Below are 49,034 nucleotides of genomic sequence, written 5' to 3'. Positions count from 1 at the left end.
GCTAGTACTCCATCAAGCTGTAAGTGATGGATGCTGAGAGCGCATCCGGGATGTAGGGCGGGATTAAATCCCGCCCTACATCCCTCATTTTCAGCTTGATGGAGTACTAGGTCAGGAAGCAGGTTTGCCGCGTTTGCGAATGCAGTTTGCACCAGCCGGAGTTTTGCTGGCTGTTAGCGGGTGTCCGGCAAAATTTTGTGTAAAAGCGGATTCAGCGTAGCAGACGGCTCACACGCGAGTGGCGCAACCCTGCCGAGGTTGCGCGGCGTCAGCAAGAGAGCGATTGGATGTCAGGGGAAAAATGAGGGTCGTCACTGCGGCAACGGCGCAACCTTGGCAGGGTTGCGCTACTCGCGCGTGAGCCGCTCGGGACAGCCGCCGCGCAAAACTACGACGCACAGTACTTTCTTAGCGCTGCGGTTGCCTGCCGGAAGCGAATCGTTTAGAGTGCGGCGCATCAACAGGCATCAATAAATCAAGCAAGCAAAACTGTCACCGGCAAGTCTGAAACCGGGTTGCCGTAATGATCGTCTTCAGGCAGTACAAAGCAACATTCAGTGGCGCAACTTTAGCATTAGCACTGTTAGCAGCGTTCGCTCGACAGTCGTTGCGCACGACATTGCACCAACAATTCATTCCGCCGAAGGAGTATTCCCGATGAAGCAGCACAAGCGCCTGCTCACGCTTTTTTGCACGGTGGCTTTTGGCGTTAGCGCCGTTCTGCTATCCCAACATCAACCAGCCCGTGCTTACGAAGGTGAAGCCTACGCCATACGCGGCGCCACCATCGTCACCGTTACGGGGGCGACTATTGCCAAGGGGAACGTCGTCGTGCGCAACGGCTTGATTGAAGCGGTCGGCGCGGAAGCCGCGATTCCCGCCGATGCCAAGGTGATTGATGGAACGGGGCTGACGGTTTATCCGGGCCTTTTCGACACCTTCACCAGCCTGGGCGTTCCAGCACCCACGACGCCCGATGCGGGTGGCGGCAGACGTGGTGGAGGTGCGCCGCCTGCCGATCCGGCGCAGGCTTTTTTGGCGCAGATGAGCGCGCCGCCTTCGACTGCGGGCCTGCTGCCGGAAGTCAGTGTGACCGAGCAATTGCAAGTCGCGGCAGACACGTTTGATCAACAGCGTTCCGCCGGGATCACGACCGCGTTGACCGCGCCGCGCACGGGCATCTTTCAGGGCCAAAGCGCGTTGATCAATCTGGGGGCGGAGCCGGCTGACAAATTGATTTTGAAAGCGCCGATTTCACTCAATATCGGGTTCGGCTCGGCGCGCGGCGGCTTTCCCAATTCGCTGATGGGGACGTTTGCCTTTCTGCGCCAATCGCTGCTCGACGCCCAGCATTACCGCGAAGAGTGGGCGCGTTACAACAAGTCGCCGCGCGGCGCGCAACGTCCGGCGGTCAACAAATCGCTGGCGGCGTTGCAACCGGTCATCAATGGCGAAATGCCTGTCATCCTGAGCGCCAACAGCGAACGCGAAATCAAACGCGCGGTGGCGCTGGCTGAGGAATTCAAGCTGAAATACATGCTGGCCGGGGCGATGCAAAGCTACCTCTTGGCCGATTTCCTGAAAGCCAAGAATGTCACCGTCTTGCTTAGTTTGGGGTACCCGCAACGCCCGCAACTCGACGATCCCGAAGATGAAGCGCTGCGCACTCTGAAAGATCGGGCCGAAGCGCCGAAGGCCGCCGCCGCTTTGCACAATGCGGGCGTGCGCTTTGCTTTCAATTCGGGCACGTTGACGCGCCCGGCGGATTATCTGGCCAATGCGGCGCGCGCGATTGAGGCTGGCTTGCCGAAAGAAGCCGCGCTCAAAGCGCTGACGATCAACGCGGCTGAAATCTTTGGCGTCGCCGAACAACTCGGCAGCATCGAGAAAGGCAAGATCGCCAATCTGGTCGTGGCCAGCGGCGACCTGTTTAACAAAGACACGAAGATCAAACACGTCTTTGTGGACGGCAAACCATTCGAGATCAAAGCGGTTGAACCCGCGCGCCCTGGTGGCCCTGGCGGACGCGGCGGGCCTGGTGGTGGACGTGGCCCCGGTGGCGCGCCGAACGGCGGCGCGGCGTTGGCGACGGGCAGTTGGGAACTCACGATCAATGCGCCCGAAGGCCAGATTCAAGGCACTTTGAAAATCAATCAGTCCGGCTCGAATCTGAGCGGCGAAATCACGACGCCCTTTGGCACCGCGCCGCTCAAGAATGGTGTGGTCAGCGGCAATGACGTCAGTTTCGGGTTTTCGCTCAACGTGCAAGGCCAACAGTTGGAAGTCGCAGCGACGGCCAAGATCACGGGCGATTCGATCAGTGGCTCTTTTGCGGCTGAAGGCCAGTCTTCCAGCTTCACCGGAACGAGGAAGCCGAACTAGCCATGAGCCGTTTTCGCGGGCGTTGGGAAACCTTCTGAGAACTCGCCATTGATGGCGGTTCGCCAGTCAGAGGGAACAAGTTGATGGCCTGGCGCATTCCGCCGGTGCTGGCGCAGGTGCCCGCCTTCGGCAGTGAGAAGCCGGTCGGTTCAATGGTGCCGTGGGCGCAAACGCAGCTCTTTCACGCGACGCGGCAAGCGTTGGCCGCGGTCGCCCAGGACATCGCGAATGGCTTGGCGGAAACGGTCGGTATTCGTTGCGCGTGGGGGACAGAGTTAGCCGCTGATGAGCGTTGTTCGGTCGTCTTGGAATTGCCGCCGGAAGCGAATGTTGATTACATCGCTCACGCGATTGACTTGGAAAATGTCGAGGCTTGGTGCGCTGACGATCAGATGGTGCACGTCGCCATCGGGCCGTGGTATTCGGTCAAAGACGTAGATCAAGTCGTGCTCTCGATTACGAAAGTCACGCACGTGAAATTGGGCTTGCACGCGACTGACCGGCAACGCGCCCAGGCGGCTCAAAAGAGCTAGGAATATCCGTCATGCAACTGAGTGAGCTTCAAGCAAAGCTGGTAGGTGAATGGGCGGGCAACAACCTGCTTCATCTGAGTTGGCTGACGCCTTCTGATTTCAATTCCGCCGGGCAGATGTCGGTCCAGGCAATAGCGAACGGCAAATGCCTGACCTTCAAATATACCTGGAGCCACGAGGGCACGCCGCACGAGGGTTTCCTGTTGTTGGCGCATGCCGCAACCAGCGGCGTGACGACAGCGGGCTGGGTGGATTCGTGGCACCAAAGCGGCGGCGTGCTGACTTGCCAAGGTTCGCTTCACGAAAACGGAACAATTGAAGTGCGCGGTTCATACCCCGCCCCACCCGGCCCGGATTGGGGCTGGCGCATCACAATCGCAAAACGTTCTGACAATGAATTGCAGATGCTCATGCACAATTGTGCACCCGATGGTACCGAAGATTTGGCTGTCCAAGCTGACTACACCAGAGTCAGTTGAGCGCCCTTCAACGGCAATGTTCAATCCGAGGTAAATGATGATGACCAAAGCAAGACTGTTCTTTTTGACGCTCTGTCTGGCAATGTTCGCGATGTCTGCTTTTGCCCAAGACCGCGAAATCCTGATCAAGAACGCGACCATCATGACCGCTTCGCACGGCACGATTGAAAACGGCTCGATCCTGATCCGCAATGGCAAGATCGCCGCCGTCGGCAAAGCCGCCGAAGTCAAAGCCGGCGCGGGCGCCAAAGAGATTGACGCGACCGGCATGTACGTCACGCCTGGTTTTGTGGATGCGCACTCGCACACCGCGCTTGATTCGATCAATGAAGGCTCGCTGTCGGTCACCGCGATGGTCAGGATGCGCGATGTCGTCAACGACACCGACATCAACATCTATCGCCAACTCGCCGGGGGCATGACGACCATCCACCAATTGCACGGCAGCGCCAACGCCATCGGCGGCCAGAACAACATCATCAAATTGAAATGGGGCAAGTCCGCCGAAGAAATGTTCGTGGCGGATGGCCCGCGCACGATGAAATTCGCGCTGGGCGAAAACCCGAAGCGTTCCAATTCGCCTGCTCTCCCCGGTGCGACGCGCCGCTACCCCGCCACGCGCATGGGCGTCGAAGAAGTCATCCGCGAAGCCTTCACGCAAGGCCGCGAATATAAGCAGACGTGGGATGCCTATGAGGCCGCCAAAGCGCGCGGCGAAAACCCGTTGCCGCCGCGCCGTGATCTGAAATTGGAAGCAATGGCCGACGTACTCAGAGGCAAGATTGATATTCATTCGCACTGCTACCGCGCCGATGAAATCATGATGCTGATGAAGTTGTGCGAAGAGTTCGGCATCCAGGTGCACACGCTGCAACACACGCTGGAAGGTTACAAAGTCGCGCCCGAAATCGCCAAGCACGGCGCGTCGGCTTCGATCCTGCCCGACTGGTGGGGCTACAAGATGGAAGCCTACGATGCGATTCCTTTCAACGCCGCGATCATGACCGGCAAAGGCATCGTGGTTTCGATCCACTCGGACAGCAACGAACACGCGCGCCGTTTCTATCAAGAGGCGGGCAAGATGCTGCGTTACGGCAATCTGACCGAAGAGCAATGCCTGCAACTGGTGACGCTCAACCCGGCCAAACAAATCCGGCTGGACAACCGCATCGGCAGCATTGACGTGGGCAAAGACGCCGATCTGGTACTCTTCAACGCGCATCCCTTCAGCGTCTATGCGCGCCCCGAAGTAACGATGATCGAAGGCGAAGTCTATTTCGACCGCAAGCAGGACGTGCAACGCCGCGAGTTGCTCGCCAAAGAAAAGAAAGACCTGATCGAGAAAGAGAAGAAGCTGAATTTGCCGTCGCAACCCGTGCAAACTTCGCCCGCGTTCATCCCGACCTTGAGCGAGGACGAGCTGGATGGACACATTCACGGCAAGATGAAGGGGCGCAAGGAAAACTAGCGTGGCGCCGCGCGTCCAGCAAATTCAGCCAGGAGGTCGTATGACACATGAAGAAATCACAGCCACACTTGCATCTGCTACGGTTCACTTAAATGCGCTGACCGTGACGGTTGAAGGAATGGCTGAGCAGCAAAAAGTGTTATTGACCCTACAAGCAGCAACCAACGCGGCTTGGTCGCATAGACAGGAAGAAGCTGAAGAACGGCTGGTGCGGATGGAACGAACCCTTGAATGGCATTCGAATCACGAGGCGGATGTCAGCCAAACTCTTGAGCGGCACGCTAGCAAACACTTCGATGCCGAGCAGATCCTCGAAAGGCTTTCGGAAAAGCAGTTTCACCAAGACCTGAAAAATGAGGAGCTTGAGAACGCGCTAAATCGCACCGCGCAACTGCTGATACAGGCCGCGCTGAACAATGCCGACGGACATAAACGGCTTGACCGTCTCGAAGCCAGCTTGGCGCTGCTGGACGCTAAACTGGATCGCTTGTCTGACACGGTTGATCGTTACATCGCCTTTCGGACAAACGGACACAACGGCAACCACTAACACTGTCACTCGCCACACACCTGCCATACGTTGGCGGGCATAGGTGCGCATCACCATACACAGGAACGATTCCATGAAAAGCTGCATTCTTGCACTCGTGTTCAGCGCCTTGCTAATGCTTCCTGGCACGGCGCAAACCAAAACTGACAACGGCGTCATCGCCATCCGCAACGCCCGCATCGTCACCGTCACGGGTGAAACGATTCCGCGCGGCACCCTCATCATCAAAGACGGCAAGATTGCCGCACTCAGCGCAAACGTCACGATTCCGGCCAATGCCAAGCAGATTGACGCCACGGGCCTGTCGGTCTATCCGGGCATGATTGACACCTATACGACGATGGGTCTGGTCGAGGTCGGCCAGGGCGCGCCGGGCACGGTGGACACCACCGAACTGGGCGACTTCAATCCGAACGTCAAGGCGCTGACCGCCGTCAACCCGCACAGCGAAGCGATTGCCGTTGCACGCACCAATGGCGTCACGACCGTGCTCACCTGCCCGCAAGGCGGCCTGATTTCGGGCCAGTGCGCGTTCATCAATCTGGATGGCTGGACGCCGCAAGAGATGAAGCTGACGGCTCCGGCGGCCATGCACGTCGTCTATCCGACGGTCGGATTCGGCGGGCGCGGTGGCGGTTTCGGTGGCGGCTTCAACGTGGGCACCAACGATGCTGCGCGGCAACAACGCGAACGCCGCGTCGAGGAATTGCGCAAGAAACTCGAAGCCGCGCAGGAATATCAGAGAGCACGCGAAGCCAGCGCCCGCGACAAGAGCTTGCCCGCGCATCCGACCGACCTCGGCCTGGAAGCCTTGCTGCCGGTGCTCAAAGGCGAAGTCCCTGTGCTGGTCAACGCCAGCGGCAAACGCGAAATCGAAGGCGCGCTCGAACTGGCCGACAAGTTCAAACTCAAACTCATCATTCACGGCGGCGAAGACGCCTATCAGGTCGCCGACAAACTGAAAGCCAAAAACGTTCCCGTCGTGCTCGGCGCGGTGCTCGATCTGCCAGACAAAGAAGACGACCCTTACGATATGCCCTACGCGCGCGCCGCCGTGTTGCACAAGGCAGGCGTGAAGTTCTGCATCACGACCACGGACACGGCGACCGACGTGCGCCTGCTACCTTTCCACGCGGGCACGGCGGCGGCCTTTGGTTTGCCGAAAGAAGAAGCCCTGAAAGCCGTCACGATCTATCCAGCGCAAATCTTCGGTATTGATAAATTGGTTGGCAGTCTGGAAGTAGGCAAAATCGCCAACCTGATCGTCACCGATGGCGACCCGCTGGAATTGCGCACGCGCGTCAAGCACGTGTTCATCAACGGCAAACCCGTTGACCTGAGCAGCAAGCACACGCGGCTCAATGACAAGTTCAAAGACCGGCAATAAAACGCTGGTGAGAATGGGCGATGGCGTCATCAAGGCCCCTCCGGTCGCGCCATCGCCTGGGTTTGCCGGCGCAAAAGCCTCAGTTTGACAATCCCCTCTAGCAACTCTATATTCTGCCGCCTTAACAGCCGGACACCATTACTTGTGCATTCGGCAATTTTGTCCCCCTTCTTTTTTAACAACTCACAATGCTCAGATTCGAGAAACTTTTTATCCAAGGGTTCAAGTCGTTTTGTGACCCGACCGAAGTCGTCTTTGACGAACACGGCATCACCGCCGTCGTCGGCCCCAACGGCTGTGGGAAATCGAATGTGGCCGATGCAATCAGTTGGGTGATTGGCGAGCAACGCGCCAAATCACTGCGCGGCGGCAAAATGGAAGACGTCATCTTCACTGGCAGCCGCAACCGCCAACCTTCAGGCATGGCCGAAGTCATGTTGACGATGGTCGTCACCGCGACTTTCGAGATTCGCTCTGACATCGGCAAACCCTCTTCCGAAGACGTCAATGAAGCCCTCAGCGCCAAAGCCGAACGCGAACACGCCGCTGACATCGCCACGCACGCCACTGAACAATCGGTAGATGAAACGCTTGAATCTGGCGCGGCTTCGATTGAAGCCCCCACAGGCGAAGCGCCGCTCCTGGCCGAAGCAACGCCCGCCGAAGCCGAAAGCGCAGCAGAGAAAAAGAAACAGGCCAAGCCGCGCAAAGTCGCCAGCAAAGAAACTGCGCGCCTTTACCACGAAGGCGAACGCATCACCGTGGGCCGCCGTCTGTACCGCACTGGCGAGAGCGAATACGAGATGAATGGCCGCGCCTGCCGCCTACGCGATATTCAAGATTTGTTTTCGGGCACAGGCTTGGGCGGCGCACACTACGCCATCATCGAACAGGGTCGCATCGGCCAAGTGCTGTCGGCCAAACCGCTCGACCGTCGTTCGCTGATCGAAGAAGCCGCCGGTGTTGCCAAATTCAAAATGCGCCAGCATCAGGCCGAGTTAAAGCTGGACGCCACGCGCACTAATCTCGCGCGCGTCACCGACATCCTGCTCGAAGTCGAGCGCCAGCAAAATAGCCTGAAACGCCAGGCCCAAAAGGCGCGCCGCTATCAACGACTGCGCCAGGAATCGCGCGATCTGATGCGCGCTGTTTTCGTCGTGGATTACCGCACGATGCGCAACAGCAGCGGCGCGCTCGCAACCCGCCTTGCTGAAATTGCCGCGCGCGAAACCGAAACCGCCGCGCAAATCGCCGCGCAGGAAGAGGCCCAAGCCCTAGCCGCGCAACAGGCGCGCGCGGCTGAAGATGCGCTCAACGCCACGCGGCAGGAGGCTTCCGCCATTGATCTGGAAGTCGAACGCGCCAAGCAGCAACACGCTTATCTGACGCAGCAATTGCAATCGTTGGGGCAACGCTCCCAGCAATTCGCCCGCGATCAGGCCGCCATCAGCGAACGCAACGATTTCATCACGCAGGAAGCCGCCCGCTTGCGCACCCAACTCAGCACCGTTGAACAGGAAATCAACGCCGAGAGCAAAGCATTGCTGGATGCCGAGGCTGAGCATCGCGCCCTGGCCGACCGTGACTCTGGTGCCGAAGGTAAGCTCGAAGACGCGCGCAAACAACTTTACGAAAACACGACTACGCTCGAACGCTGGCGGCAACTCAAGCGCCAATTCACCGAAGCGGTCGAACGTGCGCAAACCCGCTTGCAAGGCCTCGCCACCGAACGCGAACGCGCCGTCACGCAAGCCCAGGCTGCCGAAGAGCGCAGCGCCGAGTTGCGCCTCAAGTTTGAAGAAACGACGCTGCAACAACAAAACACGGCGGAGGAACTCAGCAACGTCACCGCCCAACTCAATCAACACCGCCAAACGCGCGAAACCAAGCAGGCCGCGCTCAATGCGCTGCAACGCAATTTGACGACTGCCGAACAGCGCTTGAAATCGCTGCAAGAACTCGACGAGCGCCGCACCTACTTTTCCGAAGCCGTCCAGTTGCTGATGCAAAACCAGCAGCCAGGTTTTCGCACGTTGGGCACGCTGGCCGACTTCGTGCAGGTCGCGCCCGAATTTGAAACCGTCATCGAAGCCGGTTTGCGCGACGAACTGCAATACGTCGTCGTGCCCAGCTATGAAGACGCCATCAACGCCATCGAATTTCTCAAAGCCGAAGGCGGTGGCCGCGCGACTTTCCTCGTCGTCGGCAACCACACCGAATCCAGCGCGCCCCCGTCCGCCAATGGTCACGAAGCCAACGGCCATCGCACGCTTAACTCCCTGCTCGGCTTGCGACCCGATTACGCCGAAGCCTTCAAACTCGCGCTGCCCGGCTTGGCCCAAGCCAAAATCGTGGACGACACGGCCCAGGCCATAGAACTAGCGCGGCAGGCGGCCACGAATAACAACGGCAGCGGTGCGGCGCTGGTTTCGCTTACGCGTTCGGGCGAACGCATCATCGCGGGCCGCCTCGTCACCGGCGGCAGCGGCAGCGAAAAAGGCACCGGCGTGCTCGCGCTCAAACGCGAGATCGTGGCGTTGGATGAACAACTCGACACGCTTTCCGAGCAGGTCAACGCGGCGGAAACCGAGTTGCGCGAACTCAACCAACTCATCAACCACCTGACCGAACGCCGCAACGCACTCGACGCCGAGTTGCGGCAACTGGAAAAACGCCTCGCCGTCGAACGCGAACAGTTGCAACAGGCCGAACGTGAACGCGAACGCACGTCCACTTACATCCGCGTTGTCGAAACCGAAACCGCCCAGGCACAAGAGGAACTCGCCGACTTTGACCGCAAACTGCAACAAGCCGCCACGCAAACCAGCGAGACCGAACAGGCGCACGCCGCCGCCAATGAGGTCGTCGCCGCCGCCCAAAACGAATTGGCCGAATTGCGCCGCCTCGCGGAACAACGCACGCAGGAACTTTCGCGCCGCCGCGCCGAATTCGCGGCCAAGACCGAACGCCGTCGCGGCATGCAAAACGATTTGCGCCGCCTGGAAAACGAAACCAGCGACTTGAGCAACCGCCTCGACCGCACGCGCCTGGAGGCTGTCGAAGCCGACGAACAAGCCAACCAGTTGAGCGCCAGCATTGAGAACATCGCCGAACAGTCAACGGAATTGTTGGCCGAGCAGACGCGCTTCAACGCCGAACTCACTGAACGCAGCCAGATCATGAACGCCGCGCGCGAACAGGTCGAAACCCTAGACTTGCAATTGCGCGCCGCCCGCGACGCCGCTACGCAAGCCCGCGAAGAGCGCGCCCAACGCGAGATCGAACGCGCCAAACTATCCAGCGACCTCGAACATCTCTCGACGCTTTGTTACAACGAACTGGGCGAGCAGATTGGCGAAGTCGTTGAACGGCTGGAACAAGCTGGACAACAAGGCGAAGGAGAAGATTCCGCTGCTGAAACTGAGGCTGCACCAACGCTCATTAGCCTCACTCTCGATGGAGATGACGAGGAAGGCGAAAGCCAAACCGATGCCTGGCCCACCTTCTGGACTGTTCCCGAAGACTTTGATCTGGTCGTCGCCAAAGCGCGCTTGGACGAATTGCGCGCCAAGATTGAGGCGCTCGGCCCGGTCAACATGATGGCCTTGCAGGAACTGGGCGAGATTGAGGAACGCTTCGTTTTCCTAACTACGCAAAAAGCCGACATCGAAAAGGCGATGGCCGATACGCTGGCGGCGATTACTGAAATCAAGCACCGCTCGCGCGAACGCTTCCGCGACGCTTTCACGCAAATCAACGAGAACTTCAAGCAGATGTTCGTGGAATTGTTCGGCGGCGGCCAGGGCGAGATGCGCTTGATTGACGAGAGCGATATTTTGGAAAGCGGCATTGAGATCATCGCGCAACCGCCCGGCAAACGGCTGCAAAACGTGCTGCTGCTTTCCGGCGGCGAAAAAGCCATGACCGCCATCGCGTTGGTCATGGGCATCTTCAAATATCGCCCCAGCCCCTTCTGCCTGCTCGATGAGGTGGACGCGCCGCTGGATGAAATGAACATCGGGCGCTTCTCGGACAAGATCATGGAGATGAGCCAGTTCACTCAGTTCATGGTCATCACCCACAGCAAACGCACGATGGAAGTGGCGCGCACGCTGTATGGCGTGACGATGGAGGACCCCGGCGTCTCGAAGCTGATTTCGGTCAAGCTGGCTTAGGGATGCCGACCAATGAGAGAACAACTGAATCCCGATTCCTGAATCCTGACGACTTTCTAGCAAACAGTCGTCAGGATTCAGGAATCGGGATTCAGTTTATGCGCGTAGTTCATACGCACCAAATGTTCTAAAAATAGGTGCAGGGTTATGGGCTTATGCGGTACGAGGAGCGGTAGCGACTTGGTGCTCCGGCATATGCAACCTGCCGAGTTGCCAAGTCGCTACCGCTCCTCGTACCGCAGCAACGTTCTCACCCGCCACTCAACGCCTGCAAGATATACACCTCATCTACAGGTGTTAAGGGCGCCGCCAAGCCGTCAATCTGCTCGCCGTTGACGAAGATGCGCATGTGCTGGCGAATCGCGTCCTGCTCATCAATCATCCGAAAGCGCAGGCCGGGAAACTGACGATTCAGATCATCGAGCAGTTCTGCGACCGTTGCGCCAGCGGCTTCGACATCGGCGCGCTGTTGCGTATACGAAAGCAAGGGACTCGGAATGTGCACTTTCATATTCACTCCCAACTACTTCACTGTGGTGGCTTCGACCGCGTAAATGTGCGGCAAATGGCGCGCGATGCACGACCATTTCTCGCCTTCGTTCGTGCTGGCCCAAATCTCGCCAGCGGTATTGCCGAAATACAACCCAACCGGGTCACAAGCATCCGCTGTCATGGCTTGGCGAAAGACGGTGAACCAGGCGTTTTCTGGCGGCAAGCCAACATCCTGTCGCTGCCAGGTCTTGCCCGCATTGCGTGTCACATACGCCGCCGGTTTGCCGCCGGGCGAAGTGCGCGGCCAGACCTGCGTGCCATCCATCGGAAAAACCCAACACGTATTCGGATCGCGCGGGTGCAAAACCATCGGGAAGCCGATGTCACCGATCTTTTTGGGCATCTTCATGCCGATGCGCACCCAAGTGTTGCTGGGGCGTTCAATGCGGTAAATGCCGCAATGGTTTTGCTGATAGAGCACGTCCGGATTGAGCGGATGCTGCCGCATACAATGCGGGTCCTGGCCGTATTCGGGATAAGGATCGGGCATGAAATTGGCTTCGCAACCCGCGTTGAGCGGCTGCCAGTTCGCGCCTTTGTCGGTACTTTCAAACACACCGCCGCCGGACATGCCAAGGTAAAGATGATTCGGATCGGCGACATCCACAATCACCGAATGCAGCTTCGGCCCATCGGGCGTGCCGTCACCGGGGCCGCCGCTCCATTGCGGGTACAGCGGGTTGTCGTTGAAGCCGGAAACTGGTTCCCAACTAACGCCGCCATCCTCTGAACGAAACAGAGCTTTCGGCGAAGTCCCGGCGTACCAGACGTTCGGCTCGCTGGCGTGGCCGGGCGTCAGCCAAAAGACGTGATCAACAGCGCGGCCCTTCTCGCCTTCGGGCGCTTTGGGAAAGGCGGGTGGTTTGGCGGCTTCTTTCCACGTTTTGCCAAAGTTGGTCGAACGAAAAACGGTCGGGCCGAGATGCCCGGTTTTGGCCGCCAGCAACAGCGTCTTGCCGTCGCGCGGATCAAGCATGATGTGATGGACGATGTGGCCTAAAAAGTGCGGCCCGTTCAACTCCCACCCACGGCGCTTCGCGTCGCCGCGCAAAATAAAGCCGCCCTTCTTGGTCGCGATGAGCAGCGCGACATTGGCGGGCGTAGGTTTGCTCGTAGTTTTCATGATGTTCTCCTGTGATTTGGTTTGGGCTTCCCTCGGCGCGCAGTATAAAACAGATGCACGTGGCTGGGTACGGGTGGCAGCGCCACCGAAACAGAAATTTTACGAGCCAGGGCTAGGATTGTGCGCCGGCACCTGATCGGCCAACACGGCAATTTCTGTCAGCGAGAGCGTTTCGCCACGGCGGCGTGGATCAAGCTGGGCGGCACTTAAAACCATCTCGATGGCGGCTTCATCTGCCAGCCCCAGGCGCGCGCGCCCCGCCCGCAAATTGTTGTAAATCGTCTTGCGGCGCTGGGCAAACAGCACTTTGACCAATTCGATAAACAACGCCTCATCGCGCACCGCAACCACTGGGGTTTCGTGCACCGTCAAGCGCACCACACTCGACCAGACTTTGGGAATCGGGCGGAAGGCCCCCGGCGGTACGTCGAAGAGATGCACGGCCTCGCAATAAAACTGCACCAGCACCGACAGCACGCCGTATTCCTTGCCACCGGGTTCAGCCGTCATGCGCTCGACGACTTCGCGCTGCAACATCACGGTCAATTCGCGCAGGCAATAACGCTGCACCAACATGTGTTGAATGATCGGCGTTGAAACGTTGTAGGGTAGATTGGCGACGACGCGCGCCGACGTCGCAGGCGCAATCGCCACGCAGAAATCGACTTTCAACGCATCGGCAGCCAGCATGCGAAAGTTCTCGTGCGCGGCGAATTGATGGTGCAAGGCCGGAATCAATTCTTGATCCAATTCGACGGCCAACACTGCTGCGCCGCTGTTGACCAGCCCTTCCGTCAAAGCGCCATGTCCAGGGCCAATTTCGATGATTGTCTCGCCAGCGCGTGGTTGCACGGCATTGAGGATGCGTTGTTGATAGTCCGTATCAACGAGAAAGTTTTGTCCGAGGCTGCGTTTTGCTTTCATTGTTTGATTGCAGATTTGAGATTGGAGATTGCAGATTGAGGATTGCAGATTGGGGCAGTCCGCAATCTGCAATCCTCAATCTGCAATCGGATAGCCGGTCAATTCAAGGTCCGCGCCGTGCTGCTGGATGGTGATGTCGCACAGTTGCAGGGCGTCATCTAAACGGGCAAAGCCTGCGCCGCCGATGGCCGGATAAGCGGCGCGCCCGCCGAGCAGTTTCGGCGCGAGAAAGAAACTCGCTTTATCGAGCAGGCGTTGTTGCACAAACGAACCCGCCACGTCCGCGCCGCCTTCGACAATCAAGCTGGTGATTTGCCGCTGCCCCAATTCGCGCAGAACTTGCGGCAAATCCAAACCATCAATGCCGCGTGCAACCCGAACAAGCTGCACGCCGGCGGCAACCAATTGCGCCTGCTGCCCGGTTTTGTTCGCGCTGGTAAACACGATGAGCGGCGTGACGCGCGCGGTTTGCACTAATTGTGATTCAAGCGGCAGGCGCAGGTTTGAATCCAACACCACGCGGGTGAGCGGACGATGCCGCGGCAAGCCGGTGCGGTCGGTCAACGCCGGATCATCGGCCAGCACCGTGCCGATCCCCACCAGAATGGCGTCGCACTCGTGCCGCAACGCTTGCGAAGCCGCGCGCGCCGCCTCGCCTGTAATCCACTTGCTCTCGCCCGTGTGTGTAGCGATGCGGCCATCCAACGAGCAGGCCGTTTTCATCAGCACGAACGGCAACCCGGTCGTGACGAATTTGATGAACTTCTCGTTCAAGCGTTGCGCGGCTTCGTTCAATACGCCGACCTCGACTTCGATACCAGCGGCGCGCAACTGCGCAAAGCCGCGCCCGTTCACGCGCGGATTGGGATCAACCATCGCCGCAACGACCCGTTTGACGCCTGCATCAATCAACGCCTGCACACAGGGCGGCGTGCGTTTGTCCGCGTCCTGGTGCGAACAAGGTTCGAGGTTGACGTAAACCGTCGCGCCTCGGGCCTGCGCGCCTGCTTCTTCGAGCGCCCAGACTTCGGCGTGTTTGAATTCGGCGTAACGATGAAAGCCGCGCCCGACAATCGCACCATCTTTAACGACGAGCGAACCGACGAGCGGATTGGGGCTGACCAAGCCTGAGCCTTGCGCGGCCAAGTCCAAGGTGAGCTGAATGAAATCGGGATCGGTCATTGACTGCTATTCGAACAGGCCATCCACATACGCGCGCGCGTCAAAAACTACCAAATCATCCGCCTGCTCGCCAATCCCGCAATAGCGAATCGGCAGACTTAATTCCTTCGCAATCGCCACCGCGATGCCGCCTTTGGCTGTGCCATCCAGTTTGGTCAGCACCAAGCCAGTCACTTGCGCAGCTTTCAAAAATTCGCGCGCCTGGCTCAAACCGTTCTGCCCGGTCACTGCGTCTACAACCAACAGAGTTTCGTGCGGTGCGCCTTTCACTTCCTTGCCCGCCACGCGCTTCATCTTTTCCAGTTCGGCCATCAGGTTCGATTTGTTGTGCAGCCGTCCTGCGGTATCCACGATCAGCACGTCGGCATTGCGCGCCTTGGCGGCTTTCAACGAATCGAACAAAACCGCCGCCGGGTCGGTGCCTTGTTTCTGTTGAATCAGCGGCACGCCCGCGCGGTCGGCCCAGATCGCCAGTTGATCCGAAGCGGCAGCGCGGAAGGTGTCGGCAGCGCAGATCAGCACGTCATTGCCTTCGGCCTTGATGCGTTGGGCCAGTTTGCCGATGGTGGTGGTTTTGCCGACGCCGTTGACGCCGACGACCATCAGCACGTAGGGACGCACATCATCGGGCACGGCGGTTTCGGCGGCGACGCCGCGAGATTTGGCGGCGCGTTCGAGAATGTCGAGCAAGTGCTGTTTGATGACGCGCTTGAGTTCGTCAGCATCGCTGAGCGCGTGACGCGCGACCTTTTGCCGCACGTCGTCCAGGATTTCGAGCGTGGTTTGAATGCCGATGTCCGCGCCGATCAGCGCCTCTTCCAACTCGTCGAGCGTCGCGGCGTCAATTTCTTTCTTGCCTTTGACGACATCTTCCAGCCGCGTGGTCAGATTCTCGCGCGTGGCACTGACGGCTTTGCGAAAGCGCTGGAAGAAGCCGCGCTCTTCCTCTTCAATCTCATTAGGCGCTGGCGTGGCGAGCGGCGCGGTTGGAACAATCTCCACATGCGGCACAACCGGAACGACAGCTACGGGCTTCACCAAAACCGGCGCGACGATCGTCGGTTCAACCCGTATTGTCGGTTCGCCTACTTCATCCTCGAGTCCAGCAATAACCGGTATTGACGCAACTGGCGGAAGCGCCGCCGCTTCTGCCACAGATTCCACCACAGGTTCCGCGAGCGGCTCGGCTGACGGCGTGTAATCGTTCAATCCTAGCGAAATGAAATCGCTACTTTTTTTTCGTCTCCAAAACATAGTTACTCAATCTCAAATCTCAAATTCTAAATTCAATCACCCATTGCTAATGCTTCTTGTGCCTGGGACGCAACGGCGCGCGCTGCATCTTTCGGATAAAACCAAAGCAAAAGCGCTGAAACCAGCGGCAGCGTGCTCATCACCGTCAACGCTTGTATGAAGCCAACATGTTCACTCAAATAACCCGTGACCGGCGCCAGCAAAGCGCCCGCACCCCAGGCAAAGCCCATCACTAAGGCCGAGACCGTGCTCGCGCCGCCCGGCACCAAGCGTTGCGCCATCACGACGCTGATCGGAATCGGCAAATTCAATAGCGTGCCGCCCGCCAGCAACAACCCATACCGTGCCGGGCCGGCTGCCGAAAATGCCGCCAGCAACAACGGTGTCGCCAGCAACATTGACACCAGCGACACGCGGCGTGCGCCCAACCGATCCGCCAACGCGCCGCCAAAGAATCCGCCCAAGCCGCCAAAGAAAAGAAATCCGGCCAGCACCCAACTGACTTGCGTGGTCGTCAGGCCGCTGTCTTTCAAGGCGAAGGGCAGGAAGGTTTGCACGCTGACTGAGACCGCCGAACGCAGCACAACGGCGAAATACAACAGCGTCAGCGGCACCCACACCGCTCGCAAAGCCATGCGCAGCGAAGGCGCATCGGCGTGGCGCGTGACCTGTTCAAGCGGCGGGCAGTATTTGAACATCAGCGCCCACATCAGCAAGCCCCAGCCCAACGTGTACCAGCTATGTTCCAGGCCAAAGCGACTCACGACCAAGGCAATGATCAGCGGCCCCAATGCATAGCCGACTGTGCCCGTCGAAGAGAATACCGACATCACCATGCCCTGATGTTTGCCGCCCTCCGCCGCCGCCGCGCGCGCAACGATGGCCGCGCCTTGCGGATGGAACGAGCCAATGCCGATGCCGCCACAAATCACAATCGCCAGCAACATCGGCAGGCTGGTTGCCAAACCGATGCAGGAGAGAAAGACTGCCGCGATCAACGGCCCAAACACCGCCATCGAACGTTTCAGATAGCGATCCGAAAGCATGCCGTAAACCGGCTGCATCAGCGATGACGTAATCATCAGCGTCGGCGTCAACATGCCGATCTGCGCCGGTTTCAGCGCGAGCTTGACGGCCAGCAGCGGCAGCAACGGAAAGATAAAACTCGAATAAGAATCGAGCACGAGATGTGCGGTGGAAAGCAGGGTGATGGTGAATTTGGAGCGTTGGTTCATAGTCGGATTACTGCTTGCTTTTGCCTGCCGCTTCGACAAAGCGCGCAAAGATCGCGTGCGAAAACTGATCGCGCTCCCAGCCGATTTCGGGATGCCATTGCACGCCCAGCACGAAGCGGTCGGGCCGCGTATCGGTGATGGCTTCGATGACCTCGTCGGAGGAGGTCGCAATCACGCGCAAATCACGCCCGACTTCTTTGACGGCCTGATGATGCGTGCTGTTGACGCGGATAGTTTTGCCGCCCGCCAGGTGCGCCAGCAATGAATCACCTTCCAGCTTGAGGTAATGCGAAGGGCGATCCACCGGCATACCCTGTTCGTGTTTGAGCACGTTGGGCACCTGCGAATCAATGTCCTGGAAGAGTGAGCCGCCGCGCGAAACATTCAGCGATTGCATGCCGAAGCAAATCCCCAGCACCGGCAGTTTGCGCTTTTCGGCCAAATCCAACAGCAGCAAATCCACGCTATCGCGTTCAGGGATGACCGGCCCCAGGCGCGGATGCGGCTCTTCGCCATATTGCGCCGGGTCAACGTCGCTGTTGCTGCCGGAAAGCAGCAAGCCGTCCAGCCGTTCGACCAGCGCGCCCAGATATTCGCGATTGGGAATCAAAGGGATGTAAAGCGGCACGCCGCCTGTGGCTTCGATGGCTTCGGCATAGTAACGCCGCAAATAAAACGTGCTCTCGGCGAGATTCAGCCGCGTGGTGATGCCGATGAAAGGGCGCTTGGAATCTGTATGTTCTAAAGCCATGTAGTTCTCGGTAAAATTCGATTGTCTAGTAAGGAATGGGCAGTGTACGAGGCATCACGGAGGCTTGTCAAAACGCGGGTTTCAATTGGCCGAAGTGGATCAATGCGATGTTTTGCGCGGTCACAAAAGCGCGGATTTCAGGGTCTATCAGCAGGTGCAACTCCGTTTCACGCGCGGCATTAACGATCAGCCGCCGCATCATTTTCTCAGGGCTTTCTCCGGCTTGCGGCCAGCAGCAATAGGCCGACGCCAATCCAGCAGAACATGCGAATCTTGCGAATGATCGCCAACGCCACGCCCGCCGGTCGGCCAAAGCCCAGCGCTTCGGTAACGAGGCCCGTTCCGGCTTCGTCCACACCCACCAATGCGGGCACGAAGATGAAGGCGATGTTCAGCGCCCGGTTGATGGATTCGAGCATGAAAGCCGTCACCAGCGTCAGTTCGTAGCCGATCAGGCGCATCGTCGTGAAGATTTCGGCAATCCCGCCGAGGTGAAAGAAGGCTTCGCACAAGCCGACCAGCAAAAAATCGCGTCTGCGTTTGGCGTAAAAGTCGAAGGCGTAATCTTCCAATAGGCGCAATTCATCAAGTTGTTTTTCTACCCAGGCGCGTGGCGCAGCCTTGCGCACAACCAAGTCAGCCGCCAACGCCAGCGCTGACGAACCGAGCTTCCAACGCTGGGCAATCGCCAGCACCGACGCGCCCCCCAGCATCACGACCAGGGCCAACGCCAGCACTACGGCACCGCGCAACGATTCATCCAATCCAAAATTGGCTAGCAGCATGGTTGCGCCCGCGACGACGACCAAACAACTCGACACCGTGTAAGCCAGGTTTTCGACCGTCAGCGAAGACAGGCCCGACCGCAACGCCAGCTTGTCGCCCAGCGCCACCAGTCGCAGCGGCTCTGCCACGACCGGCCCAAAGGTCAGATCGCCGACGGCCTCACCGGCCAGCCGCGCGCGCAGCAGATTCGACACGCCGACCTTGCGTTCATCAGGCGTCATGCAAAACAGCCAAGCGAAACTGCGCGAGAGATACCGTGTTGATGAGATCGCCAGGATCAGCAGAAACCCTGCACCCAACGCGCGCACCCGTGCCAGAATTTCGCCAAAGCCGGTTTGCTTGATGACGTAAAGGAAAAGGGCGAGTCCGCCCAGGGCTGAGAGCAAGGCCAGCCAGCGGGAGTATTTTTTCATCGCGTTACCGTCACGTGGCTGAAGTGTTCAGAGTTGGTCAGGATCAATGCCCAACTCGCGCAGTTTGGCGGCCAGCAGTTGAGCGCGTTGTTGGGCGGCTTCTTTCGCTAGCCGTTCCTGCTCGGCGCGCGCGTGTTCCTGTTCGGCGCGCGTGTGTTCCTGTTCGGCGCGCGCGCGTTCCTGTTCGGCACGTTCGGCTGGCGTGGGAATCCAATTTCCGGCGCGGTCACGCCAACGCAACCAGAGTCGCTCTTCGCCAAGGTAGCGCCCGCGCCACAAGCCCAGTCCCAATTGCGCCTCGGCCACCCAGAGCATGCCGTTTTCCAACGCGACTTCCTCATAGCGTTGGTTCTTCAGCCGAAAGCTGCGCACCTCATCCGTGTAACGGCTGAAAGTGACGTAATACGGAATGCGCAACCATTTTTCGTAAACGTCCCATTTCGTCGGCGAGTTGTCCTCGTCACGAGGTGCTTGCCCCAGATCACTCCGTTGTGTGCTTGGCGAAAGCAGTTCGGCCACGATCAGCGGAATCACTGCCTCATCCCAAACAACATAACTGAACCGCATGCCCGGATATTTCTCTTTGGGCAAGCCGACCACGGCGAACCAATCCGGGCGTTTGCAACGGCTGCGGCTCTTACCCTGTTCGTCATAATAAAGATTGAGATCGCTGGCCGTGAAAATTTCTTCGCGCGCAAAACCGGGCGGCTGAAAGGTCTCACTGAGCAGACGCGCTTGCCATTCGTGAAATAAATCTGGCATACCAAGTTGCCCCAGCTCCTCCGACGGCAGATCGTACATTGTCGGCAGTGTCTCCTGCGGCGGCAAAGGATGTTCAAGTTCCCTCACACTGATAGCAGTCGTCATAAACGAATTTCTCCAGCTACGATTCTTTCGTGCCAATGGCAGTCTACGCCGCGCATCAAGCCAGCGGCAAGCGCACTCATTCGTAACTCAACGCATCCACCGGGTCTTGCCGCGCGGCACGCAACGCTGGATAAAGTGCGCCCAGCGCACCGCTCAACAACCCACCCAAACAAGCATAGATGATGTAGCCCGTTTCCAATTCGATCTTCCAGTTCAATTGGTTGACCAGAAAGTAACGCGCGGTAAGGGCTATGGCTAGCCCTAGCAGGACACCCAACGCGCTAATCAACAAGGCCTCCGTTTCAAACACAGCGGCGATGTCCGTTTTGGACATGCCCAGCGCTTTCAGAATGCCGATCTGGCGCGTGCGTTCGGTCACGGTCGAATACATCGTCAAGAGAATGACCAGCAGGCTGATGACCGTCGCGAGTCCCGCAACGACATTCAAAAACACATTGAAGCCGCTGAACCCGGTGGCAAACAACTGCGGCAATTCGCGCGTGAAGATTACGCGATAATCGGGGAATAAGGCGTCCAAGCGTTGGGCGACAGCTTCCTGTTCAGCGGGGTTGGCGCATTTGATATAGATCATCGAACATTTGTCGCCGGTCGTTAAGGCCTCCTGCATGGTAGCGAGCGGCACTTTGACACGCGCGCCCATTTCCGGTTCGTAAATCCCAACGATGGTCAGTTCACGGCCCTGCAAAGCGGTGATCTTATCGCCGACTTTCAGTTTCTTGCTCTCAGCCTCTTTGAAATCAATGACGGCGACATTGCCGCGCGCGGGCAAAGACTGCCCGGCAATGATGTGCAATTGAGTGGCTGCGGCAAATTCATCAAAATTGATGCCTTCGAGGGTGCGAATCCCCAGCCCCGTACTGCCACCCATTTCCAGACTTTGGCCCACCGGCATGGCATAAGCGACACCCAGCACGGCACGCACTTTCTCGACCTCGGCCAGCGGGATATTCATATCCGCCGAAGTCAGCGAGAGTCCCTGCCCGGCTCCGCGCAACCAGAGTTCGACGCCGGTGTTGGCACCGCGCCGCCCAACTTCGCGCAAGGTGCCGCGCACCAAGCCCACGGTCAGCACGACCAGCACCACGCCGACCGACACGCCAACGACACTGGCAAAGGTGCGGCCCGGATGATGCGTCAGATTGGAAGCAACCAGATTATTCATAAATGTTCGGTGTTACGCGCTCGGCTTCGTGCCCCAATTGATCGCCATAATGCCGCCCATGAATTGCTTGTAGCCGCAATCCACAAAGCCCGCGTCTTGCATTTGCGTCACCACGCCACGCTGCCCCGGATAGCGTTTGAGCGATTCGGGGATGTAGCGATACACATCCGCGTCGCCGTGCAGCGCAATACCTGTGAGCGAGCCAACGACGATCAGATAATTGATATAGGCCCAGTCGTAAAGCTTGACCGGCGGGTGGCCAAAATCGAGCGAGAAGAAACGCCCGCCCGGTTTGAGCACGCGCTTGATTTCGAGTAATGCGCCAGGGATGTCCGGCACGTTGCGCAACGCATAGCCCGCCGTGACGTGATCGAACTCGGCATTCTGATACGGCATTTTCATGATGTCGGCCAGATCGAAACGCACGTTTTTCACGCCCATTTGCGTGCGCTTCTCGTTGGCGATTTTGATCATGCCGCTAGTGATGTCGAGGCCGACGGCGTCGCCTTGTGGCAAGCGCGCCGCTTCGGCAAAGGTAATGTCGCCCGTGCCGCAAGCCAAATCAAGCACCCGCTCGTGCCCTTTGAGTTGCAGCATCTCAATCAGATCGCGCTTCCAGTTGCCATCCATGCCGAAGGACAGAAAGCGGGTGATGAAATCGTACTTCGGCGAGATCGTCTCGAACATCTGGGTGACGTAGCCCTGTTTCTTTTCTTTGGAAGAGAGATGCTCGATGAGGTTGAGTTTTTCAGCCATTCTTCGTCCTTCAATTGTCAGTCTTAAATTGTCAGGTTGGTTAACCGCCCAAACTACGGGGTGAGCTTGATGCCAAGTGCGTACAGTAATCGGGTTTCTATTTTTACGATGACCGCATCGGATACGAGACCAAAGCGGCGACGCAACCGCGTGACATCGAGCGCGCGCATTTGATGACAAAGCGCCACAGAATCTTTCATCAAGTTGCCCTCGCCTTGGGCAATCAATACTGCCGTAGGCAATGCTGCGCGTTGCACATTTGTGGTCAGTGGAATCGCCAGAATAGTCGTAGTGAACCGATTGATGTGATTGTTTTGCAAGATCAAAACGGGGCGTATCCCGGCTTGTTCCGAGCCTTGGATCGGGTCTAAATCAGCCAACCAGATTTCACCACGCTTGACGTTCATAACTGGTCTTCTTTCTCCAACCCGCGCACGCAATCTGCCAATCCGGCCTCTGCCAATTCGTGGTCTTCTGTTGCAGCCTCGGCATAAAGTTTAGCGAGCGTTTCGTCGTCTATCGCTTCCAACTCCGCCAGTTCATTGATGCGCTCTTGTCGTTTGAGAAAGGCCGCAAAGTCCGCCACCTGTTGCAGCTTGGCGTCGCTGAGTCCCTGCAATTCATGCGCGACGCGTTCACTCACAGAAATAGTCATTGACATAAAAACTCCTTTTCAAGCCAGCGTTGCTTCAACTGCTTTAACAACAGTTTGCAACGCGGCATCCAATTGATCCAACTCAACGCCGCCCTCCGCCAAATCCGGTTTGCCGCCGCCCCGCACGCCCGGCAACGCTTTGATGATCTTGCCCGCCTGCACCCGCCCAAGCGCATCGTTCGACACCATCACCAGCAGCGAAGCCTTGCCGTCCACCACATCGCCGATAACGACGACGCCCGGCGCAATTTTGCGCGAAAGCGAATCAGCGAGTTGGCGGCGCCCGTCTTTGCCAAGGTCTTCGACTTTGCGGACGAGGACTTTCAAACCGTTGATTTCGGCAACCTGGTCTTCGCTGCCACCACCGCCTTGCGCCAGTTTCAGCTTGAGCCGTTCAATCTCGCGCTGTTGCTCTCTGAGTTGTGTTTGTAGCCGTTCAATTTCGCTGGGCAATTTGGCGGGGACGGCGTTGAGCTTGCCCGCCGCTTCGGCTAGCAGATGTTCGGTGGTCTGGAAGCGCTCGAACGCGCCCTTGCCGGTGACGGCGCGGATGCGGCGCGTGCCCGAAGCGATGGCTTCATCGCTGATGATTTTGAATGAGCCGATGTCGCCTGTCGCGCGCACGTGCGTACCGCCGCAGAGTTCCTTTGAGAAAATGCCTTCCGCGCCATTCACTGTCAGGACGCGCACCTTCTCGCCGTACTTTTCGCCAAACAGCGCCATCGCGCCCGAACGCATTGCCTCTTCAATCGCCAACTCATCGGTTTGCACGGGTTCGTTGCGCAGTATGTGGAAGTTGACTAGGTTCTCAATCTCTTCGATCTCGTTGCTGGTCAGCGGCTGATAGTGCGAGAAATCGAAGCGCAGATAATCGGGCGCGACGATGGAGCCAGCCTGCTTGACGTGCGTGCCCAGCACTTCGCGCAAGGCCGCGTGCATCAGGTGCGTGGCGGTGTGGTTGCGGCGGGTCGCGTCACGCTTCTCAACATCCACTTGGGCAGAAACGGTATCGCCGACTTTCAGGCTGCCTTTCTCTACCTTGACCTTGTGCACAACCAACCCTTGCACAGGCGAGTATGTGTTTTGGACTAATGCACGAAATTTATCGTTCACCAATATGCCGACATCGCCGACTTGCCCACCGCTCTCAGCATAAAAAGGTGTTTGATCCAAAACTACTTCAACCTCACTGTCACTTGGCAAGAGTGCACCAATAAATGATTGCGTCTCATTTCCGTTGACGATCAAAGCGGTAATACTCGCATTATCCACAATGACTGTTTCGTAACCTTTGAAATCTGTTTTGGTATCGTGACGACGCGAGAGGGCGACATAAATAGGTTTCGCTGCGCTCTTTGCTTCAGACTTCCCAGAACCGGTTTGCAGTTGGAGTGCAGCCAGTTCTTTCTCAATTAACCCTCTGAAGTCGTCCTCTGTAATTTGGATAATTTCAGCAGGGGTTTCGCCTCGGCGATATACTTTCCACACCGCATTTCGGCAGTAAGCAGTTTCCCCTCTTCTATCTGTGCTCAACACAACAAACATCAAGTCAATCGGGGTACCGAATGTATCGTAGAGCCGTGCCAACTCATTCGCGGGAAGGTGACCAGCTTCAACATCTCCCCTGTCATCAAGAATAACCTGCGTTTGGTACTCCTTCATTAACTCTTCAAGTTTTTTCAAACCAACCGACAACGTAGTCCCAAACCGCTCTTCCTCCAGCCGCACCATCTTCTCAATAAAACCATGTTGTACCCCAAGTTCTGGGTACGCCGCCTGCATGAACTCAATCACAAACTCGCACACCTTCGAGAAAAACAGTCCGCCAATCCCCAGCGTGTTGCGTCCGTGGTAAATCGCCCGGCGCATGATTTTGCGCAACACATAATTCCGCCCTTCATTGCCCGGCAAAATCCCATCCGCAATCGCAAACGCGGTCGAGCGCGCGTGATCCGCCACGACACGCATGGCAAAGCCTTCCTGCGTTTCCGCTTTGTATTCTTTGCCCGCCAGCTTCGCCGTGAATTCAATAATCGGCTTAATCAAGTCGGTGTCGTAATTTGTCTTTACGCCCTGCAAAACCGCCGCCGTGCGCTCCAACCCCATGCCTGTATCCACCGACGGCGCGGGCAGCGGATCGAGTTTGTATTGGCCGGGCGCGATCTCGCTGCGGTTGTATTGCATGAAGACCAGGTTCCAAATCTCGATGGTGTCATCACCGGGGCCGTTGACGAATTCGGGTTTGTTGAACGCCGGGTCTTCGGGGTGCTCGCCCATGTAGTAATGAATCTCGGAACACGGCCCGCACGGCCCGGTTTCGCCCATCTGCCAGAAATTGTCCTTGCGGCCAAACTTCAAAACCCGATCACGCGGCGCACCGGCTTTGACCCAGAGTTCGACGGCTTCCTCATCGGCGGGCACTTCGGCATCGCCTTCAAACACCGAGAACCATAGCCGCACAGGATCAATCTTGTATTCGTTGACCAGTAACTCCCAGGCGAACTTGATGGCGTCTTCCTTGAAATAGTCGCCGAAGGAGAAGTTGCCGAGCATCTCGAAGAAGGTGTGATGCCGCGCGGTCTTGCCGACTTCGTCCAGATCGTTGTGTTTGCCGCCCGCGCGAATGCATTTTTGCGAGGAAGTAGCGCGTTTGTACTCGCTGGTTTCGGCGCCGATGAAGACGTCTTTGAACTGGTTCATCCCGGCGTTGGTGAACAGCAGGGTCGGGTCATTGGCGGGCAGCAGCGGCGAAGATTTGACAATCTTGTGGCCGTGTTGCGCGAAGTATTGCAGAAAGATTTGGCGTATCTCGTGTCCGGTCAACATAGTTTTTATCGAGTAAAATCAGGGGTTTTCAGTAAGCGCGAAACTGTAGCGGCGCACCATGTCTTTGTCAAACTTTGGGTCACTTCCGCTCAAGCTAGAGTGCGATTGAAAGTGGGACTGGTTGTGAGAATGAAGTGCGGGAAGTAAAAATTCGTCTGAACTTGGGTGGATCAACCCGTGCGGTGGCCGCCGAATCATCAGATGGTCGCGGTCACGGTTAATTACACCGCAACGGACAATTGCACCCCGGCGTCTGGCTTGAACTACGCGGGCGTCCACAGCCGCCAAAAAAACCAATGGCCGCAGGCTATGACGCACGACGCCACAGCCTGCGGCCTTTTTATCCAAAACAACAAAGGCTTATTGCGCCGCCTTTTCTTTCTTCACAAACTTATCCGCCGACATTTTGGGGTTGATCTTGTATTTGCTGATCGTCCATTCCTCGTTTGGCGCGCCGCCCTGGCTCTTGGTCACGACATGCGGAAGGTTGAAGCCGCCGACGCTCTTGTATTCGGAGAAGGCCCAGCTTGCATCCACTTCGGGCGCTTTCTCAAAGGCATCCGCCGCTTCCTTCATGCGGCGCTCGCGCTCTTCGGGGGTCATTTGGGCGCCTTGGCCGGGCTGACCGCCTTGCGCGCCGGGTTGGCGTTGGCCTCCTCCTTGCCCGGCTTGCCCGGTTTGCCCGGCTTGCCCGGCTTGCCCGCCCTGACCACCTTGACCGGGTTGACCGCCTTGCGCGCCGGGTTGGCGTTGGCCTCCGCCTTGACCACCTTGACCGCCTTGACCGGGGCCACCGGGGCCACCGCGTCCGCCACGGCCTAGCTGTTTGGTTTTGAATTTGAGGCCGACCAGTTGATGCGTTTGCTGATTGAGGTAAAGCACCACGTTCAGGCCGTTCGCATTCTTAGCGTTGATCGCATCGAGCTTGCTGCCTTCGGGGCCGGGCGCTTCGCCTGCGTAGGAGTATTGCAACTGCGCTGAAGCCGGAGCCGTCATCAGGAAGCCCAGCATGACCAGCAGCATGTCGCGGCGCTGGCTCATCTGGAAGTATTTTGCCATCGGGCTGTCCGCAGTCATTCCGCCGGGGCCACCAGCGGGGCCAGCGGGGCCACCGGGGCCACCAAAGCCGCCGCCGCCAAAACCGCCAGGGCCGCGTCCGCCGCCGCCATCACCGCCGCCAAAGCCGCCGCCACCGCCCATGCCTACGGCAGCCTCAAAACCAGTCCAATAGGTATCGCCGTTCAAGGTGGCGATGTTGGTACCGCGCTGACTGTTGGTGGTGCGCATGATTTTGTCCGGCAACAACAACTCGAGTTGCAATTCGCTCTCGACTTGCTGATTGCCAAAACTGTTGCGCGAGGTGCCCGAGGCCGACAAACTTTGCAAGGTTTTCCATTTGGATTCGTCGCCGATGGCGGCGCGGGCTTGTTTCATGATCTGTTCGGCTTTGGCGTCCTGGCCAAAGGCCGCGCCAGCGATGGCGATAACGAGCGCAACGGCAAATAGTAACTTTCGCATCTTTCGTGACTCCTCTTTGAACTCTCTGGTTGAAATCATTGGATCGGTAACCGCTCAGGCCGCCCGGTTGTCATCCCGGCGGTCTTTCGCTAGTCTCATAGACTTTTAGAACCGTATGCCGGTTTCACTACTTTGTTTGGGGTAACGCAAGGATTCACCATGACAGCAAATAATTCAACTGAAGGTACTGAGCCGGAAAGCGCTGGCGAAGCCAACACAGATAGCGAGGCTTATGTCGCGGGCCTGCCGGTCGTGGCCATCATTGGGCGACCCAACGTCGGCAAATCCACGCTCTTTAACCGGCTGGTGGGCGCGCGGCGTTCCATCGTGGGCGACATACCGGGCATCACACGCGACCGTATTTACGGCGAGGCCGAATGGCAGGATCGCATGTTCCGCGTGATTGACACGGGCGGCATCGTGCCCGACGACGAAGCCTTGATCCCCGCCAACATCTTCAAACAGGCGCAGGAAGCCATTGCCGAAGCGAGCCTGCTGATCTTCGTCGTGGATGCACGCGAAGGCATCACGCCGCTCGACGAAGAAATCGCCCGCCTCTTGCGCACCTTGCACAAGCCGGTCTTTGTCGCGGCGAACAAAGCCGAATCGAATAAAGTGACCGATGAAGCGGGCGAGTTTTTCCAATTCGGCTTTGACGAAGTCTTCCCTGTTTCGGCGGAACACAGCGTCGGCGTGGGCGATCTGCTCGATGCCGTGATTGAAAAATTGCCGACCGTGATGGCGCAAACGCCCAAGCGCACCGAAATCAACGTCGCCATCATCGGGCGGCCCAACGTCGGCAAATCTTCGCTCGTCAACAAACTGCTGGGCAAAGAGCGCGTCATCGTTTCGGCCATCCCCGGCACCACGCGCGACGCCGTGGACAGCGTGTTCGAGGTCAATGACGAAAACGGCGAGATGATTCGCTTGCGGCTGATTGACACGGCGGGCATACGGCGCAAAGGCAAAACCGAGGGGATGGCCGAAAAACTTTCGATGGTGATGGCGCGCAAGCACATCGAACGCGCCGACGTGGTGCTGATGCTGATTGACGCCGTTGAAGGCGTCACGGCGACCGATGCCAATATCGCCGGGTACGCGCACGAGGCGGGCCGCTCAATCATTCTGGTCGTCAACAAGTGGGACGCCATCGAGAAAGACACCTACACCATCCAGACCTACGAAGCGAAGATCCGCGACACGATGAAGTTCCTCGAATACGCGCCGATCATTTTCATCTCCGCGCTGTCGGGCCAGCGGCTGGTGAAGCTGCCGGAACTCATCGTCAAAGCCAATCGCGCGCGCAACCTGCGCATTCCGACCGCGCAGTTGAACGAATTTTTCATCCAGCATCTGGATCAACCCAAGGCGACAACCCCCTCGGGCAGCTACATCAAAATCAAATACATCACGCAGTCAAATATACGCCCGCCGACGTTTGTGCTCTTCACCAGCAGCGCCAAAACGAAGCTGCATTTTTCGTATGAGCGGTATTTGATCAACCGCTTGCGCGAGACCTTCGATTTCTTTGCGACGCCGATTCGCGTGTTGAATCGGAACCGCAAACGCTGAACTTATGACCAGTGCCCTATGACCAATGAAAGCGTGCGGCAACTAATTCAACGCAACGTCGCTGAAAAGCCGATGATTCGCACCGAAGACGGCTTGGCGGCGCTGGCGCAACTCGCCCGGCGGGCGCGCAAGGCGCGGGTGCATTACGCGTTGTGCGGCGGCCTTGCGATGCACCTGTACGGTTTCAGCCGCGCCACCACCGACGTTGATGTGCTCGCCAGCGCGGTGCTCGACCTGACGGCGGAGCACACATTGAGCTTCGGCGGCGACAGCTATCTGGTGAAGGTCAAAGGACGCGCCATCATCGTGGACTGGATCGTGCGCAACGATTTCTTACGGCAGTATTACGAGCAGGCTCTGGCGGACGCTGTGGACAGCGGCGTGGGGCATCCGATTCTGTCGCCCGAATGGCTGGTCATCATCAAGTACATGGCGGGCCGGGCCAAAGATCAACTCGATCTGCTCTGGCTGTTGCGCCAGCCCGATCTGGTTGACCGGGCGTTGGTCAAACGGCATCTGCAAACGGCGATGGGCGAGGCCGCTTACTTCCCCATCCGCGAATTGGAGCGCGTGTTTTTGGAAGCCGACACGCTGCGGTTGCGGGATGAAGCCGACGAAGGAAAACAGCCAAACCCGCTTGGCAAGCGCACACGCAACAAACGGCGCTGAAACCGTCACACGGTGACGGTTTCAGCTTAGCTCCGAAAAGGACACCGCCCGTTTATTTATCCCGGTAATTCAACGGCGCTTTCTGATTCGCCGGAATGCGCGAGCGGTATTCAAAGCCCGCCCGCCGCTGCTTGAAATCCGCCTTGGCCGCTTCGATCAAAGCCGGATTGCGATAGAGTTCCAGCGCACTCAGCGTCAGCGTCTTGGCCGCCGCGAGCATGCCTTTGCGCCCAATGCTCATGCCCGTGCAGGCCGTGGATTGCCAACTGTGACCGGGCGTGCCGGGCACGTATGTCGCCGTGGTGAATTGCGCGGTCGGCACAATCCAACTGACATCGCCCACATCGGTCGAACCGCCGCCGCCAGCATCATCGTCGTTGCGCAAGGGCTGCACGGCTTCCTGGCTGCCCAGCGGCAACGCGCCGTCGAGCGAAAAAGTCTGGCGCAGCTTTTCGGCAAAGGTCTGCTCTGCCGCATCGTATTTGTAACCGCCCGCCACGCGCAGATTTTGATCCAGCAATTTCGTCAGCGGTTCGTTGGGCAGCAGGTTGTAAACGCTGCCGACGATTTCAAATTTCATCTGCGTTTCGGTCGCCAGCGCGCCCGCTTCGGCGCACTTGATGATGCGTGCCCAGATGCCGTCGAGAATCGGCATGTTCGGATGGCGGGCGTAAACATAGATTTCGGCGAAGTCCGGCACGATGTTCGGCGCTGAGCCGCCGCCGGTAATGATGTAGTGAATGCGCGTCGTTTGCGGCACGTGCTCGCGCATCATATCCACCGCGTGCGCCATCAACAGTACCGCATCCAGCGCCGAGCGGCCTTTATCGGGCGCGGCGGCGGCGTGCGCGGCCTGCCCGTAAAAGCGGAATTTGGCGTTGATATTCGCCAGCGAACTTTGCATCCCGGTGCCATTGCGGTCGCCCGGATGCCAGGCCAGCACCAGGTCGCAATCATTGAAAACCCCGGCGCGCGACATAAACACTTTGCCCGCTCCACCCTCTTCGGCGGGCGTGCCGTAAAAACGAATCGTGCCACTCTGCTTCTTTTCCAGCAGTTGCTGCTTGACGGTGATCGCCGCAAAGGCCGACGCCACGCCGAACAAGTTGTGCCCGCAACCGTGCCCAGGAGCGCCGGCATTACGCGCTTTCTTTTCCGCCTCGTCCACTTGCGACAACCCCGGCAGCGCGTCGTATTCGCCCAAAATACCGATCACCGGTTTGCCGCTGCCATAAGTCGCGACAAAAGCCGTCGGGATGTCGGCGACGTTCTCTTGAATTTGAAAACCGGCGGCGCGCAATTCGGCTTTGAGCAAGTCGCTGCTTTGTATCTCTTTGTAGCCGACTTCGGCGAACTCCCAAATCTGGCGCGCGAGGTCGCCGTAATGCTGTGCTTGCGCATCCATTTTGCGTAGTAATTCATCGCGTTCATCCACGGCCCGCGCCCGCTGCGGCGTCAACGCGGCCAGACAAAGCAAGCCCAGTAAAACGACACTGCGACCGAGACAATTCGAATGCATAGACAAAACCTCGTTGTTGTTGGAAAGTATGTTTCGTGTAACGGCTGCCGAGTTTAACGCAGCCAGTCCGCCGACGAAACCGAAGGAGCGAGGAATTGATGAAAGAATTGCGGCGTATTTGTGTCTACTGTGGATCGAGCAACGGTGTGAATCCGCGTTATGTCGAGCAAGCCCAAGCGCTGGGCAAATTGCTGGCGGCGCGCGGCATTGGCTTGGTGTATGGCGGCGGCGGCATTGGACTGATGGGTGCCTGTGCCGAAGCGGCACGGCTGGCGGGCGGCGAAGTCATCGGCATCATTCCGCAGTCGCTGGCCTTGCGAGAACGCTTGAATGAACTGTCCACCGATTTGCGCATTGTGCATACCATGCACGAACGCAAATCGCTGATGGTCGAACTCGCCGATGGGTTCATCGCCCTGCCCGGCGGCTTCGGCACCTTTGATGAATTATTCGAGACGATCACCTGGGCGCAACTGGGCATTCATCAAAAACCGATTGGCGTACTCAATGTGGAAGATTACTTCGCGCCCTTTTTGGCGCTGGTCGAACGCGCCGTCAACGAAGGTTTTGTCTTGCCGAAATATCAACAGTTGATGCAGGTTTCAACTGACGCGAATGATTTGTTGAATCGTTTAAGCCAGCACGAACCGCTGGCCGGTTTGGTCCAATGGCTGGATTTGCGCGAGACATGATTGCGCGCCCTAGCTATAATCGGTCAGCGAAAGGAGAGTGACCACGATGTCATCCGCACCACAAGCAACGCAACTCAAACAAACCCAATTTACCCTCGATAACTTTGTCGCCGTGGCCGATGCCTTGCCCGACCTTTGGCTGGAACTGATAGATGGGAGGATTGAAATCGTGCCACCGCCAGACAAATTACCTCAGAAGCTGACGCTTAGACTGATGCGTCTCCTCTACCGCTATCACGATCAAATGGCAGCTTTGGGCTGCGAAGCCAACGGCTCATTCTGCTACTTTGAGGTGCCGGAGGAACTCCGGCGTCCTCAAGGTTCAAGCAACGTTTGCCCCGATGCTTCAATTGCTTTTACAGATTTTTTGGATAGCGGCCGGCGGCCACCTGCCCTCTTGGTAATCGAGGTGCTCTCCACTTCAAATAGTGACCACATCAAGCGCGATCTTGTTACCAAGCTCAGCATTTATGCCGCGCTGAAAATCCCTAACTATTGGGTGATTGATCGTCGGGATCAAAGCGTGTGCGTTTTCCGTCAACCGCAAAACGGAGAGTACCAAGCCTCAACGGTTTTTCACGGCGAGGAGATATTGCCAGCGGACGTCTTGGAATTTTTGCAGATCACGCCCGCCCAAATTTTTGCGTCGTAAGCATCGCAGCAAAAAAAGCAAAAGGCGCGCTTGCCAACATGGGAGCGCGCCTTTTGCTTTTGTTCGCCACACAAGCCGGCCTCAATCGCCCGATTCTGACCGCAGTGCGCCGACTTCGACCGGCGCTTCGGTCGGCACTTCGGCTCGCTTGCGCCGGGTTCGCAGGCGCCGCAACCAGGCGCCGAGATCGTCAAAGAGCGAATAGGCCACCGGCGTCATCAACAGCGTCAGCAACAGCGATAAACTCTGCCCGCCGATGACGACGATGGCGATGGAGCGGCGCTCTTCCGCGCCCGGCCCACTGCCCAATGCCAGTGGCAACATGCCGGCGACCAGCGCGAGCGTGGTCATCAAAATCGGGCGCAACCGATCCCGATTGGCCTGAATGATCGCCTCGTAACTCGGCATGCCTTTGGCGCGCAAGCCATTCATGTGGTCAATCTGTAAAATGGCGTTTTTCTTGACCACGCCAAACAGCACCAGAATGCCCAGCGCCGAATAAAGATTGAGCGTGTCGCCCATCCACCACAGCGAAAACAACGCAAACGGCACCGACAACGGCAGGCTGATCAGAATCGTCACCGGATGGATCACGCTCTCGAATTGCGAGGCGAGAATCATGTACATGAACGCGACCGAAAGTAGAAAGGCGAGGATGAATTCACTGAAGGTGCGCTCCAACTCACGTCCGCGTCCGCCAATGGCATAGGTGTATTCCGGCGGCAACCCCAACCGCGCAAACTCCTGCCGCATGGCGTCCATGCGATCCTGCAAGCCGTAGCCCGGCGCGATGGCCGCATCCACGCTGACGACGCGCTGGCGATCCAGCCGGTCAATGCGCGAAGAGGATGTCGCGCGTTCCAGCGTGACCATGTTGTCCAACGAGACTAAGCCCGCTTTGGCAGAAGTCACGAACAACCGCGAGATCGTGTCGGCGTCATTGCGATCCCCTTGCGCAAGCCGCAATTCCACATCGTAATCCTGGTTGGCCGATTCATCGTGAAAGCGCGAGACGCGATCATCGCCGCCGACCATCAACCGCAAGGCCGTGGCGATTTCGGTAGTATCCACGCCCAGGTCGGCAGCCCGTATGCGGTCAATCTTGACGCGCAATTCCGGCTTATCAATTTTGAGCGAGACATCCGGATCAAGCAGCCCGTTGGTAAAGCCCCATTCGCGCATCTTGTTAGCGGCCTCGTAAAGCACCGACACTTCGGGGCCGCGTAAGTTGAAGCTCAAATCTGACCGGCCCGTGCCCAGGTTGATGGATTGCGGATTGCGCACCGAGGGCCGCAGGTGCGTGTACTTGCGCAGCTTGCCGCGAATCTGTTGCATCAAATCGCGCGCTGAATAGTTGCCCTTAAACACATCCTGCGGTTTGCCGCGTTTGAGGCAGTCCCAGAATTTCGTAAAATTGATCGTGCGTTCTTCGTGCGGCGCCATGCGCACATAGATGTCGCCGTTATTGATTGAATTGGAAAAACCACCCATGCCGCCACCGACCGACGCCAGCATCAAACGAATCTCAGGCATGACTTTCAATTCGCCCTCGACCGCCTGCATCGCCTCGTTCATCGCGGTGAGGCTGGTGCCTTCGGGCGCATTCAGGCCGATGGAAAATTCGGCTTCATCAACGTTGGTGGGAATGAATTCCTGCTTGACCTCACGATAGAGGGGCACCGAAGTCGCCACCACGGCAACCGCCAGCAGACACACGGTCAACCGATGGCGCATAACCAAATGCAGCATCCAGGTATAAAAGTGATCAAGCCAGGCATAAAAGCCGCGCCGCGAGGCCGGGCTGTGTTCCCCGCCCGCCACCGCATCTTCCAAATGCAGCAAGCGCGCGCTCATCATCGGCGTCAGCGTGAACGAAACCAGCAGGCTGACCATGATCGCAACCGCCGCCGTCAAGCCAAACTGATAAAGGAAGCGGCCCGAAATCGAAGACATAAACGAGACGGGCAGGAAGATCACGACAAGCGAGAGGGTGGTCGCCATCACCGCCAGACCGATCTCTTTGGTGGCCTCGCGCGCCGCCTCCATCGGATGCATCTTTTTCTCTTCGATAAAGCGGAAGATGTTTTCGAGCACCACAATGGCATCGTCAATTACGACGCCGACCATCAGCACCAGCGCCAGCATCGTCACGCTGTTGAGCGTGAAATCCAGCGCCCGCATCATCCCAAACGTCGAAATTACCGAAGCTGGAATGGCAATGCCCGCAATGATCGTCGAACGCCATGAACGCATGAAAACCAGTACGACCAGACAAGCCAGCAAGCTGCCCAGCATCAAGTGCACTTTGATCTCGTGCAGGGCGGCATTGATGTAGCGCGATTGATCCTGGATGACTTCGAGTTTGATGTCAGCGGGCATCTGCTGCTGCAACTTGGCGAGTTTCGCCTTGATCTCTCCGATCACCGCCACGGTATTCGCGCCCGATTGCCGGATAATGCCCAGCGTCACGGCCGGCGTGCCATTCAAGCGCGCCAGGGAACGGCGCTCTTTGGTGCCATCGGTCACGTTGCCGATGTCGCGGATGCGCACGGGCACGCTATTGATCGTGGCCACCACGATTTCGCTAAAATCGCGCGGATCGGTAATGCGCCCCATCGTCCGCAAGGTCAGTTCGCGCCGCCCCTGATCCACGTTGCCGCCCGGCACATCGGCGTTCTGGCGCACCAGGGCGCTGCGCACCTGCGTGATCGGAATGCGATAGGCCGCCAGCCGGTCGGAATCCACCCAAACATTGATGGCACGATTCGGCCCGCCGTTGATAAACACTTCGCCCACGCCGTTGGCGCGTTCCAGGTCAATCTTGATGCGCTTGTCGGCGATTTCCGCCAGTTCGCGCTGTGCCCGGTTGCCTGACAGGGCAATTTGCATGATCGGGAAAGAATCGTTATCGGATTTGTTGACCGAAGGCGGATCAGTGCCCGGCGGGAGTTCGCGCAGCACGCCCTGAATGCGGTCGCGCACGTCCTGCGCCGCCGTATCAATATCGCGGTTGAGATCGAAGGTGAGAATGACAAAACACGCGCCTTGCCGCGAAACGGATTTCAGCGTTTCGATCCCCTCGACGCGGTTGACGGCCTCTTCCAGCACCTGGGCAACGCTCGTCTCCATCTCTTCGGGCGCCGCGCCCGGCAACGAGGTGCGGACATAGATCGTCGGCACGTCAATTTTGGGGAAGCGATCCACGCCGAGTTTGAAATAACTGTCCGAGCCGACGACGACCAGGGACATAATGATCATTGCGGCAAACACCGGGCGCTTGATACAAATTTCAGCCAGCTTTTGCATAAACCGATTACCTTCTCTTCACCACTCCCAGCTTGTTGTTTGGGCGGCTTGCTTCAGAACCTGTCTTACGAACTGAGCGGTTCCAGCCTGGATAGGCTTTTCTGCCAGATAGTCTCTCAGAGAGACGTATACCATGACGGGGCAGTTGCGGAAAAACTGCGGATTAAAAATTCAAACGCGGAAGGCGCGCGCCTCGTGCAAAGTACAGAAAAGCCGCTGGCTTCCCCGCCCTCCCGCGCATACGCTCGCAACCTTCCGTGTTCCTACTTTTTGCGTACCTGATGTCTAGCCACTTTCATCAATGCCTACTCGGTATGCGTGAATCGCTTGGCATGCGTAGCGCAACCCGCCGAGTTGCGCTACGCAGCCTGAAACGCACTTCATTCTCGAAGTGGACATTTGGCAAAAGTGTTCTGGCATCAGGTTGCTTATGTTACCAACTCATTTCACGACCGTGATCTCGCGCGTCGTCACGTTATAGCCGCCATTTTCCACCACTTTGCCCGCCGTATTCACCAATTCCAGCTGGATGGTGTGTTTGCCCGCCATCCAGCCTTTCAGCCAAACCGGTTCCCACTTATCGGCAAACTGCGGCGCGCCATTATCCACCGTATACCGCACGCGGTATTTGCCGCCGTCGCCTTTCAACTTCGCGTTGGCCAGCCAGAAATCCAGCATAATCACGTCCGCCGCCGCGTCTTTGTATTCGCCCTTCGGACGGCTGTACGTCAGCAAGGGCTGTTTGGGCGAAAGCTTCGGCGCGGGCGGTGGCGGTGGCCCGGGCTGTGCGCTCGGCACCGTGAAGCTCACCATCTGAAAGGCCCCCGCGTTCTTGTAGCTTTCGTGCCAGGGCCGCGAGGCGAACACGCGAATCGTGTGCTGGCCCGGCGTCAGATTTTTGATTTCGAACGGCGTGGCAATGTCGTAATAGGCTTCGTAGGCGTTGTTGTCCAAAATCACGTGAATGTGATTGCCCGTGCCCGTCGCCGGGTCTTTGTGCGGATGGTAGCCCTTGAGGTCGCCGCTTAAATCCAGCTTCAGCGTCACGGTGTTGCCCGTGAGCTTTTCACCCGCCGTGGGCGCCACGATCTTGAGCGTCGGCGCGGCTTGATCCTGTTCGCCCCGCGCGGCCATTTGTTTTTTGATGCCCTCAGGACGTTCGACCGCCGTGATGTTTTGGGCGCTGACGGGGCTGGCGACAAACCCGGCGACACATAGCCCAGCGGCACACAGCGAGATTAGCAATTGAGTTATTTTCATATACTCCACTCCCTTGTTTAATTGGTTTTGCATTTCGTTGATGATTGGTGCTTCTGCGTCGGCAATCGTCAACGATGCCGCCACAGCCCGTCAAGTCAAAGCCTCCGGTCTGGTGCCCGTCAAAGTTTTGCGTGCTCTGGATACGCACCGCTTCCAGCGTGCTCTTGGCAAGAGTCAGCTTGGGAAGCACTAGATCGGTTTTCACTTCGGTGTATGGCAAAAAGCCGCGCAGCGGGACAGTACCGCGCGCGTCAGCAAGCGGTGCGTCAAGCACGGCGGACTGACGCACCGCCGAAGCGCCGCTTGCTGACGCGCGCGGTACCGTCCCGGCGCGGCGCGCCTACCGTACACGCAAATGAAAACCGATCTAGGTTGCCAGCCGAGAGCACGTTGGAAGCGGTGCGTACCCAGGGTTATTTCTGCCACGCCGCAAAAACAGACGGGCGGGTTACTGGCCGCGTCAACTTGAGGGGCTTGCCGCATTTGCTGCGGCCGTCTCTTCAATAGCGCTCGGAATTACTACCCAAACAACTCGACAATTTCCGCACGCCGCCTATAATCCACTCCGCAACCCAGCGGTACCCGGTTGTCTCAGACATTCAATCAGCACTCGATCCCGGCCAGCGGGAGGCCAGCCCCAAAGACACAACAACCCGCACGCTCGATTAGCCACCGGTCATTGCAACGTTTTTTTTGCCGAGACATACGTTGTCTCTTTGGCCTGCATACACTGCATCCCGTTATGACCAGCAAGACGAAACACCCAACGCCACGTTTGCGCCTGCAAGCTTATTTCCGCCTGCAAAAGCTGACAGCGGAAATTCAACGCGGGCGCTATTCAATCAAAGACGACCTCGCCCGCGTCAGCGAACGCACGCCGCGCACCGTCCAACACAAACTGCGCGAATTGGTGAATACGCCCATAACCCCGCTCCATTGCTGGCGCAGAAACGTGCCGCAAGTCTGTCTCTGCGCGCACGCCCGCAAATTTCATTGGCCTAGGTCGTTAAATGTCCAACCCGCTCTGCTAAATCATCAGTTATGAAAACGCCATCAAAAACGACTTCGCCTCAGCGCGAGCATCTGCGCCACCTGGAACGCGCGTTCTGGATTGACCACCAAATCCGCGCGGGCCGTCATCCGAATGCCACCACCATCGCCGCTCATTTTGAAATCACCACCAAGACTGCCCAGCGCACGCTCGATTTCATGCGCGACCGGTTGAAGCTGCCGCTCGGTTATTCGCACGAACTGCGTGGCTGGATTTACACCGAACCCGCCTACGCGCTGCCCGCCGTCGAATTGATGGAAGGCGATTTGATCGCCATCCTGCTGGCCGAAAAACTCTCGCGCCAATATCGCGGCACCGCCATCGCCCAGCAGGTCGAGCAAGCCTTCGCCAAAGTCATCAGCGCCCTGACCGAAACTGTCTCAATTGATTTGGCCGCGCTGGCCGAAGCGCATTCGTTTGAAGCCGCCGCCACCAGCGAACTCAACCCCGACACCTTCGCCCGCCTGGGCCGCGCCTGCCGCGAACGCCGCCGTCTCGAGATGGCCTACTTCACCGCCTCGCGCGGCGCTCTGACCCGCCGCCGCGTAGACCCGTTGCACCTGCGCAATCACCTGGGCGACTGGTATCTGATCGGCTGGGATCACCTGCGCGGTAAAGTGCTCGACTTTCACGCCGGACGCATTCGCGAATTGACCGTCTTGGAAGAAGACTTCGACTGGCCCGCCGGGTTCGCGTTGGAAAGCTACCTCAACTCCGGCTTCGGCATGATTCGCGGCAGCCAGCCCCTCACCGTCGAACTCATCTTTGACGAATACCAAGCCCGCTGGATACGCGAACGCGGCAAGTTCCACCCGACCGAAGAACGCGAAGAATTGCTGGATGGCCGCTTGAAGCTGACGATGCAGGTGACGGCGCTGGATGGCGTGAAGCGGTTCGTGATGCAGTATGGGGCGCATGTTGAGGTGGTGCAGCCGGAAGAATTGCGACAGGCGATTCGGGAAGAGGTTACTGCAATGCAGACGATCTACAACAACTCACAACCAGACCAATAGGAGGAAAAGTGACAACTGAGATTCCGCTTGAAACGCTCATCCGTTTCTGGGCCAAGACTCCCAAAGGCAAAGATAAAGCTAGATTTCCGCTCGCTTATCATCCGTTGCTCTGCCATTTGATTGACGTGGCAGTTGTGACCCTACGGATGTGGGATGAAGTTCTTTCCCACGCCGCAAAAAAGCGAGTTACAAAAGCATTGGGGTTGCCAATTGATGACATGGGAATCGCACTCGCCGGGAAACATGTCGCTTGGATCGCAGGCTTACACGATCTCGGCAAAGCTTCGCCACCATTTGCGTGGCGTGGAGACAACAAGGAGACCCGACGCTTGCTCAAACTATTCATCGCGCCGCCATTCCAATATCAGGGAGAGCAACCTCCACAAGCGAATCAAGCGCCGCATGGCTATGTTACCGCCGTGACCTTGCCATCTTTGCTCTGCGAATTTCAGGCAGACAAAACCTTAGCCAATCAAATTGGAGAACTTATCGGAGGTCATCACGGCATCTTTGCTTCCAATGAAGACCTGAATAAGCTGCGGAAAAGTCTGAAAAAGAATGGCATCTACGTTGGCAATTCAGACTGGCAAAAGGCCCGTCACGATTTGGCAAGGTATCTGGCGGAGTTGCTTGATTTCAATCTGGATTGTCTGAAATCACTTCCTTCACAGAAGTTTGATAACGCTACAGTTATGCTGATTGCCGGCCTGGTTTCAGTGGCTGATTGGATCGGCTCAAACACAAGCTATTTTCACTTGAAGGTGAAGAATGCTGTTACTGCCGACCTCTCACGGTTCAATGCCGCGAACTATCTGAGACATGCCAAAAAGAAAGCACGCAAAGCATTGCGCGAACTGGGGTGGCTCGGCTGGCCGGAACAACGAGAAGCAAAAGACTTTTTTGAGCTTTTCCCGACGCTAGAGCAGTACGGCGAACCATTGCCTGCTCAGCAAGCGATCCTAGAGTTAGCCAAAACCTTGAAAACTCCTGGTCTTGTCATCGTTGAGGAACAAATGGGCGCAGGCAAAACGGAAGCGGCAATCGCACTTGCTGACCGCTGGAACGTCGAGCTTGGACAACGTGGCATCTATTTCGCGCTGCCAACAATGGCGACCAGCAATCAGATGTTCGGACGTGTCTGCGAATATCTTACAACCCGATTTCCAGGTATTGATGTGCCGGTCTATCTGTTACACGGACATGCCTCACTTGTTTCCGATTTCAAGGATATCCGCAACAACAAGGCCAGAGCGACAGAGATTCACGACATAAGTTGTGATGGCGTGGAGGGGCGCAGCCAATGCCCAGGCAATCTGGTGGCGGCTGATTGGTTCACTTATCGTAAGAAAGGCCTACTGCCTCCATTTGGGATCGGTACGGTGGATCAAACCTTAATGGCTGCTTTGCGGACATCGCATGCTTTTGTGCGGTTATTTGGCCTTGCTCACAAGACGATCATCATTGACGAAGTTCACGCTTACGACACGTACATGACCAAACTGATTGAGAGGTTGCTGGAATGGCTTGGCGCGCTCAAATCGCCTGTGATTTTGCTTTCCGCCACTTTGCCGTCAGACAAACGCCGGGCGTTGATCAACGCATACGCGCGCGGGCTCTCTGGCGAGCGCGAACGTAATGACGAGCTTCCTGAGAGTGATTACCCTCGCCTTACGTGGACAACTGGCGACAAACCTCAAGCTAAGACGCTGTTACAAAAAGAGGAAAAGAAACGCAACCTTATGATTGAGTGGGTTGACGGCAGACTTGAGGAACAAGCCGACAGTTGCAGTCTGATTGGCAATTTGGGCAGGAAGTTGCGGGACAAGTTGGAGAATGGAGGATGCGCGGCAGTCATCTGCAACACAGTAGGGCGGGCACAACAAATGCATCGGGCTTTGAGCGCGTTCTTCGATCCTGAAACGGAGCTTGACTTGTTTCATGCGCGATTTCTGTTTGAAGACCGTGAGCGGCAAGAAAAACTGGCACTCTGGCGTTTCGGCAAAGCTAAAAAGAAGGTGGTTTTTGGCGATGGCGATGAACGCGAAGCCGAACGTCCGAAAGGAAGATTTGTTCTGGTTGCTACGCAGGTTATCGAACAAAGTCTTGATCTGGATTTCGACCTGATGGTTAGTGACTTCGCGCCGACCGACTTGTGGCTGCAAAGGTCAGGCAGAATCTGGCGGCACGATGGCAATCCGCGTTATGAAATCGAGCAACCGACGCTGTGGCTTTGCCAGCCGGAAATCGGTGAAAACGAAATACATTTCGACAGCGGGACGGAAGCAGTTTATCAACCTGGCTGGATTCTGTTGCGCTCGTGGCTGGCGCTTAATGACCAGCAATGGCAACTTGCCACCAGTCAACGCCTTGTCAAAATCCCCGATGAAATCGAGCCGCTGATTGACGCTACCTACCCCAAAGATGACGCTGGCAGTTCGGCAGATTGCCCTGCGCATTTTACGCCGCAACAGTGCAGTTTCTGGCGAACACTCAAGGAAAAGCACGACAACCTCCAAAAGGAGCATGAGAGCTTTGCCGAAGAAAAACTATTGCGCGAGCCGCAAAATACTGAGCACCTGGGCGAGTTCTTCAGTAGAGACCTGGAAGAAGACCTCGAAAACATTCACGCCACACACCGTGCGCTGACCAGACTCGGTGATTCCATTGGCGTCATCTGTTTTAACGAAGGCGACTCCTTCGATGAAAAAGCGATCCCTGATCCTGATGAAACGGAAAAGCTTTTGCACCGCTCGGTCACAATCTCTCGCAAAGGCTTGGTACAACAACTACGAGCTTTGCCGCTTCCGTCTGGGTGGAAAAAATCACCGCTGTTGCGCCATTACCGCAAGATTGTTCTGGGTCGGGAAATTGAAGGTCTTGACTACGTGCTCAAGCTGGATAAACGGCTCGGCATATTGATTGAGAAACGAGGAGGCAAGCAATGAGTGAAAGTAAGGTTAAGTTCAGTTTCAACTTGATCAACGGCGAAGACGACTCGCGCCAGAACTGGATTCCCTGCCGCATGGCGCAAGGTCACGGCGCAAGGCTGAAGTTTTTCGGCCTTGCCAAATTGTTTGCGCAGGCCAGCCAGATTCGGGAAATTATTGGCGACTCGCCGCCTGTCACAATTGCCCTTTATCGCCTCTTACTTGCAATCGTGCATCGCAGCCTCGGCCCGCTTTCGTACCAGAGAGACTGGCTGCGATACCGGAATGACGAAGGCCTGTTTCAAGAAAGCATCCGTGCTTATCTGAATCGCAAAGAGCCGGTCGAGATTGCAAAGCGGTTTGACCTGTTTGGCCCGGACTACCCGTTCTATCAAAGCAGCAACACGATTGCCGTCCGGGAAAATCTCGACCAGGACTTTTGGGGGAAACTGGTTCTTCAGGACCCAGGCAGTGCTTTGCTATTCGAACACGTTGCCGCTTCCCAACCATCAACTTTGACTGAAGCGCAGGCTGCGCGCTGGTTGCTTGCGCTCCAGGCTTTTGATACGGGCGGCACCAAAACGGCAGAGATAGACAAGGAAATGGCAGGCCCAGCCCCGTTGCTGTTGGCCGCCACGGGAATTGTTAAAGGCCGGAACTTGTTTGAGACCCTGATGCTCAATTTGTGCTGGCGCGATCAACCGTTCTTCACTGCTTATCGGCAAGGCGGCAACGACCTGCCTGCCTGGGAAAGAGAAGACGCCCTCGCATCAGCCGTGCGGGAACCTGTCGGCTATCTTGATCTACTAACCTGGCAAAGCCGCCGGATCAAACTTGTCCCAGAACGCGATCTGCAAGGAGACACCGTAATCAGAAAAGCGGTGATTATGGTCGGCTATCAGTTTCCCAAAACCTATGAACTGGTTGAGAAGGAAACGATGAGTGCTTTTGTCGCCGCACGCTCTGCGAACGCCAAGAAAGGGTACTCCCCGTTGAGCTTTTCACTCAATCGCGCGCTTTGGCGTGATTCGTTTACGCTCTTCCACAACATCAAGGACAAACAAAGCAAACCGTTGATGTTTGACTGGCTGAATAACCTGGAAGCAGAAGGTGCTATCGAAGACGCCAAAATGTTTCCGATTGATTTCTTCGGCATTTGTGCCGATCAGGCAAAGCTGCATTTATGGCGACACGAGAGACTACCGCTACCGCTGCGCTATCTGAACGAGGAAGAGCTTTGTCTGGAACTGGATCGTGCGCTGGTCTTTTCGGAGGATTCGGCCAAGCTGCTCGCCGCCGCCGTGCGACGTTTTCTGGCGCTCACCCTGATACCCGCCAACGACCGCGCTAACCCGAAATACTTTCAACCACTGTTGAAGAAAGAGGAGCGCGCCGAGGTAAAGAAAAAACAAATCGAATACGAGAAGAAAAACGGCTACAAAGCCGCGCCCAAGAAGCCGCATCCGATTGACGCAAAGGTGCAAGCCAGCGGCGCAGAACTGCATTACTGGCCGCGCCTCGAAAATGAATTCCGGCGTTTGCTGCAAGCCTTAGCATCCGCGCCAAGCGGCGCACCGCTTCAACAACTCCTGACCGCTACGCTACTGCAAGACGAGGCGCCAACGCCCGTCAAAGCCAGCAAGTGGCGGCCCAAGCGTGTGAGTTGGGCTGAAGCAGTGAGCAAGGCCGTGCGCCAATCATTTTGGGAAATCGTCGGCGACCGTGGGAAAACGGCGCGAACTTTGCGCGCCACCGCGCTGGCTGAAAACTGGTTCAACGCGGAATTCAACACACGCCAAAAGACCTACCTCAAGGGCAAAGCCGTCAAACTTGATGACCAAACCAACACTGAAAGGAGCAATGCATGAGAGTGAACTGCGAAGCTAGGTATCAACCTGACTCGGATGAAAAGCGCAATGTCCGCACGTTTGTTGAGTACCTGGAATGTCTGGCTGGATTTATCGGGCCAACCGACGATGAAAGCGAGGAACGCCGGAAAGAGAATCAATCGTCGGAGGGGCGCGCGGCGCTGGCGCGCTTGCGACGCACGCTTGGCAAAGACCCGGATCACGCAATGCGGGCTTACGAGTATGTCGTGCGCTGGACACAGAACCTTGACGAGCAGTTTCCCAGAAGGGCTTACGACAAAGCTCAACACGCGCAATACGAGTGGCATGTAAGTTGTTACTTTCATGTTGCTTCGCTCTTTGCGTACTACCACCAAGGCCGCAGTTGGCACCATGCTGCCGACCTCGGCAAAGCGGCGCGAAATTTCGGCGCGTCGCTACGCCTACTCGACGAAGGGCAGCGAAAAGAAAGCAATGCCGGAGAAGCACAAGAACGCTCAAAGAGCTTGGAAAAACGCATCACCGCTTTACTGATGAGCCGTCGTGCTGATTTACCGGAGCGGTTGCGCCATGCCGTTGCGCTTCTCAAAGCAGAAAAAATTCCGGTTGACTGGGTGCAGTTGCTCGAAGACTTGAAATGGTGGGACGAAGATTCTTCCCGCCGTTCGAGCAGCAATCCCATTCCATCCGTCCAGCGCCGCTGGGCCAATTCCTTTTGGCGCGTCACGCTTTTTGACGCAAAGCAATCGGCGGCTGACGAAGCGCCCGCCGCCACAACATCAACCCAAGACAAGGAGGAGAACCAATGAACATCGAACTGCATATCCTGCAAAACTTCGCGCCCTCGAATCTCAATCGGGATGATACCGGCTCGCCCAAATCCTGCCGATTCGGCGATTACGAACGCGCGCGCGTGTCCAGTCAGGCGCTCAAGCGCGCTGCCAGAAACTACGTGAGAGACCGTGGCTTGCTGACGCAAGATGAACTCAGTCAACGCTCGCGGAAATTCAAAGCGCAGCTTACGACAAGGCTTGAGACGGCTGGCTTCACGGCGGAATTGTGTCCTTACATTGCGCATCTGGCGGTGCGGAGCCTCAAAGTCAAAGTGAGCAAAGATAATCTAACGGCTTATTTGCTCTTCCTGAGTCAGAGTGAAGAAGACAAGATCATTCAACTCTGCATTGACCACATGGAGACGCTCAAAGCCTACGCAGAGGCGCATGTGGCAGCCGAGAAAAAGGCGAAACCAAAGAGCAAGCCAAAGCCAGCGGAGGGAAATGCCACTGTGCCGGAAACTGCGGAGGCGAAGCTATCAGCGGAAGAAATTGGCACGGCGGAAGACGCGAAGGCCGAGGAGGAGGAGGAAGACAAAGAGATCAGGCTACCAAAGGAACTAAAGAGCAAAGTAGATGCTTTGCAAAAAGAGTTTCAAAACGCGCTTGATCTCAAACACGCGGCGGACATTGCCATGTTCGGCAGAATGCTGGCCGATTTGCCGGAAAAAAACCGCATCGCCGCCAGCCAGGTTGCTCACGCGATTTCTACCCACGAAGTTAGCGAAGCAGAATTCGATTACTTCACGGCTGTTGAAGACCTAGCGAAATTCGGCGAACAAGGCGCCGGTCAAATAGGCGAGGTTGAATTCAACTCGGCTTGTTATTACCGCTACGCGAATATCAGCAAGGCGCAGTTGTGGGAGAAGAATCTTGACAAGAACACCGGGCTTGCCAAACGCACTTTGGCTGCTTTTCTGCGTGCCTTCGTTTGCGCGGTTCCATCTGGCAAGCAAAACAGCTTTGCCTCGCCCACACCGCCCTCGCTGGTGTTGGTTGTACTGCGAGATGGTGATTTGTGCTCGCTCGCCAATGCGTTTGAGCGACCGATCAGTCGCACGGAACGTGACGAGCACGGCGTCGTTGGCAGTTCCATCCGGCGGTTGCTGAACAGACTTTATGGGCTGGAAGAGATGTATGGCGAATTCAACGGTGCGCAACGGGTTCTCGTTTCCACTGATGCCAAAGAACATCTGGCGACTTACAGCCAACTCGCCGACCTCGAACACCTGAAAGACAAACTCGCTTGGCGAGAGGTCGAAGCTACTGACGATGGCGGCAATCAGCGGGAAGCCATCGTTTACTCGGTACCGCAATTGATTCAACAAGTCGTGGACGAAGTTTTCCCCGATGAACCAGAACCACAGGAAGAGGGGGCCGTATGAAGACCTTGCTGTTGCGGCTTGTCGGCCCGATGCAATCGTGGGGCATAGACAGCCGCTTCGTGATGCGTGAAACCGGTTTGGAACCATCCAAGTCCGGCGTCGTCGGCTTGCTCTGCGCGGCGCTCGGCAAGCCAAAAAAGGACGAAGAGGCCGAACATCCCGATTATCCGCCGCTGAGCCGTTTGGCAGGATTGCGCCTGGGCGTGCGGGTAGATCGGCCAGGCGTGCTGCAAGCGGATTACCACACGGCAGGCGGCGCGCATCTGCCCGAAGAAACTACAAAAGGCAGTTGGCAGCTTTATGGCGTCTTGAAAGCTGCCGCCGAACCACGCAGATTCGATGAACCACCAAGAAAAGGCGACCTCAAAACCGAACTGTCTACTCGCTTCTATCTTGCCGATGCAGCATTCCTCGTAGGGCTGCAAGCGATGGATGCGGAAGATGAATTCTGGTTGGGGAGAATTCAGAATCGGTTGAAGAAACCGCGTTGGCCAATCTATCTCGGACGCAAATCCTTTGTGCCCTCAGAGCCAGTTTGGTTTCGAGACCCTGACCTTGAGCAATGGTCGTTGCTGCCATTGGAGAAAGCCCTCTCCCTGCACCCTCGCTTGGTGAAAGATGCTTCGCCGCTTCGATTGGTGCTGGATGCCAATCCTGATGACCCGGTGCAATCAGCCGAAGCGATTGCTAGAAAAGATGTGCCAACCTCGTTTGAGCAACGCCAATTCACAACCAGATACGTGGTCAGCAAGTTTTTAGAAAGGAGTCTTGGGTCATGACCTCGAACCTTTTTTTGTCACGACTTATGTTCAACCCGCTCTGCGGCCACGTGCGCCGCGATCTGGCCAATTGCCAGGACTTGCATCGCACCTTGCTGAAAGCGTTTCCAGCACAAGCGGCCAGTGACACCGGGGCGCGGGCGGAATTCGGCGTGCTCTACCGCGTCGAAACGAATCCGCGAACCGGCGCGGTGACGGTGCTGGTGCAAGCGCAACACAAGCCGGATTGGTCGGTGTTGCCTGCTGATTATCTGCTTGCAGAAGCTGGCGAGCCGAAGCCCATTGCCGAGGTTTATCAGGCTTTGCAGCCGGGGCAGCGGTTGCGCTTCCGGTTACGGGCCAATCCGACGCGGGCGGTGACGGCCTTTGACGCCGCGGGCAAGATCAAAAAGAACAGCCAGCGGGTAGACCTGCGCGGTGAGCCAGAGCAGTTGGAATGGTTGCGGCGCAAGGCGCAGGACGGCGGCTTTCGCTTGCTCGCGTTGCGCGTCGCGCCCGAAGTGCCGAATACGCAGGTGCAACCGGCGGGCAAGACCTTGGGTTGGCGCGTGGATGTAGCGGGTGAGCACAAACGGTTGACGTTGGCGGCAGTCGTTTTTGAGGGCGAATTGGCCGTCACGGACGCCGCGCAGTTTCTACAAACGCTGCGGCAAGGCATCGGGCGCGGCAAAGCCTACGGGTTTGGGTTGCTTTCGATTGCCCGCGCGGCGGTCTGAAAGTACAGCGAGCTTGCCAGTTCGCTGTTTTGCCGGTGAACCGCATGGTTGCCCATGCAAACATCAGCAACCTGGAAAGGTTGCTATACACACTGCCAGTCAGGAGGTAAATGAAATGGCCATGAAAGATTTGCACGCGCTGCCCAAGGTACGGGACAGCTTCAGCTATCTGTATGTCGAGCACAAAAAGATTGACCAGGAGGACAAAGCCATCGCGTTGCACGATAAGGCGGGCAAGGTGCCGGTGCCGTGTGCGGGATTGACTTCGTTGCTGTTGGGGCCGGGGACGAGCATTACGCACGCGGCGGTCAAGACGCTGGCCGACAACGGGTGTCTGGTCTTGTGGCTGGGCGAAGCGGGCGTGCGGTTTTATGCGCAGGGGTTGGGTGAAACGCGGTCGGCGCGCAATCTGTTGCGGCAAGCGTGGGCCTCGACGCATCCGCCCGCGCGCTTGCAGGTGGTGCGGCGGCTCTATGAAATGCGCTTCCCCGATCCGCTGGAACCGGGCTTGACGCTGCAACAGATTCGCGGGCACGAAGGCATCAGGGTGCGCGAAGCCTACGCCCGGATGAGCCGTGAGACGGGCGTGGCGTGGCACGGACGTTCGTACCGGCGCGACGATTGGAGCGAAGCCGACCCGATCAACCGCGCGTTGTCGGCGGCCAACAGTTGTTTGTACGGCGTCTGCCATGCGGCGATTGTTTCGGCGGGGTATTCGCCCGCGCTCGGCTTTATCCATACGGGCAAAATGTTGTCGTTCGTATATGACGTTGCCGATCTTTATAAAGCCGAGACGACGATCCCGTTGGCCTTTCGCGCCGTGTCCGAGGGTCCTTATGAACTGGAAAGCCGTGTGCGGCGGGCGTGCCGCGATACTTTTTATCGCGAGAAACTGTTGCAGAAGATCGTGCCGGATTTGGATCAGGTGCTGGCGGCAGCGACACCGCCAGCAGATGAGTTAGAGGATTACGACGGCACAGACGATCCGCCCGGCGGGTTGTGGGATCCGCAATCAGGCACGCTGCGGGGCGGCGTCAATTGGGCGGAGGACGCCGGTGAAGAGCCGGAAAGGAGGTAAGCCATGGTCGTGATCATTCTGGAAAAAGTCCCGGCGAGCGTGCGCGGTGAATTGACGCGCTGGCTGCTGGAACTGAAAACAGGCGTTTTTGTTGGCAATGTCTCCGGTGCGGTGCGGGACGCCTTATGGTTGCAAGTGTGCAGCAAAATGAAAGGCGGCGCCGGCATGCTTTTGCACAATACTGCCAATGAACAGGGCTACGCGATTCGCTTGCATGGGAAGACCGCGCGACAGATTGAGAATCTCGACGGCCTGTTATTGATGCGAATTCCGGCAGTAGACAAACCGGAAGGTCAGCCGGAGGCACCTCAACTGTAACAATCAGGAACAGAAAGCCATCGGGTTGGAAGCAATCGACTGAAGACATAAATGCCCATTTCGCCTGTAACCCTTGTATTTTTTAGTAGCGTCCCCGCGTGTGCGGGGGTGAACCGCCTTGAGATTACAGGCGGGAACTGGCGTGACGAGCGTCCCCGCGTGTGCGGGGGTGAACCGTCTGTGAATCAGTACCTAAAACATAGGTAAAAAGCGTCCCCGCGTGTGCGGGGGTGAACCGGCTGGGCAAGCGCTCAGCCTTTTTCTTTCAAGAGCGTCCCCGCGTGTGCGGGGGTGAACCGCACGCAGATTGCGCGACTGACCGGCTGTTATACAGCGTCCCCGCGTGTGCGGGGGTGAACCGTAAACAGAGGCGATGGAGCCGTGATTGCAACGCAGCGTCCCCGCGTGTGCGGGGGTG

39 protein-coding genes and 1 CRISPR repeat array are annotated in these 49,034 nt (G+C 57.5%); of the genes, 20 read left to right on the top strand and 19 right to left on the bottom strand.

The window, feature by feature from the left end:
• Positions 1-657: 657 nt before the first annotated feature.
• The 7 genes from HY011_14815 (at position 658) to smc (ending at position 10,974) form a co-directional block, all read left to right on the top strand.
• The gene (locus HY011_14815; protein ID MBI3424200.1) at positions 658-2,382 is read left to right on the top strand and encodes an amidohydrolase family protein; all 1,725 of its coding nucleotides are present in this window, start codon (positions 658-660) and stop codon (positions 2,380-2,382) included.
• Between the two features lie 83 nt (positions 2,383-2,465).
• Positions 2,466-2,915 (top strand): hypothetical protein, encoded by a 450-nt coding sequence (locus HY011_14810; protein MBI3424199.1) that lies wholly within the window; start codon positions 2,466-2,468, stop codon positions 2,913-2,915.
• An 11-nt stretch (positions 2,916-2,926) separates the two neighbouring features.
• Entirely contained in the window at positions 2,927-3,394 is a 468-nt protein-coding gene (locus HY011_14805) for a DUF1579 family protein (GenBank protein ID MBI3424198.1), read from the top strand.
• 82 nt (positions 3,395-3,476) lie between these two features.
• Complete coding sequence (locus HY011_14800; protein MBI3424197.1) at positions 3,477-4,862, top strand: amidohydrolase; 1,386 nt, start codon at positions 3,477-3,479, stop codon at positions 4,860-4,862.
• Between the two features lie 40 nt (positions 4,863-4,902).
• A complete protein-coding gene (locus HY011_14795; protein MBI3424196.1) occupies positions 4,903-5,412 on the top strand; it encodes a hypothetical protein in 510 nt (169 codons plus the stop codon).
• 73 nt (positions 5,413-5,485) lie between these two features.
• Positions 5,486-6,799 (top strand): amidohydrolase family protein, encoded by a 1,314-nt coding sequence (locus HY011_14790; protein MBI3424195.1) that lies wholly within the window; start codon positions 5,486-5,488, stop codon positions 6,797-6,799.
• A gap of 188 nt (positions 6,800-6,987) precedes the next feature.
• Positions 6,988-10,974: a chromosome segregation protein SMC gene (gene smc / locus HY011_14785; GenBank protein MBI3424194.1), complete on the top strand. Its 3,987-nt coding sequence runs from the start codon at positions 6,988-6,990 to the stop codon at positions 10,972-10,974.
• 250 nt (positions 10,975-11,224) lie between these two features.
• Here the strand turns inward: smc and HY011_14780 are convergent, their stop codons facing one another.
• The 15 genes from HY011_14780 to HY011_14710 all read right to left on the bottom strand — a co-directional run bounded on the left by HY011_14780 (position 11,225) and on the right by HY011_14710 (position 26,999).
• The gene (locus tag HY011_14780) at positions 11,225-11,485 is read right to left on the bottom strand and encodes a MoaD/ThiS family protein (protein MBI3424193.1); all 261 of its coding nucleotides are present in this window, start codon (positions 11,483-11,485) and stop codon (positions 11,225-11,227) included.
• Between the two features lie 12 nt (positions 11,486-11,497).
• The gene (locus HY011_14775; protein MBI3424192.1) at positions 11,498-12,649 is read right to left on the bottom strand and encodes a glycosyl hydrolase; all 1,152 of its coding nucleotides are present in this window, start codon (positions 12,647-12,649) and stop codon (positions 11,498-11,500) included.
• 99 nt (positions 12,650-12,748) lie between these two features.
• On the bottom strand, positions 12,749-13,573 hold the full coding sequence (gene rsmA / locus HY011_14770) for a ribosomal RNA small subunit methyltransferase A (protein ID MBI3424191.1): 825 nt from the start codon (positions 13,571-13,573) through the stop codon (positions 12,749-12,751).
• A gap of 75 nt (positions 13,574-13,648) precedes the next feature.
• Complete coding sequence (gene ribD, locus HY011_14765) at positions 13,649-14,755, bottom strand: bifunctional diaminohydroxyphosphoribosylaminopyrimidine deaminase/5-amino-6-(5-phosphoribosylamino)uracil reductase RibD (GenBank protein ID MBI3424190.1); 1,107 nt, start codon at positions 14,753-14,755, stop codon at positions 13,649-13,651.
• Between the two features lie 6 nt (positions 14,756-14,761).
• Positions 14,762-16,009, bottom strand: a complete 1,248-nt coding sequence (ftsY, locus tag HY011_14760; GenBank protein ID MBI3424189.1) for a signal recognition particle-docking protein FtsY — start codon at positions 16,007-16,009, stop codon at positions 14,762-14,764.
• Between the two features lie 32 nt (positions 16,010-16,041).
• Positions 16,042-17,244 carry an MFS transporter gene (locus tag HY011_14755; GenBank protein ID MBI3424188.1) on the bottom strand — a complete coding sequence of 401 codons (1,203 nt, stop codon included), beginning with the start codon at positions 17,242-17,244 and terminating at the stop codon, positions 16,042-16,044.
• A gap of 7 nt (positions 17,245-17,251) precedes the next feature.
• Positions 17,252-17,995 carry a gamma-glutamyl-gamma-aminobutyrate hydrolase family protein gene (locus HY011_14750; protein MBI3424187.1) on the bottom strand — a complete coding sequence of 248 codons (744 nt, stop codon included), beginning with the start codon at positions 17,993-17,995 and terminating at the stop codon, positions 17,252-17,254.
• A 206-nt stretch (positions 17,996-18,201) separates the two neighbouring features.
• Entirely contained in the window at positions 18,202-19,194 is a 993-nt protein-coding gene (locus HY011_14745; GenBank protein ID MBI3424186.1) for a flippase-like domain-containing protein, read from the bottom strand.
• A gap of 27 nt (positions 19,195-19,221) precedes the next feature.
• Positions 19,222-20,061 carry a Uma2 family endonuclease gene (locus HY011_14740; protein MBI3424185.1) on the bottom strand — a complete coding sequence of 280 codons (840 nt, stop codon included), beginning with the start codon at positions 20,059-20,061 and terminating at the stop codon, positions 19,222-19,224.
• Positions 20,062-20,137: 76 nt separating this feature from the next.
• Positions 20,138-21,244 (bottom strand): ABC transporter permease, encoded by a 1,107-nt coding sequence (locus tag HY011_14735; protein ID MBI3424184.1) that lies wholly within the window; start codon positions 21,242-21,244, stop codon positions 20,138-20,140.
• Positions 21,245-21,256: 12 nt separating this feature from the next.
• Complete coding sequence (locus tag HY011_14730) at positions 21,257-22,000, bottom strand: ubiquinone/menaquinone biosynthesis methyltransferase (protein ID MBI3424183.1); 744 nt, start codon at positions 21,998-22,000, stop codon at positions 21,257-21,259.
• A 53-nt stretch (positions 22,001-22,053) separates the two neighbouring features.
• Positions 22,054-22,407 carry a type II toxin-antitoxin system PemK/MazF family toxin gene (locus HY011_14725; protein ID MBI3424182.1) on the bottom strand — a complete coding sequence of 118 codons (354 nt, stop codon included), beginning with the start codon at positions 22,405-22,407 and terminating at the stop codon, positions 22,054-22,056.
• A complete protein-coding gene (locus tag HY011_14720; GenBank protein ID MBI3424181.1) occupies positions 22,404-22,661 on the bottom strand; it encodes a hypothetical protein in 258 nt (85 codons plus the stop codon). Before HY011_14720 ends, HY011_14725 begins: the two co-directional genes overlap by 4 nt.
• 12 nt (positions 22,662-22,673) lie before the next feature.
• Positions 22,674-25,478: an alanine--tRNA ligase gene (alaS, locus tag HY011_14715; GenBank protein ID MBI3424180.1), complete on the bottom strand. Its 2,805-nt coding sequence runs from the start codon at positions 25,476-25,478 to the stop codon at positions 22,674-22,676.
• Positions 25,479-25,841: 363 nt separating this feature from the next.
• Positions 25,842-26,999, bottom strand: a complete 1,158-nt coding sequence (locus tag HY011_14710; GenBank protein MBI3424179.1) for a hypothetical protein — start codon at positions 26,997-26,999, stop codon at positions 25,842-25,844.
• A gap of 159 nt (positions 27,000-27,158) precedes the next feature.
• Here HY011_14710 and der point away from each other — a divergent pair, with 159 nt between their 5' ends.
• Together der and HY011_14700 are read left to right on the top strand one after the other, a co-directional pair.
• Complete coding sequence (gene der, locus HY011_14705; protein ID MBI3424178.1) at positions 27,159-28,571, top strand: ribosome biogenesis GTPase Der; 1,413 nt, start codon at positions 27,159-27,161, stop codon at positions 28,569-28,571.
• Between the two features lie 18 nt (positions 28,572-28,589).
• Positions 28,590-29,240 carry a hypothetical protein gene (locus tag HY011_14700; protein ID MBI3424177.1) on the top strand — a complete coding sequence of 217 codons (651 nt, stop codon included), beginning with the start codon at positions 28,590-28,592 and terminating at the stop codon, positions 29,238-29,240.
• A gap of 52 nt (positions 29,241-29,292) precedes the next feature.
• Here the strand turns inward: HY011_14700 and HY011_14695 are convergent, their stop codons facing one another.
• The gene (locus tag HY011_14695; protein ID MBI3424176.1) at positions 29,293-30,759 is read right to left on the bottom strand and encodes an amidohydrolase; all 1,467 of its coding nucleotides are present in this window, start codon (positions 30,757-30,759) and stop codon (positions 29,293-29,295) included.
• A 98-nt stretch (positions 30,760-30,857) separates the two neighbouring features.
• Between HY011_14695 and HY011_14690 the strand changes: the two genes are divergently transcribed.
• Both HY011_14690 and HY011_14685 read left to right on the top strand, forming a co-directional pair.
• Entirely contained in the window at positions 30,858-31,451 is a 594-nt protein-coding gene (locus HY011_14690) for a TIGR00730 family Rossman fold protein (GenBank protein MBI3424175.1), read from the top strand.
• A gap of 46 nt (positions 31,452-31,497) precedes the next feature.
• Positions 31,498-32,103 carry a Uma2 family endonuclease gene (locus HY011_14685; protein MBI3424174.1) on the top strand — a complete coding sequence of 202 codons (606 nt, stop codon included), beginning with the start codon at positions 31,498-31,500 and terminating at the stop codon, positions 32,101-32,103.
• Positions 32,104-32,184: 81 nt separating this feature from the next.
• Here HY011_14685 and HY011_14680 read toward each other — a convergent pair whose 3' ends face one another.
• The 3 genes from HY011_14680 to HY011_14670 all read right to left on the bottom strand — a co-directional run bounded on the left by HY011_14680 (position 32,185) and on the right by HY011_14670 (position 37,663).
• The gene (locus tag HY011_14680; protein ID MBI3424173.1) at positions 32,185-35,409 is read right to left on the bottom strand and encodes an efflux RND transporter permease subunit; all 3,225 of its coding nucleotides are present in this window, start codon (positions 35,407-35,409) and stop codon (positions 32,185-32,187) included.
• A 441-nt stretch (positions 35,410-35,850) separates the two neighbouring features.
• A complete protein-coding gene (locus tag HY011_14675; GenBank protein ID MBI3424172.1) occupies positions 35,851-36,669 on the bottom strand; it encodes a hypothetical protein in 819 nt (272 codons plus the stop codon).
• 838 nt (positions 36,670-37,507) lie between these two features.
• On the bottom strand, positions 37,508-37,663 hold the full coding sequence (locus tag HY011_14670) for a hypothetical protein (protein ID MBI3424171.1): 156 nt from the start codon (positions 37,661-37,663) through the stop codon (positions 37,508-37,510).
• Between the two features lie 47 nt (positions 37,664-37,710).
• Here HY011_14670 and HY011_14665 point away from each other — a divergent pair, with 47 nt between their 5' ends.
• From HY011_14665 to cas2e, 9 genes are all read left to right on the top strand, one after another.
• Positions 37,711-38,733, top strand: a complete 1,023-nt coding sequence (locus HY011_14665; GenBank protein ID MBI3424170.1) for a WYL domain-containing protein — start codon at positions 37,711-37,713, stop codon at positions 38,731-38,733.
• A gap of 8 nt (positions 38,734-38,741) precedes the next feature.
• Positions 38,742-41,678, top strand: coding sequence for a CRISPR-associated helicase Cas3' (gene cas3, locus HY011_14660; protein ID MBI3424169.1), 2,937 nt, complete (start codon positions 38,742-38,744; stop codon positions 41,676-41,678).
• Entirely contained in the window at positions 41,675-43,528 is a 1,854-nt protein-coding gene (casA, locus tag HY011_14655) for a type I-E CRISPR-associated protein Cse1/CasA (protein ID MBI3424168.1), read from the top strand. Before cas3 ends, casA begins: the two co-directional genes overlap by 4 nt.
• Positions 43,529-43,698: 170 nt before the next feature.
• Positions 43,699-44,316 (top strand): type I-E CRISPR-associated protein Cse2/CasB, encoded by a 618-nt coding sequence (casB, locus tag HY011_14650; GenBank protein ID MBI3424167.1) that lies wholly within the window; start codon positions 43,699-43,701, stop codon positions 44,314-44,316.
• Positions 44,313-45,725: a type I-E CRISPR-associated protein Cas7/Cse4/CasC gene (gene cas7e, locus HY011_14645; GenBank protein MBI3424166.1), complete on the top strand. Its 1,413-nt coding sequence runs from the start codon at positions 44,313-44,315 to the stop codon at positions 45,723-45,725. The genes casB and cas7e overlap by 4 nt, the downstream gene beginning before the upstream one ends.
• Positions 45,722-46,504 carry a type I-E CRISPR-associated protein Cas5/CasD gene (gene cas5e, locus HY011_14640; GenBank protein ID MBI3424165.1) on the top strand — a complete coding sequence of 261 codons (783 nt, stop codon included), beginning with the start codon at positions 45,722-45,724 and terminating at the stop codon, positions 46,502-46,504. The genes cas7e and cas5e overlap by 4 nt, the downstream gene beginning before the upstream one ends.
• Positions 46,501-47,220 (top strand): type I-E CRISPR-associated protein Cas6/Cse3/CasE, encoded by a 720-nt coding sequence (gene cas6e, locus HY011_14635; GenBank protein MBI3424164.1) that lies wholly within the window; start codon positions 46,501-46,503, stop codon positions 47,218-47,220. Before cas5e ends, cas6e begins: the two co-directional genes overlap by 4 nt.
• 115 nt (positions 47,221-47,335) lie before the next feature.
• Positions 47,336-48,298, top strand: a complete 963-nt coding sequence (cas1e, locus tag HY011_14630; protein MBI3424163.1) for a type I-E CRISPR-associated endonuclease Cas1 — start codon at positions 47,336-47,338, stop codon at positions 48,296-48,298.
• A gap of 3 nt (positions 48,299-48,301) precedes the next feature.
• The gene (cas2e, locus tag HY011_14625) at positions 48,302-48,616 is read left to right on the top strand and encodes a type I-E CRISPR-associated endoribonuclease Cas2 (GenBank protein MBI3424162.1); all 315 of its coding nucleotides are present in this window, start codon (positions 48,302-48,304) and stop codon (positions 48,614-48,616) included.
• An 87-nt stretch (positions 48,617-48,703) separates the two neighbouring features.
• Positions 48,704-49,034: a CRISPR direct-repeat array (repeat unit 24 nt; unit sequence AGCGTCCCCGCGTGTGCGGGGGTG).

This window comes from Acidobacteriota bacterium (assembly GCA_016196035.1).
Classification (GTDB): domain Bacteria; phylum Acidobacteriota; class Blastocatellia; order RBC074; family RBC074; genus JACPYM01.
The sequence above is the reverse complement of the archived record's forward strand: the minus strand, read 5'-3'. Positions and strand labels throughout refer to the sequence as shown.

What these genes read in the sequence shown, in the direction of transcription:
- HY011_14815 (MBI3424200.1), top strand. Translation starts at nt 658, where the DNA reads ATGAAGCAGCACAAGCGCCTGCTCACGCTTTTTTGCACGGTGGCTTTT.
- HY011_14810 (MBI3424199.1), top strand. Translation starts at nt 2,466, where the DNA reads ATGGCCTGGCGCATTCCGCCGGTGCTGGCGCAGGTGCCCGCCTTCGGC.
- HY011_14805 (MBI3424198.1), top strand. Translation starts at nt 2,927, where the DNA reads ATGCAACTGAGTGAGCTTCAAGCAAAGCTGGTAGGTGAATGGGCGGGC.
- HY011_14800 (MBI3424197.1), top strand. Translation starts at nt 3,477, where the DNA reads ATGTTCGCGATGTCTGCTTTTGCCCAAGACCGCGAAATCCTGATCAAG.
- HY011_14795 (MBI3424196.1), top strand. Translation starts at nt 4,903, where the DNA reads ATGACACATGAAGAAATCACAGCCACACTTGCATCTGCTACGGTTCAC.
- HY011_14790 (MBI3424195.1), top strand. Translation starts at nt 5,486, where the DNA reads ATGAAAAGCTGCATTCTTGCACTCGTGTTCAGCGCCTTGCTAATGCTT.
- smc (MBI3424194.1), top strand. Translation starts at nt 6,988, where the DNA reads ATGCTCAGATTCGAGAAACTTTTTATCCAAGGGTTCAAGTCGTTTTGT.
- HY011_14780 (MBI3424193.1), bottom strand. Translation starts at nt 11,485, where the DNA reads ATGAAAGTGCACATTCCGAGTCCCTTGCTTTCGTATACGCAACAGCGC.
- HY011_14775 (MBI3424192.1), bottom strand. Translation starts at nt 12,649, where the DNA reads ATGAAAACTACGAGCAAACCTACGCCCGCCAATGTCGCGCTGCTCATC.
- rsmA (MBI3424191.1), bottom strand. Translation starts at nt 13,573, where the DNA reads ATGAAAGCAAAACGCAGCCTCGGACAAAACTTTCTCGTTGATACGGAC.
- ribD (MBI3424190.1), bottom strand. Translation starts at nt 14,755, where the DNA reads ATGACCGATCCCGATTTCATTCAGCTCACCTTGGACTTGGCCGCGCAA.
- ftsY (MBI3424189.1), bottom strand. Translation starts at nt 16,009, where the DNA reads ATGTTTTGGAGACGAAAAAAAAGTAGCGATTTCATTTCGCTAGGATTG.
- HY011_14755 (MBI3424188.1), bottom strand. Translation starts at nt 17,244, where the DNA reads ATGAACCAACGCTCCAAATTCACCATCACCCTGCTTTCCACCGCACAT.
- HY011_14750 (MBI3424187.1), bottom strand. Translation starts at nt 17,995, where the DNA reads ATGGCTTTAGAACATACAGATTCCAAGCGCCCTTTCATCGGCATCACC.
- HY011_14745 (MBI3424186.1), bottom strand. Translation starts at nt 19,194, where the DNA reads ATGAAAAAATACTCCCGCTGGCTGGCCTTGCTCTCAGCCCTGGGCGGA.
- HY011_14740 (MBI3424185.1), bottom strand. Translation starts at nt 20,061, where the DNA reads ATGACGACTGCTATCAGTGTGAGGGAACTTGAACATCCTTTGCCGCCG.
- HY011_14735 (MBI3424184.1), bottom strand. Translation starts at nt 21,244, where the DNA reads ATGAATAATCTGGTTGCTTCCAATCTGACGCATCATCCGGGCCGCACC.
- HY011_14730 (MBI3424183.1), bottom strand. Translation starts at nt 22,000, where the DNA reads ATGGCTGAAAAACTCAACCTCATCGAGCATCTCTCTTCCAAAGAAAAG.
- HY011_14725 (MBI3424182.1), bottom strand. Translation starts at nt 22,407, where the DNA reads ATGAACGTCAAGCGTGGTGAAATCTGGTTGGCTGATTTAGACCCGATC.
- HY011_14720 (MBI3424181.1), bottom strand. Translation starts at nt 22,661, where the DNA reads ATGTCAATGACTATTTCTGTGAGTGAACGCGTCGCGCATGAATTGCAG.
- HY011_14710 (MBI3424179.1), bottom strand. Translation starts at nt 26,999, where the DNA reads ATGCGAAAGTTACTATTTGCCGTTGCGCTCGTTATCGCCATCGCTGGC.
- der (MBI3424178.1), top strand. Translation starts at nt 27,159, where the DNA reads ATGACAGCAAATAATTCAACTGAAGGTACTGAGCCGGAAAGCGCTGGC.
- HY011_14700 (MBI3424177.1), top strand. Translation starts at nt 28,590, where the DNA reads ATGACCAATGAAAGCGTGCGGCAACTAATTCAACGCAACGTCGCTGAA.
- HY011_14695 (MBI3424176.1), bottom strand. Translation starts at nt 30,759, where the DNA reads ATGCATTCGAATTGTCTCGGTCGCAGTGTCGTTTTACTGGGCTTGCTT.
- HY011_14690 (MBI3424175.1), top strand. Translation starts at nt 30,858, where the DNA reads ATGAAAGAATTGCGGCGTATTTGTGTCTACTGTGGATCGAGCAACGGT.
- HY011_14685 (MBI3424174.1), top strand. Translation starts at nt 31,498, where the DNA reads ATGTCATCCGCACCACAAGCAACGCAACTCAAACAAACCCAATTTACC.
- HY011_14680 (MBI3424173.1), bottom strand. Translation starts at nt 35,409, where the DNA reads ATGCAAAAGCTGGCTGAAATTTGTATCAAGCGCCCGGTGTTTGCCGCA.
- HY011_14675 (MBI3424172.1), bottom strand. Translation starts at nt 36,669, where the DNA reads ATGAAAATAACTCAATTGCTAATCTCGCTGTGTGCCGCTGGGCTATGT.
- HY011_14670 (MBI3424171.1), bottom strand. Translation starts at nt 37,663, where the DNA reads ATGAAATTTGCGGGCGTGCGCGCAGAGACAGACTTGCGGCACGTTTCT.
- HY011_14665 (MBI3424170.1), top strand. Translation starts at nt 37,711, where the DNA reads ATGAAAACGCCATCAAAAACGACTTCGCCTCAGCGCGAGCATCTGCGC.
- casA (MBI3424168.1), top strand. Translation starts at nt 41,675, where the DNA reads ATGAGTGAAAGTAAGGTTAAGTTCAGTTTCAACTTGATCAACGGCGAA.
- cas7e (MBI3424166.1), top strand. Translation starts at nt 44,313, where the DNA reads ATGAACATCGAACTGCATATCCTGCAAAACTTCGCGCCCTCGAATCTC.
- cas5e (MBI3424165.1), top strand. Translation starts at nt 45,722, where the DNA reads ATGAAGACCTTGCTGTTGCGGCTTGTCGGCCCGATGCAATCGTGGGGC.
- cas6e (MBI3424164.1), top strand. Translation starts at nt 46,501, where the DNA reads ATGACCTCGAACCTTTTTTTGTCACGACTTATGTTCAACCCGCTCTGC.
- cas1e (MBI3424163.1), top strand. Translation starts at nt 47,336, where the DNA reads ATGGCCATGAAAGATTTGCACGCGCTGCCCAAGGTACGGGACAGCTTC.
- cas2e (MBI3424162.1), top strand. Translation starts at nt 48,302, where the DNA reads ATGGTCGTGATCATTCTGGAAAAAGTCCCGGCGAGCGTGCGCGGTGAA.